At 66.0% G+C, this 46532-nt stretch carries 44 protein-coding genes, 1 tRNA gene and 1 pseudogene; 24 read left to right on the top strand and 22 right to left on the bottom strand.

All coding sequences use genetic code 11. From position 1 onward, the window contains the following. The first annotated feature begins 547 nt into the window (after positions 1-547). Both ABD654_RS07890 and ABD654_RS07885 read left to right on the top strand, forming a co-directional pair. Positions 548-1036 carry a tetratricopeptide repeat protein gene (locus ABD654_RS07890; protein ID WP_344703997.1) on the top strand — a complete coding sequence of 163 codons (489 nt, stop codon included), beginning with the start codon at positions 548-550 and terminating at the stop codon, positions 1034-1036. A 49-nt stretch (positions 1037-1085) separates the two neighbouring features. After that, positions 1086-1592: a 3'-5' exonuclease gene (locus ABD654_RS07885; protein ID WP_344703995.1), complete on the top strand. Its 507-nt coding sequence runs from the start codon at positions 1086-1088 to the stop codon at positions 1590-1592. Here the strand turns inward: ABD654_RS07885 and ABD654_RS07880 are convergent. The 4 genes and pseudogenes from ABD654_RS07880 to ABD654_RS07865 all read right to left on the bottom strand — a co-directional run bounded on the left by ABD654_RS07880 (position 1576) and on the right by ABD654_RS07865 (position 4075). After that, positions 1576-2547: an NAD(P)H-quinone oxidoreductase gene (locus ABD654_RS07880; protein WP_344703993.1), complete on the bottom strand. Its 972-nt coding sequence runs from the start codon at positions 2545-2547 to the stop codon at positions 1576-1578. The two genes, ABD654_RS07885 and ABD654_RS07880, sit on opposite strands and share 17 nt — an antisense overlap. Positions 2548-2582: 35 nt before the next feature. Next, positions 2583-3122: pseudogene (locus ABD654_RS07875) on the bottom strand (LOG family protein); the annotation flags it as partial. Between the two features lie 34 nt (positions 3123-3156). Next, positions 3157-3678: a DUF501 domain-containing protein gene (locus ABD654_RS07870; RefSeq protein WP_344703991.1), complete on the bottom strand. Its 522-nt coding sequence runs from the start codon at positions 3676-3678 to the stop codon at positions 3157-3159. A gap of 97 nt (positions 3679-3775) precedes the next feature. Beyond that, complete coding sequence (locus tag ABD654_RS07865; RefSeq protein ID WP_344703989.1) at positions 3776-4075, bottom strand: hypothetical protein; 300 nt, start codon at positions 4073-4075, stop codon at positions 3776-3778. 108 nt (positions 4076-4183) lie between these two features. Between ABD654_RS07865 and ABD654_RS07860 the strand changes: the two genes are divergently transcribed. Then, a complete protein-coding gene (locus ABD654_RS07860) occupies positions 4184-5359 on the top strand; it encodes a MalY/PatB family protein (protein WP_344703986.1) in 1176 nt (391 codons plus the stop codon). A gap of 5 nt (positions 5360-5364) precedes the next feature. Here ABD654_RS07860 and ABD654_RS07855 read toward each other — a convergent pair whose 3' ends face one another. Beyond that, entirely contained in the window at positions 5365-6339 is a 975-nt protein-coding gene (locus ABD654_RS07855; RefSeq protein WP_344703984.1) for a tetratricopeptide repeat protein, read from the bottom strand. Positions 6340-6470: 131 nt separating this feature from the next. On the opposite strand from ABD654_RS07855, the gene ABD654_RS07850 reads away from it, so the two are divergent. From ABD654_RS07850 to ABD654_RS07840, 3 genes are all read left to right on the top strand, one after another. Next, complete coding sequence (locus ABD654_RS07850; protein ID WP_344703982.1) at positions 6471-7391, top strand: GNAT family N-acetyltransferase; 921 nt, start codon at positions 6471-6473, stop codon at positions 7389-7391. A 73-nt stretch (positions 7392-7464) separates the two neighbouring features. Further along, positions 7465-8562 (top strand): efflux RND transporter periplasmic adaptor subunit, encoded by a 1098-nt coding sequence (locus tag ABD654_RS07845; protein ID WP_344703980.1) that lies wholly within the window; start codon positions 7465-7467, stop codon positions 8560-8562. Next, positions 8559-11612, top strand: a complete 3054-nt coding sequence (locus tag ABD654_RS07840; RefSeq protein WP_344703978.1) for an efflux RND transporter permease subunit — start codon at positions 8559-8561, stop codon at positions 11610-11612. The genes ABD654_RS07845 and ABD654_RS07840 overlap by 4 nt, the downstream gene beginning before the upstream one ends. 10 nt (positions 11613-11622) lie before the next feature. Here ABD654_RS07840 and ABD654_RS07835 read toward each other — a convergent pair whose 3' ends face one another. After that, a complete protein-coding gene (locus tag ABD654_RS07835) occupies positions 11623-13863 on the bottom strand; it encodes a glycosyltransferase (RefSeq protein WP_344703977.1) in 2241 nt (746 codons plus the stop codon). 114 nt (positions 13864-13977) lie between these two features. Here ABD654_RS07835 and ABD654_RS07830 point away from each other — a divergent pair, with 114 nt between their 5' ends. Further along, positions 13978-14691, top strand: a complete 714-nt coding sequence (locus ABD654_RS07830) for a TVP38/TMEM64 family protein (protein ID WP_344703975.1) — start codon at positions 13978-13980, stop codon at positions 14689-14691. Here the strand turns inward: ABD654_RS07830 and ABD654_RS07825 are convergent. Further along, positions 14688-15563, bottom strand: a complete 876-nt coding sequence (locus ABD654_RS07825; RefSeq protein ID WP_344703973.1) for a DMT family transporter — start codon at positions 15561-15563, stop codon at positions 14688-14690. The genes ABD654_RS07830 and ABD654_RS07825 overlap by 4 nt on opposite strands. 177 nt (positions 15564-15740) lie before the next feature. On the opposite strand from ABD654_RS07825, the gene ABD654_RS07820 reads away from it, so the two are divergent. Continuing rightward, the gene (locus ABD654_RS07820; protein ID WP_344703971.1) at positions 15741-16613 is read left to right on the top strand and encodes a LysR substrate-binding domain-containing protein; all 873 of its coding nucleotides are present in this window, start codon (positions 15741-15743) and stop codon (positions 16611-16613) included. A 33-nt stretch (positions 16614-16646) separates the two neighbouring features. On the opposite strand, the gene ABD654_RS07815 is transcribed toward ABD654_RS07820, so the two are convergent. The 8 genes from ABD654_RS07815 to modA all read right to left on the bottom strand — a co-directional run bounded on the left by ABD654_RS07815 (position 16647) and on the right by modA (position 25276). Then, positions 16647-17750: a DUF1513 domain-containing protein gene (locus ABD654_RS07815; RefSeq protein WP_344703969.1), complete on the bottom strand. Its 1104-nt coding sequence runs from the start codon at positions 17748-17750 to the stop codon at positions 16647-16649. 3 nt (positions 17751-17753) lie between these two features. After that, entirely contained in the window at positions 17754-18809 is a 1056-nt protein-coding gene (locus ABD654_RS07810) for an imelysin family protein (protein WP_344703967.1), read from the bottom strand. Between the two features lie 26 nt (positions 18810-18835). After that, entirely contained in the window at positions 18836-20272 is a 1437-nt protein-coding gene (locus tag ABD654_RS07805; RefSeq protein ID WP_344703966.1) for a di-heme oxidoreductase family protein, read from the bottom strand. A gap of 98 nt (positions 20273-20370) precedes the next feature. Further along, positions 20371-21639, bottom strand: coding sequence for an imelysin family protein (locus ABD654_RS07800; protein ID WP_344703964.1), 1269 nt, complete (start codon positions 21637-21639; stop codon positions 20371-20373). 146 nt (positions 21640-21785) lie between these two features. Continuing rightward, complete coding sequence (locus ABD654_RS07795) at positions 21786-22610, bottom strand: TOBE domain-containing protein (RefSeq protein ID WP_344703961.1); 825 nt, start codon at positions 22608-22610, stop codon at positions 21786-21788. A 51-nt stretch (positions 22611-22661) separates the two neighbouring features. Next, positions 22662-23747, bottom strand: a complete 1086-nt coding sequence (modC, locus tag ABD654_RS07790) for a molybdenum ABC transporter ATP-binding protein (protein WP_344703959.1) — start codon at positions 23745-23747, stop codon at positions 22662-22664. Continuing rightward, positions 23744-24454, bottom strand: coding sequence for a molybdate ABC transporter permease subunit (gene modB, locus ABD654_RS07785; protein WP_311883261.1), 711 nt, complete (start codon positions 24452-24454; stop codon positions 23744-23746). Before modB ends, modC begins: the two co-directional genes overlap by 4 nt. 9 nt (positions 24455-24463) lie before the next feature. Next, positions 24464-25276 carry a molybdate ABC transporter substrate-binding protein gene (gene modA, locus ABD654_RS07780; protein WP_344703953.1) on the bottom strand — a complete coding sequence of 271 codons (813 nt, stop codon included), beginning with the start codon at positions 25274-25276 and terminating at the stop codon, positions 24464-24466. 339 nt (positions 25277-25615) lie between these two features. Between modA and ABD654_RS12215 the strand changes: the two genes are divergently transcribed. The 8 genes from ABD654_RS12215 (at position 25616) to ABD654_RS07745 (ending at position 34730) form a co-directional block, all read left to right on the top strand. After that, complete coding sequence (locus ABD654_RS12215) at positions 25616-26206, top strand: molybdopterin-dependent oxidoreductase (protein WP_464387740.1); 591 nt, start codon at positions 25616-25618, stop codon at positions 26204-26206. Positions 26207-26254: 48 nt separating this feature from the next. Next, positions 26255-28690, top strand: coding sequence for a formate dehydrogenase-N subunit alpha (gene fdnG / locus ABD654_RS07775; RefSeq protein WP_464387739.1), 2436 nt, complete (start codon positions 26255-26257; stop codon positions 28688-28690). A 1-nt stretch (position 28691) separates the two neighbouring features. After that, positions 28692-29615, top strand: a complete 924-nt coding sequence (fdxH, locus tag ABD654_RS07770) for a formate dehydrogenase subunit beta (RefSeq protein ID WP_344703949.1) — start codon at positions 28692-28694, stop codon at positions 29613-29615. A gap of 1 nt (position 29616) precedes the next feature. Further along, positions 29617-30234, top strand: a complete 618-nt coding sequence (locus ABD654_RS07765) for a formate dehydrogenase subunit gamma (protein ID WP_344703947.1) — start codon at positions 29617-29619, stop codon at positions 30232-30234. A gap of 87 nt (positions 30235-30321) precedes the next feature. After that, a complete protein-coding gene (gene fdhE, locus ABD654_RS07760) occupies positions 30322-31254 on the top strand; it encodes a formate dehydrogenase accessory protein FdhE (protein WP_344703945.1) in 933 nt (310 codons plus the stop codon). Next, the gene (selA, locus tag ABD654_RS07755; RefSeq protein WP_344703943.1) at positions 31251-32690 is read left to right on the top strand and encodes an L-seryl-tRNA(Sec) selenium transferase; all 1440 of its coding nucleotides are present in this window, start codon (positions 31251-31253) and stop codon (positions 32688-32690) included. The genes fdhE and selA overlap by 4 nt, the downstream gene beginning before the upstream one ends. Further along, entirely contained in the window at positions 32687-34612 is a 1926-nt protein-coding gene (gene selB / locus ABD654_RS07750) for a selenocysteine-specific translation elongation factor (protein WP_344703941.1), read from the top strand. Before selA ends, selB begins: the two co-directional genes overlap by 4 nt. Before the next feature lie 22 nt (positions 34613-34634). Next, positions 34635-34730: transfer RNA gene (locus ABD654_RS07745), tRNA-Sec, on the top strand. A gap of 126 nt (positions 34731-34856) precedes the next feature. On the opposite strand, the gene ABD654_RS07740 is transcribed toward ABD654_RS07745, so the two are convergent. Both ABD654_RS07740 and ABD654_RS07735 read right to left on the bottom strand, forming a co-directional pair. After that, positions 34857-35324 carry a glycine cleavage system protein H gene (locus tag ABD654_RS07740; RefSeq protein WP_344703939.1) on the bottom strand — a complete coding sequence of 156 codons (468 nt, stop codon included), beginning with the start codon at positions 35322-35324 and terminating at the stop codon, positions 34857-34859. Continuing rightward, positions 35321-35704, bottom strand: coding sequence for a DsrE family protein (locus ABD654_RS07735; protein WP_344703937.1), 384 nt, complete (start codon positions 35702-35704; stop codon positions 35321-35323). Before ABD654_RS07735 ends, ABD654_RS07740 begins: the two co-directional genes overlap by 4 nt. Positions 35705-35877: 173 nt before the next feature. Between ABD654_RS07735 and ABD654_RS07730 the strand changes: the two genes are divergently transcribed. Beyond that, positions 35878-37047 (top strand): NnrS family protein, encoded by a 1170-nt coding sequence (locus tag ABD654_RS07730; protein WP_344703935.1) that lies wholly within the window; start codon positions 35878-35880, stop codon positions 37045-37047. Here the strand turns inward: ABD654_RS07730 and ABD654_RS07725 are convergent. Then, positions 36989-37555, bottom strand: coding sequence for a YIP1 family protein (locus tag ABD654_RS07725; RefSeq protein WP_344703933.1), 567 nt, complete (start codon positions 37553-37555; stop codon positions 36989-36991). The genes ABD654_RS07730 and ABD654_RS07725 overlap by 59 nt on opposite strands. Before the next feature lie 154 nt (positions 37556-37709). Between ABD654_RS07725 and ABD654_RS07720 the strand changes: the two genes are divergently transcribed. From ABD654_RS07720 to ABD654_RS07690, 7 genes are all read left to right on the top strand, one after another. Then, entirely contained in the window at positions 37710-38141 is a 432-nt protein-coding gene (locus ABD654_RS07720; RefSeq protein WP_344703931.1) for a MarR family transcriptional regulator, read from the top strand. A 73-nt stretch (positions 38142-38214) separates the two neighbouring features. Beyond that, positions 38215-39369: a cytochrome P450 gene (locus ABD654_RS07715; protein WP_344703929.1), complete on the top strand. Its 1155-nt coding sequence runs from the start codon at positions 38215-38217 to the stop codon at positions 39367-39369. A gap of 147 nt (positions 39370-39516) precedes the next feature. Continuing rightward, positions 39517-39969, top strand: a complete 453-nt coding sequence (locus ABD654_RS07710; RefSeq protein WP_344703927.1) for a c-type cytochrome — start codon at positions 39517-39519, stop codon at positions 39967-39969. Positions 39970-39987: 18 nt separating this feature from the next. After that, positions 39988-41343, top strand: a complete 1356-nt coding sequence (locus ABD654_RS07705) for a cbb3-type cytochrome c oxidase subunit I (protein ID WP_344703925.1) — start codon at positions 39988-39990, stop codon at positions 41341-41343. A 109-nt stretch (positions 41344-41452) separates the two neighbouring features. Then, positions 41453-42280: a CbbQ/NirQ/NorQ/GpvN family protein gene (locus tag ABD654_RS07700; protein ID WP_344703923.1), complete on the top strand. Its 828-nt coding sequence runs from the start codon at positions 41453-41455 to the stop codon at positions 42278-42280. Positions 42281-42334: 54 nt separating this feature from the next. After that, positions 42335-44278 (top strand): nitric oxide reductase activation protein NorD, encoded by a 1944-nt coding sequence (locus tag ABD654_RS07695; RefSeq protein WP_344703921.1) that lies wholly within the window; start codon positions 42335-42337, stop codon positions 44276-44278. A 23-nt stretch (positions 44279-44301) separates the two neighbouring features. Then, positions 44302-44520 (top strand): hypothetical protein, encoded by a 219-nt coding sequence (locus ABD654_RS07690; RefSeq protein ID WP_344703919.1) that lies wholly within the window; start codon positions 44302-44304, stop codon positions 44518-44520. 14 nt (positions 44521-44534) lie between these two features. Here ABD654_RS07690 and ABD654_RS07685 read toward each other — a convergent pair whose 3' ends face one another. The 4 genes from ABD654_RS07685 to ABD654_RS07670 form a co-directional block, all read right to left on the bottom strand. After that, complete coding sequence (locus ABD654_RS07685) at positions 44535-44825, bottom strand: cytochrome C oxidase subunit IV family protein (RefSeq protein WP_344703917.1); 291 nt, start codon at positions 44823-44825, stop codon at positions 44535-44537. Positions 44826-44855: 30 nt separating this feature from the next. Further along, positions 44856-45464, bottom strand: a complete 609-nt coding sequence (locus ABD654_RS07680) for a cytochrome c oxidase subunit 3 (protein WP_344703915.1) — start codon at positions 45462-45464, stop codon at positions 44856-44858. After that, a complete protein-coding gene (locus tag ABD654_RS07675; RefSeq protein ID WP_344703913.1) occupies positions 45461-45922 on the bottom strand; it encodes a DUF4870 family protein in 462 nt (153 codons plus the stop codon). Before ABD654_RS07675 ends, ABD654_RS07680 begins: the two co-directional genes overlap by 4 nt. Positions 45923-46118: 196 nt before the next feature. After that, on the bottom strand, positions 46119-46256 hold the full coding sequence (locus ABD654_RS07670) for a hypothetical protein (RefSeq protein WP_344703911.1): 138 nt from the start codon (positions 46254-46256) through the stop codon (positions 46119-46121). Between the last annotated feature and the right edge of the window lie 276 nt (positions 46257-46532).

Here is a 46532-nt window from a genome sequence, read left to right as displayed (position 1 = left end):
GGTTACCGGAACGAGGCCAACTTCATCGCGATGATCTACCTGATCGGCAGCCCGGTGGGCCGCCTGCTGGATCAGGCCAAATCCACATGAAACGACGAAGAACCGGAATATCGAAACCGCCGGACGGGCGGGGGTAGCCTGTGGAGCGACTGGATCGGGGGCTGTGGCCTAATCGTCACGGCCTAGTGAAGGCGTGTTGAAGCAGGAAGGTTCTCGGGGTGACCCGGGAACCCTCGCCCAAAGCGCAGTGCGCGGCGGGCGGGAAGTGTCAGGTTGATGCCGGTGTTACCCAAAGGGCGCGTTTGCATGATGATCTCCTTTTGAAAGGCCTGAAGACGCGGACGTAACGTCGTTGCCGGCGCGTAAAGCGTATGGTAGCGAGGGGGATGACAGGCGGCAAATGACGGGGGTTGAGTCCTTGCAGCGCCGGGCGTATGCTTGCCAGCCCGTTGGCCGGCTGCCGGTCGGACAAGGGCACACTAGGGTAGCCGCAAGTGCGCTGTTGGCGGCTTTTCCGGATTCCACTTGACAGGCAAGGTGGTTCGCCATGTTGCAGGCATCATCTTTGTTGACGCGTCTTGAGTATCGCCTGGCCGATAGGCTTTTTCATACCCGCTGGCTGCTGCCGCGATCAAAGCGCACCCAGCGGCTGACGCTTAGGCTTTTCAAGCACTGCGCCGAGGCCGGGCATCCGGATGCGCTATCGGTGTACGGCCATATGCTGTTTCACCGCAGCGCCTCTCCTCAGGACAAGGCCCGCGGTGCCCGCTACGTGGTAGAAGCGGCCCACGCAGGAGACCTCAAGGCGCAGTATCAGGTCGCGCGGATCTACGAGCACGGCTGCGCGCAGTATCCGCGTCGGGACGAATATGCCGTTACCTGGTATGCCCGAGCGGCCAAGGCCGGCCACTATCTTGCCGCCGAGCGGCTGGTGCGCGCCTATCGCCAGGGAGAGCTGGGCCTTGCCGTCGACGGCGAGCAGGCAGCTTACTGGCAGCAGCTGGCCGACGACACGCTGACCGCCGGCGCATCGTAACCCGACCCGGCGGCGACCCCGCCGCGCGCTTGACCCAGTGAGAAAGCCCGTGAACGAGACGCTACCGACATTGCTGGATATCGAAGCGTCCGGCTTTGGGCGCGGCAGCTACCCCATTGAAGTGGGCATTGCCCGAGGCGACGGCAGCGGCTGTGCGCTGCTGATTCAGCCCCGGCGGGACTGGACGCACTGGGACCCCCAGGCCGAGCGGCTTCACGGCATATCGCGTGAACGCCTTGAGCGCGAAGGCCACCCCGTCATTCAAGTGGCCCGCTGGCTCAACGACGAGCTGGGCGGTTTGGAAAAGGTCTACAGCGACAGCTGGGGGTTTGACAACACCTGGCTTTCGCTGCTGTTTCACCATGCCGGCATGCTGCCGGCGTTTCGCCTGGAGACGCTGCGCCTGCTGCTCAGCGAAGAGCAGCAGGCGCTATGGTATCCGACCCGGGAGGCGCTGATGGCCCAGCACGGCATTCAGCGCCACCGCGCCGGCGACGATGCTCGCCTGCTCCAGCTTACCTATGCCCACACGCGGGCGCTTACTGCCTGGCGCTGATATGCAGCACCAGCTTGCCGGCGTTGGCATTTTGCTCCATGCAGGCGTGGGCGTCGTTGACCTCTTCTATCGGCCAGCAGCGGTCAAGCTGGATGTTGAGCCTGGCGCTTTCCAGCAAAGGCCAGACGTGGGTGTAAAGCGCCTGCATGATCTCGCCTTTGGCGGCCGGGGATTTGCCGCGTAGAGTGGAGCCGATCAAACGCTGGCGCTTCACCAGCATTCTGCCCATATCCAGCTCGGCGTGGCGCCCGCCCATCAGGCCGATCAGCACCAGCCGCCCGTCGGCGTTGAGCACGCGCTGGTTGTCGGGCAGATAGCTTGCGCCGACCGGGTCGACAATCACGTCAGCGCCGCCCCAGGCTTTTACCGCGTCCACAAAGCTGCCGTCGTGGCGGTTGAATCCCTCGTCGGCCCCGAGTGCGGCGCAGGCATCCAGCTTGGCCTGGCTGCCGGCGGTGACAAAACACGGCCGGTCAAACGCCCGGCACAGCTGAATCGCCGCGCGGCCGACGCTGCTGGCGCCGGCGTGGAGCAGCACGCGCTCGCCGGGCTGAAGGTTGCCTTCCATAAACAGATTCAGCCAGGCGGTGGCGAACACCTCGGGCAGTGCCGCGCCGTCGCGCAGCGAAAAACCGCGGGGCAGCGGTAGCACCTGCCGGGCATCCACGTTGACCTTTTCGGCGTAGCCGCCGCCGGCCAGCAGCGCACAGACCTCGTCGCCTGCGGCCAGCGAGCGGACGTTTGCGCCGACGCCGATCACCGTGCCGCTGACTTCGAGCCCGGGAATATCGCTTACCCCGGGCGGCGGCGGATAGTGGCCGGCGCGCTGCATCAGATCGGCGCGGTTGACCCCGGCGTAGGCAACGCGCAGCTGCACCTCACCGGGGCGCGGCGGATCAAGCTCGGCGGTTTCCTGCCAGCGGGCCTGCTGCCCGCTAAAATGCATGGCATACATGCAACACTCCTGATGATGGGAAAGGCTGCTAGCTTAAGCTTGGCTTGCAGCGCGTCAAGCAAGGCCTCGGGGGTGGCGGCGTCGAGCAGCATGTGCCGGGTGGCCGGATGCAAAAAGCCGTGTTCGACCGTGGCGTCGACAAAGCTCAGCAGCGGCGTGTAGAAATCCTGCACGTTGAGCACGCCCAGCGGCTTGTCGTGCAGCCCCAGATAGCCCCAGGTCCAGATTTCAAACAGCTCCTCCAGCGTGCCGATGCCGCCGGGCAGGGCCATGAAAGCGTCGGCGCGGGCGGCCATGGCGGCCTTGCGCGCGTGCATGTCGCGCACTCGAATGAGCTCGGTCAGGCCGAGATGGGCCTGTTCGCGTTCGACCAGGTGGTCAGGCATCACGCCGATGACGTCACCGCCTTCGTCCAGTGCTGCGTTGGCCAGCGCCCCCATCAGACCGATGCGTGCGCCGCCGTAAATCAGCGTATGGCCGCGCCGGGCCAGCATCCGGCCCAGCGCCGTGGCGGCCTGGCAAAAGTCGGGGTGCTCACCGCTGCGTGAGCCAAGATAAACGCAAAAACGGGCCATGAAAAAGTCCTTGTGGGTAAAGAGAAAGCAGCGCTTACGGCAGGCAGCGATCCAGCCGATAGGTATCGTCCAGCCACTGGCCGATGGCGTTGTGGCCGCCCAGGTGATGGGCGTACTGGGTGTGCAGGCAGCGCACCTGATCCCAGTTGCTGATGCCTCCCACGCCGCGCTCGGTGAGCACCTGGGTGTAGCCTCGGCGGGCGATGTCGGCTTTCTGCGCCTCGTTCATCCATGCCCAGCGCTCGGCGATATAGTCGCGATGGCTCTGGTGATAGGCGGCGAGAAAGTCGGCGTCTTCCTGTAGCCTTTGTTCCAGCTGCTTGATCACGCCGGCGGCTTCCAGGTGCGAAATTTCCACTCTCAGCCGCTCGCTGGACAGCCAGTACAGCGTGGGAAAAGGCGCGCCGGCAACGATGGGCGCCATGCGCAGGGCGAGCGGGGTATTTTCGCCGTCCACGGCGGCAACGGCCTCGATGCCGCGCGGCGCACGGCCCAGCTGACAGGTGATGATATCAAGCTCGGACGCCGACGGGGCGTGCGCGGTTCGGATCAGCATGGCGGTATCTCTAACAGGACGTAAAAACAGGGCATAAAACAGGATGTAAAAACAGAGCGTAAGGAAAATAGCGCGTAAAAAGAAAACGTAGCGCAGCCTAGGGCTCGTCCGGCACGATCTTGCTGGAGCGCCCTACTGCGCGAAAAAAGCAGCGATTGAGCTGGGCGGGGGTGGCAACATAGCCCCAGCGGCGCTCGCAGAACTCCGCGGCACGGGCGATGAGCACGTCGTAGAGCCGGTTGAACGGCGCATCATAGTCGTAAGGGTCCGCATCGGCCAGGCTAATGTGCGGGTAGTCGGCGAAGCGGGCCATGAAGTAGCCTTCCAGCTCGGCTTCCATGGCGCGGTGTTGAGCGGTATTGTCCGGATCAAGCCAAAGATTGTAGCGGATGGCCATAGGGTGGCTCCTGACGGTTCCCGACGGCGGCGGGTTGCGAAACAATGGCCGTGGCGGCGTCGCTGGGGCACCGCAAACTATCGGCTTTTATATAAACGGAGAGAGCTCATGGCGTTTGATTTTGCCACGCCGATCGAGCGGCGCCACCCCTTGGGTGGCTATTCCTCGAAAAAATGGCACCGCTACGGCGGTGAGGTGCTCCCGCTTTGGGTCGCGGATATGGATTTTCGTTCGCCGCCGGCGGTGATTGAAGCGCTGACGCGCCGCGTGGAGCACGGCGTTTTCGGCTATGCCTACGCGCCGGCCGATCTGGCCGGTGTGCTGTGCGATTGGAGCCTGGCCCACTACGGCTGGGCCATTGAGCCCGAGTGGCAGCAGTGGCTGCCCGGCGTGGTGCCGGCTCTGCATTTAGCCTGCATGGCGCTAACCGAGCCCGGTGACGGCGTGTTAACCGTCACGCCGATCTATCCGCCGTTTCTGGACGTGGCCCGCCATACCGGCCGGCTCGCCCAGCAGGCCGCCCTGGCCCCGCCGGAGGCGACCGGCGAGGGCTGGCGGCTGGATATTGCAGCGCTACAAGCCGCCATTACCCCGCAAACCCGCCTGCTGCTGTGGTGCCAGCCGCACAATCCCACCGGGCGGGTATGGCGCGATGACGAGCTGGCCGGTCTTGCCGAGCTTGTCGTGCGCCATGACCTCTACGTGGTTTCCGACGAGCTGCACTGCGATCTGCTGCTGGACGCGGGCGCGCGTCACCGGCCGCTGGCGGCGGCCTACCCTGAGCTTGCCGCGCGCACCGTGACGCTCTGGGCGCCGTCCAAGACCTTCAATTTGGCAGGGCTTTCCACCGCCTGTGCGATCATTTCCGATCCGGTGCTGCGCAAACGCTTCAGCACGGCGGCGGCGGGGCTTTTACCCGAGTGCAACGTGCTGGGGATGGAAGCGGCGAAGGCCGCCTACGCCGAGGGCGAGCCCTGGCGCCAGGCGCTGCTTGAGACGCTGCGCGGCCATCGTGCGCGGATTGCCGCGTACGTCGCGCGCTGGCCCGGGGTGACCATGAGCACGCCTGAAGCCACCTATCTGGCCTGGCTTGACATGCGCGATGCGGGGCTGGGGGATTCGCCCCAGCAGGCGCTGCTGGCGCGTGCCGGGGTGGCGCTGTCCGACGGCGCGGACTTTGCCAGCCCCGGCTTTGTGCGGCTGAATTTCGGGACCACGGCCGCCCAGCTTGACGCTGCCCTTGAGCGTATGGATGCGCTGCTCAAGGGCGAAGGCCAGGCGTAGGCTTATTAATAGAGCAGCGCAAAGAGCTTGCGCCGATAGGCCACGGTCAGCGGGTGTTCGGCGCCCAGGGCGTCGAACACCTGCAGCAGCGTTTTGCGCGCGGCGTCGTCGCCGTAGCCGCGATCGCTTTGCATCAGCCGCAGCAGCCCTTCCAGCCCCGCTTCGTATTGGCCGTCGGCGAGCTGGCGCAGGGCACGCTGAAAACGCGCCTCGCTGTCGTCGCGCTCGGCGAGGGCCTCGATCTCGGCGTGGGGCAGGGCGCGCTCGCTGAACTCGATGCTGGCACGCACCCCGCGCGCCGGTGCGGCGTCGCGCTCTTCCGGCGGCAGGTTGTCGAGCAGGCCCCGCGCCTCGTCGCCGCGGCCTTCGGCCGCCAGCGCTCGGGCCAGGCTCACCTGATAAGGGTAATGCTCCGGGTACTGCTCCATCTGTGCTTGATAGATTTCTCGGGCGGTTGCCGCGTCGCCGGCTTCCATGGCCGCCTCCGCCAGCTCCTCAGGGCTTGTCGGGGCGTCTTCCGGCGGCTGAAAATAGCGGCCCAGCCACTCGCGGATATCTTTTTCCGGCAGCGCGCCGGTAAAGTTGTCGACCAGCCCGCCCTGGCTGACCAGCTTGACGTCCGGCACCGAGCGCACGCCCAGCTGGCTGCCGATCTCGGCGTTGGCCTCGACGTCGAGCTTGGCCAGAATAAAGGCGCCGCGGTATTCCACCGCGAGCTTTTCCAGCACCGGCGTCAGCGTTTTGCACGGCTCGCACCAGGGGGCCCAGCAGTCCAGCAGCACCGGCACCTGCATGGAGGCTTCCAGAATCTGCTGAATGTTGCCGGCGTCGACGTCGACAATCACGTCTTCCGGGCGCACGGTGCCCGGCGCGGCGCTGCCGTTTTCTGCGGTGCCGGGCGGTGCGGCGGCAGAGGTTGCATCGCTTTGCTCAACCGGCGCGGTCAGCGCCTCGCCGGTACGCGGGTCAATAATCGACATGGCGGCTCTCTACTTAACGGACGAATCAATGAGTGAATCAATGGATAAGCTAGCTAGGATATGCAGGCGAACTTGCTCGTATTCAAGGTACGCGCCGTATCTTGGTCTGCCGCCACAGGAGCGCTCGCCCCGTGCCCGCCCCTGACACCTTTGACGCCGGCGGCGATCGCGTCGTGCCGTGCCCGCCGGCGCGGCGCCAGGAGGCCATCATGCAGCTGGCCGCCGCCGGGCATGGCGCCGGTCGCGCCGAGCTTGCCCAGGCGGTGGCTGACCACCAAAAAACGCCCGATCACGGCTGGGACGGGCTGCTGGTCGCGCTGCGCGGCCAAACCCTAAAGGCCGCGCTCTGGGTGCAGCCGCTGCCCGGCAACACCGCGCAGCTGTGGCCGCCCTGTGCGTGCGGCGCGCGCGGCGCCCTGCTGCGCGGCGCACGCCGTTGGGTCCGCCGGCGCGGCTTTGCCCTTTGCCAGGCGGTCTTGGGCCCTGACGACGCTGACGCCGCCGCCGCGCTAAAAGACGCCGGAATGATGCTGGTGGCGCCGCTGGAATACCTCACCGCGCCGGTAGCCCCGGCAGCGACGACCGTGCGCCTGGGCCCCTGGGATGCGCTTGACCGCGCCGGCCAGATCGCGGTGATTGCCGATGTGCAGAAGAACTCGCTGGACTGCGTTGCCCTTTGCGAAACGCTGGGGGCCACCGCGCTGCTGACGGGCTTTTATCAGCAGGACGATACGGCCCCGGCCCATTGGTCGGCGGTCTATCTTGACGACCGCGAACCGCCACAGCCCGTCGGCGCGCTTCTGCTGGCGCCGCGCCCGGCGGTGGACGGCATGGAGGTTTTACTGATGGGACTTGCACCCGAGGCGCGCGGCCAGGGGCTGGGCCGGGCGGTACTTGACGCAGCCTTTGCCCGCGCGCACGCCGCCGGGGCGCGTCGCCTGCTGCTTTCGGTGGATACCACCAACACCCCGGCACGCCGGCTGTACGCCCGGGCGGGCTTTGTCGGCTATGCGCAGCGCCACGTCTATGCCTGGCTCAAGCGGTCGGGCTGACGCTTGCGCATGTTAATAAACAAGCGTTTGATTTACGCTTGAGCCACTGACTCAAGCCAGCCCAGAGACCGCCATGCGCCCACTCGCTGCTTTTTTATATGCCGCTTTATGTGCCGCCCTGCTGCTTGCCGGCTGCGGTGATGCGCCGAAAGGCCCGCAAAACTCGGCCCCTCGGCGGGTAAAAACCGCGTCGGTGGCCGAGGTCGCCGCGCCGACCCTGCGCCTGACCGGAACCGTGCGGGCCCGCTACGAAACGCCCCAGGCGTTTCAGGTTGCCGGCCAGATTGCCACCCGCCGCGTGGATGCCGGCCAGCCGGTTGCCAAGGGCGAGGTGCTGATGACGCTGGACGACAGCGATCTGCGCCAGTCGCTGAACGCGGCCAAAGCCGAGCTGGCCTCAGCCAGGGCCTCGGCGGCGGTCGCGCAGTCAGACCTTGAACGCGCCCGCACGCTGTTTGCCCGCGACTACCTCAGCCGGCAGGCCTTTGATCGCGCCGAGCTGGAAGCGCAGCAGCGCAGCGACCGGCAGGCGTCTGCCCGGGCACAGGTCGAGCAGGCGAAAACCGCGCTTGCCTACGCCACCCTGCGCGCGGAAAGCGACGGCCTTTTAACCCGGGTCAGCGGTGAGCCGGGCCAGGTGGTAGGCGTCGGCCAGCCGGTGGCCCGGCTTGCCGAGGCGGGCCCTCGGGAGGTTGAAGTGGCGTTTCCCTCGAACGTGCGCCCGCCGCCCGCCGGCGAGCTGCTGCTGGGCGATGAGACGCTGGCGCTTGAGCGTCGCCAGGTGTCCGGCTCGGTTGATCCGGCCAGCCGCACCTGGCAGGCGCGCTACCGCATTGACGGCGCGCTGCCCGCGGGGGTGGGGCTGGGCGAGGTGGTGAAAACGCGTTTCGCCGCGGCGTCTGACCGGCGGGCCGCGGCGGCCCCGCTGTACCGGGTGCCGGTGGCGGCGGTGGACGCGCGCGGCGAGGGCGCGCAGGTGTGGCGCATCGTTGAGGGCCAGGCGCGCCCGCTTGCGGTCAGCGTGGCGCGGATCGAACGTGACCGGGCGCTGGTCAGCGGCGAGGCGCTTAAGGCCGGCATGGCGGTGATTGCGCTGGGCACCCACCTGCTCAACCCGGGCATGCCGGTTGAGGCGCTGGCGCCGCCGGGCGCCGAGGAGCCGGCATCGTGAGCTTTCCCAACCTCTCGGCGCTGGCGGTGCGCGAGCGCTCGGTCACGCTGTTTTTTCTGCTGGTGGCGCTGGCCTCCGGGCTCTACGCCTTTGCCTCCATGGGCCGGGCGGAAGACCCGGACTTCACCATGCGCGTGATGATGGTCTCGGCGCTGTGGCCCGGCGCCACGCCGGAAGAGGTGCAAAACCACATTGCCGACCCGCTGGAAAAGCAGATTCAGGCGGTGGACAACATCGACCGGGTGGAAACCACCGTTCGCCCCGGGCGGGCGGACATGCAGATCGAATTCGAGGAATCCACCCCCGGCGAGGCCGTGCCCGACCGCTTTTATCAGGTGCGCCGGCGCATGCAGGACGCCGCCGGCAGCCTGCCCGACGGCGTAGTGGGGCCGATCATCAACGAAGACTTCGGCGACGTGTATTTCTCGCTGGTGGCGCTGACCGCGCCCGAACTCTCCATGCGCGAGCTTTTGCGCGAGGCCGAGGGCATCCGCGACCGGCTGCAGCGCCTTGACGGCGTCAACCGCGCCGAAGTGCTGGGCGAGCGCGACGAGCGCGTGCAGATCGACTTTGACATGCCGCGCTTGCAAAGCCTGGGCATGGCCCCCGGGGACGTCTTTGATGCCATTGAAGCGCATAACAAGCTGCTGCCCGCGGGCTTTCTGGATACCGCCGGCCCGCGCGTCTATTTGCGGCTGGACAATGACGTCTCCGACCCGGAGGCACTGGCCGATGTGCCGCTGCGCATCGACGGCGAGCTGATTCGGCTGGGCGATATCGCCGAGGTGTCCCGCGGGTATGAGGACCCGCCGGCTTTTATGGTGCGCGCCTTTGAGAAAGACGCGCTGCTTTTGGGCGTGGTGATGCGCGACGGCGAAAACGGCCTGGCGCTGGGCGAGCGCCTGGACGACTTCTGGGCCGGCGAGCGCGCCCGGCTGCCGCTGGGCATCGAGCTTGACGTGATGACCAACCAGGCCGACGCCATTGCCGGGGCGGTGAACCTGTTTCAGGTGAAGTTTCTCATCGCCGTGGTGGTGGTCATGCTGGTGACCATGCTCGCCGTGGGGCTGCGCGCCGGCGTAGTGGTGGGCATCGCCATTCCGGTGACGCTGGCCATGACCTTTGTGGTGATGAAGGCCATGGGCATCAATCTCGACCGGGTGAGCCTGGGCGCGCTGATTATCGCCCTGGGGCTTTTGGTCGACGACGCCATTATCGCCATTGAAATGATGATGGTGAAAATGGAGCAGGGCTGGGACCGGGTAAGTGCGGCCGGCCACGCCTGGAAGGTCACCGCCGCGCCCATGCTGTTCGGCACCCTGGTCACCGTGGCGGGTTTTGTACCCATCGGCTTTGCCCGCTCCAACGTCGGCGAATACGCCGGCAATATCTTCTGGGTGCTGGCCATTGCGCTGCCGCTGTCGTGGGTGGTGGCGGTGGTGTTTACGCCGTATCTGGGCGTCAAGCTGATGCCGGTGCGCCACAGGCGCGCCACCAGCGAAGAAAACGTCTATCAGACGCCGCACTACCGCCGCCTGCGCCGGCTGGTCAGCCGCTGTGTGCGCTACCGCAAAACCGTGGTGGGGCTGACCGCAGCACTGTTGCTGCTGGCCGTGGCCGGCATGGCCGGGCCGGTGGAGCAGCAGTTCTTTCCCAGCTCCGACCGGCTTGAAGTGCTGGTGACCATCCACCACCCCGACGGCACCGCCATTGACGCCACCGACGCCACCGCGCGCAAGCTGGAGGCGCTGGTGGACGAGGCCGACGGCGTGGCCTCGCTTTCCGCCTACGTGGGCCGCGGTGCGCCGCGGTTTTTCATCTCCGCCGCCCCAGAGCAGCCCAACCCCGCCTTTGCCGAGCTGATCGCCGTAGCCGACGACATCGAGTCCCGTGATGCGCTGATTGAGACGCTGAATCAGCACGTGGACAGCGGCGAATTCCCCGAGGCCCGGGTGCGCGTGCAGACCCTGCTCTACGGCCCGCCGGTGGAGTGGCCGGTGAGCGTGCGGGTGCTCGGCCCGGACGCCGACACCCTGCGTGAAATAGGCCACGACGTGCGCGAGGTCTTTGCGCAAAACGCCCATGTGCGTGACCCGCATCTGGCGTGGGACGCCAAGGTGCCCCGAGTGCGCTTAGGCATGGACAGCCACCGCCTGAGCCTGTTGGGGCTGGCCCCGGACGACGTGGCCCGCCAGCTGCAGTTCCAGCTTGACGGCGTCACTATCACCCGGCTGCGCGACGGCATCCGCCTGGCGCCCGCCGTGGGCCGCGCGGCGGCAAGCGACGTGGAGAGTTTGAAAAGCCTCGATGTGCAAACCCGGGACGGCAAGCGCGTGCCGCTTGGCCAGCTGGGTGATCTGGAAGTGTCGTTCGAGCAGCCGGTCATCAAGCGCTACAACCGCGCGCCGTTTGTGGCAGTCAACGCCGAGGTGGCCGGCGCCCAGGCCAAGGACGTGAGCGCCGAGGTGTGGGAGGCGCTGGGTGCTCTGCGCGACGGCCTGCCGACGGGCTACCGCATGGACATCGGCGGCTCGGTGGAGCAGTCGGCCAAGGCCGAGGCCTCGATTGCCGCGCTGCAGCCGCTGATGGTGATTTTGATGCTGACGTTTATCATGCTGCAGATGCGTTCGTTTTCCGGCACGTTCATGGTGGTCGCCACCGCGCCGCTGGGGCTGATCGGCGCGGTGGCCGCACTGCTGCTGTTCGGCCAGCCGTTCGGCTTTGTCGCCATGCTGGGGCTTATTGGCCTTGCCGGCATTCTCATGCGCAACACCTTGATACTCACCCAGCAGGTGGCCGATAACCGCGAGCAGGGCATGGCCCTGCGCGAGGCCGTGGTCGAGGCCGGCGTACAGCGCGCCCGCCCGGTGGTGCTCACCGCGCTTGCGGCGATTTTTGCCTTTATCCCGCTGACCCTGGACAGCTTCTGGGGGCCTTTGGCCTTTGTGCTGATCGGCGGGGTGGCGGCGGGCACGCTGATTACCCTGCTGTTTGTGCCCGCGCTTTATGCGCTGTGGTTCCGCATTGCCGCGGAGCCGCAAAACGACTAGCCGGGCGGCGTCAGGCGTTTTTATCGCGCTGACGGCCGCTGCGCTTGCGTTTGACCGCCAGCGCGTAGCGGTAGGCGCGCAGCACGCTACGGGCGAAGTGCTCAACGCGATGGCCGGCGGCAAACGCGGCTGCCTGGCGGCCCATGCGCCGGCGCTTGTCGGCATCATGCAGCAGCTCGGCCACCGCGCGGCTCCAGGCGGTGACGTCCGGGGCGGTTTTATAGCCGTTGCTCCCCTGGCTGACGATATCCTCGATGCCGCTGGAGCGGATGACCACCACCGGCAGCCCGGCGGCCATGGCCTCAAGCACCACCATGCCCTGGGTTTCCGAGCGCGAGGCAAACACAAACAGCTCGGCGGCGTGGCAGTAGGCGGGGATGTCTTCCGGTGCTACGGCACCCGCCAGCGTGACGTGCTCGCCAAGCCCCAGCGCGGCGGCGCGCGCTTCGAGGCGGCGGCGGTCGTGGCCTTCACCGACCAGCAGCAGGTGGGCGCTGTGCTCGCCGCCGTCGTGTAAAAGGCGCAGGCCGTCAAGCAGAAAGTCGATGTTTTTCTCCCGGCTCAGCCGCGAAATGGACACCAGCACGCGCTTGTCGGCCAGGCCCAGGCGGTTTCGCAGTGTGCTCACCGCCTCGGCGTCGACGTGGGCAAAGCGTTCGTACTCGATGCCCGTGGGCTGGACGAAAATCGGCTTTTTCACCCCGATAATGCGCAGATATTCTTCCACCGAACTGGTGGGCACGATCACCGCGTCGCAGCCGTTGGCAAAGCGCTTGACCAAGGCATGAGAGATAAAGTTGCGAAACAGCGGCCCGGGCAGCGGGACGTAGTGGGCGTAGTGCTCAAGCCGGGTGTGGTAGGTATACATCACCGGTACGCCCAAAAGCCGGCCGAGCAGCTGGCCGGCCCGGCCGATCCAGAACGGGTGGTGCACATGGATCACGTCGGGCTTGAACGCGCGCACCCGGCGTGCCATCTGCACGCTGAACACGTTGGCCAGACGAAACTCCTGGTGCTTGCCCAGCGGCAGCAGCGAGCGCAGGCGCAGCACGTCGGCCTCGTCGTCGGCCTGGCGAGAATAGCGCGGGGCCACCACCATCACCGGATGGCCCAGCGCGGCCAGTCCGCGCTTGAGCCGCTCGATGGAAATCGGCACGCCGCCGATAAACGGCAGATAGTTGTTGGTAAACATGACCGTGCGCAGCGGCGTGCCGTCGTCGGCGTCGGGGTCGATATCAAAGTCGGGGTAGTAGTCTTGCTCGGTAAAGATCCGGTGATACAGCCAGATGGCCACGGCGATAAAGATGGCCACCAGCAGGATAAAGTTGAGATAGCCCACGTAAAACAGCGAATAGATGAAAAACCACAGGCTTTCCGCCGTGCGCCAAAACGGATGCTGGCCGATGTCCAGCGGCTTTGCTTCCAGCGTCACGCGCTCGCCGTCCACGTCCACGGCGACGAAGTGATAGCGGCTGCGGCCCTGGTTGAGCACCAGCCCGCCGGCGCCGCCGGTGACCACGTAGTCGGTGCCGGCGTGGGTCTGGCGGTCAAACAGCGCCAGTTCGCTGGAAAACACCGCGTCGACGCCGGCGTTTTCCATCAGCCGGGTAAACGCCCGGCGCGCGCCCTCGGGGAACAGGTAATCGTCGTCCAGGCGCAAAAGCCCCGAGTAGTCCACCGGGTACAGCGGATAGGCGCTGAACACAAAGTGGTTATCGGCGTGGGCGGCGGCGAGCAGCTCATCGAGCCAGCGGCGCTGCCAGCCGTAGTCGGTGGTGCCGGTGCTGTCGAGAAAGGTAAAGCGCGAATTGCCGGCGGCAAAGCTGAAGTGATAGGGGCCGAAGTGGTCGTAAAAGCGAAACCCGCCGATGCGGCTTTCTTCGCCGGGGCCAAAGGTCAGCAGATAAGGCATCTCAAGCCTTGAAAGGGTGCCGAACAGCGCGCGGTACTTGTCCTCCCCGCCGCTGGAGACGGCGTTGCCCGCCGAAACCACAAAGTCGTAGTCGCCGTCGTTGAGCAGCGGGATGATCTTGCGCTCGAAAATGCCCACGGAGTTGTTGATGTTGCCCAGCACGGCAAAGCGGTAGTGCGCCTTTTGCTCGAGCAGCGCCTCGATCTGCTTGACCTGAACGGCGTGGTTGGCGGCAAAATCCTGCTCAAAGAAATTGAGATAGACTTTGTACCCTAAAAGGGCCGCAATCAGCGTCAGGTTGAGATAGAAAATCCACGGGATAAGTCGCCGGCGTCGCACGCGCTTGGTTCTCCTCGGGCGGGGGCTTCACATGATGCCGGCGAACATAGCACGAAATACGACCGCTGCGCCTTGCCGGCCCGGGGCAGCGCGCGGCGCAACGGGAAAAATCACATGACACGATCGCTCACTATTGCGCTGGGTGCGCTGGTGGTGCTGCTGGCGCTGGCGGCGCTATGGCAGTGGCTTGCCGTGCACGACATTCTGACCGTGGCGCGGGTGCGCGACTGGGTGGCACAGGTACCTGATTGGCGGGATGCGCCCTGGGCGTTTATCGCCGTGGCCGGGGTGTATATGGCCGCACTGCTGGTGATGTTTCCGCTGAGCATTCTGGTGGCGGTAACCGGGCTGGCGTTCGGCCCGGTGTGGGGCTTTGTGTACGCCACGCTTGGCACGCTGTGCTCGTCGGTGGTGTCGTACGCGGTGGGTCGCTGGCTGGGCCGCGATGCGCTGCTTACCTACGGCGGCCGGCATTTGAACGGTTTATCGCGCTATCTGGCCGGGCGCGGCGTGCGCGCCATGGTGGTGATCAATCTGCTGCCGCTGGCGCCTTTTACCCTGACCAACATGATGGCCGGGGCCTTTCATCTGCGCTTTCGCGATTACATGGTCGGCTCGGTTCTGGGCATCGTGCCCGGGCTTGCCGGCGTCACGCTTTTGGGCAGCCAGCTCGGTGCGCTGGCCACGGCCCGCGGCCACGGTGAGGTGTTCTGGGCGCTGGGCGGGCTGGCGCTGGGCGTGGCACTGCTGTACGGGCTGCGCCGCTATTCGGCAAGGCGCAGCGCTTCACGTCGCAACAGCCGCTCGGCGCCCCGGCGCGTTGATTAGCGCCGGCTGGCCTGCAGGCAGCCGCCCACCACCAGTGCCCCGGCGATCGGCAGGCGCCAGTCCAGCACGCTCATGCCCGCCAGTACCAGAAACGCCGCCGCCAGCACCGGCACGCCGTAGGCGAGGCTGCCGATGACGCTGGCCTTGCCCAGGCGCAGCGCTTTGTCCCAGGCCACCATGGCGATGCCGAACGGCCCAAGGCCAATGGCCAGCCCCGCCAGCAGCGTGGTGTTATCGGGCAGCGCAATGTGGCCTTCGGCAAAGGGCACAAACGCCGCCGCCGTCACCACGCTTGCGATCAGCAGAATGCGCGGCATCAGCGGGGTCAGCGTGACCGGCGTGGCCTGGCAAAGCCAGGAATACAGCGCCCAGCACACCGCGGCAAGGGCGGCAAAGCCGTAGCCGATAAGCGAGCTCTCGCTGCTGCGGCCGGCTTCAGGGGCCATCAGCAGTGCTGCGCCGGCAAAGGCGATCAGCGCGCCGAGCACGCTTGCAAAACGTACCCGGCCGAAGGTGAGCCACTGGCTGAGCAGAATAAACAGCACAGGCCAGGTGTAGGTGATCAGGGCGGCGTCCGACGCCGGGGCCAGGCGCATACCCAGAAAGTAGCTGCTTACTGCGCCGGTGGTCAGCAGCGGCAATCCCATCCAGATGGCCAGGCGCCAGCGCAGGCTTAAGTGCCCGGTCGGCTGGCGGCGGCTGAGCGGCAGCGTAGCCAGGGCACCGGCCAGCAGGGTAAACGCCGCCAGCGGCAGCGGGGCAAGCCCGCGGGCCTGTTCGGACAGCAGCGGGGCGGCACTCCACAGCACAACGGCAACTAACGCAGCGGCAACGCTGAAATAACGCTGGGTCAAAAGATGAATTTGATGCATACGATAGCTCCTTGCCTTGAACAGCTTTCGTGTAGCATAGCCCGCAACGAAACATCATAAAATCGATAGTTTTTGATAGTACATATCAAGGATTGTGATGTAATAGCCGTGAAGCGCCGGCCGTTAAGCGCCTGGAAAGGCCAGCAACGCAAACGCCGGCAATGCACAAGGAGCCTTATGCGTACCCCAACGTTTGACCTTACTTTGCTGCGTACGCTGGTCGCGGTGGCCGATACCGGCAGCGTGACTGCCGCAGCCCGGCGGCTGTCTTATACCCAGTCCACGGTGAGCATGCAGCTAAAGCGCCTGGAGGCGCAGCTGGATATCGAACTCCACGAGCGCCTGGGGCGGCAGCTGAAGATTACCGCCGACGGTGAACGCCTGCTGACCCACGCCCGGCGGCTGCTGACGGTCAACGACGAGGCATGGCAGGACATGCAGGCCCGCCAGGTCAGCGGTGAGCTGCGCCTGGGCATCCCTGAAGACTATGCCCTGCTGCTACCGGCGGTGTTTAGCTACTTCCATCAGCTTTATCCCGGTGTCAAGCTGGAAGTGATCTGCGGCACCAGCGCCGATCTGGTGAGCCGGGTAAAGCGCGATGAGCTGGATTTGGCACTGGTGACCCGCCAGCGCAACTCGCCGGGCGGCGAAGTGATTCGCCGGGAGCCGCTTCTCTGGGCGGTAGGGCTGCAGCACCAGCCGCTTTTGCGCGACCCGTTGCCGCTGGCGCTGTATTCACGCGGGGCGGATGTGTTTCGCGAGGTGGCCGAGGAGGCGCTGGAATCTGCCGGGCGCCAATGGCAAGTGGCCTATACCAGCCAGTCCATGAGCGGGCTCAAGCCGCTGGTCATTGCGGGGCTGGCCGTTGTGGTGATTACCCGCAGCATGCTCACGCCGATGCTCAAGCCGCTGGATGAGTCCAGCGGGCTGCCGGCGCTGCCAAGCATTGAGCTGGCGCTGCACTGGGCGCCGCACCGGCCTTCGGAGCCGGCGCGCAAGCTCGGCGAGCTGATACGCCGCCAGCTCGCCGAGCAGCCGGCAAACGCCTGACGCAGCGCCACATCGGGTACCGGGGCGGGTAAGTCAGGTCAAGTGGTTGTCCCACTGGAGGGCAAGATCGGCAAGCGCTGCTGCACTGGGCGTGCCGGGGGTGACGCGATACAGCCCGCCGCGCCCGGAGGAGACCACAAAGCCGCCAGCGCCGTCGCAGCGCGCCCCGGCGGCGTCGGCCAGGGCGTATTCGGCCAACAGCGCGCCGCTTTGATAGTTGAGCATGATGACTTTGTGGCCGCGCGGCGCGGTCACCAGCGCCAGCGCCCGGCGGCGGCTCACAGCGACGCTTGCGGTGTACTGCTGCAGGCTGGCGGTCAGCGCCTCCCCCAGCGCAAGCTCCGAGAACGCGCCGTCCGGCCCCAGCCGGCAGAGCAGCGGGTGGGTTTCCCACTCCGGCCCTTGAAACTGGTAGCCGGCGAGCACCGTGCCGTCGGCGGCCACGTCCAGATGCCGGCAGCTCAACTGATGGTGAGACGGCCGATGGCGAGCGATCACTTCGCCGCTTTGGCGGTTGACCAGCAAAAGCGCCGGGTCCATTTCGCCCAGGTTGAGCTTGACCCGGCCGTAGTCCGGGTGGGTCTTGATGCCGCCGAGCCCCACCGCCAGCGTCTCGCCGTCGGGCAGCAGGCGGATTTCGTGGGGGCCGATGCCGTCAAGCTCGATATCGCGGACGTGGCGATAGTCGTCTTCGGCGTCGTATACCCGCACCAGCCCCATGGCGTCTTCCAGACGGTTGGCGGTGACGTAGAGATAGCGCCCGTCGGGCGCAAACACGCCGTGGCCGTAAAAGTGATGGCCGCCGTCGGCGGCGACGCGGTGGCTGACTTCGCGGCGGTCGCCGTCCACCACGTAAAAATGCTGCCCCGGCCGCCGGGCAAACACCACCGCGCGCGGGGCCGTGGGCGAGAGGCAGCCGCCGTGGCAGCGCTCGGGGATGGCCAGAGTAAAGTGCTGCTCGCCGTTCGGGGTGATGGCGGCAATGCGGTGGTTGCCGCGGGCGTCGTCCACGGCGCTGAACAGCCAGTCGGCGTGTTTTCGCCCGGGTAGTGCCCAGGCAAGGGAGGGCAGCGCCGGCAGGGCAAGCGCCCCGGCACCGGCGGCAAGCAGGCGGCGGCGGGTTCGGTTGACGGTCATCGCTCAGTCTCCGTCGCTCGAGTTGAAGCCCCGGCGCAGCCCGGTGGCGGCGGCGACGTCCCGGGCCAGCAGCCGGCGCAGCTGGCTTAGCTGCACGTAAAAGCCCTGGAAGTCGGCAAAGGCGGCTTTTTTCTCGGGCTCGGAGCCAGAACCTTCACCTTTGATGGCCGGGGCCAGGCCGTCGGGTAGCGTGTCGGCCCGCGCGGCTACCTCCTTCAGCTGCTTTTCCAGCTTGTTTGCAAGCGCTGGGTGGCCGCGGCTTTCCAGTAGCGCGGTAAGCCCCGGCATCAGGCCTTTCTGGAGGCCTTCAAGGCTTGCCCGCATCAGCGCTACGCTTTTCCCGCTGCGCCAGGCCTCGGCGCGATAGATGCTGGCCGGCTTGCCGCGTAGCCCCAGGGGGCTCGCCAAACGCTTTTCTTCCAGCAGCTCCACGCTCTGGATCGCGCTTTGCAGCAGGGTATGGGTGTAGCTGTCGGTGCCGATAAAGCGCTCGCCGAACGACTGCCAGTCGTCTTCAAGCGCCCGGGTGACGTGGACCAGGTTGGTGCTCACCGCGCTCAAAAACCCGCAGGCGTTAGGGCTTTTGAGCGCAGTGGCGTCCATGGCGTCGTCGTACAGCAGGTACTCAAGCGCCGGGAATCCCTGCAGCGCCACCCCGGCCTGCTCCACGTCCTCGAGCGTGGGCGGCGTGTCGGCGTTCAGCTGCGTTTTCACCTTGCGCCCGACGAGGTTCTTGCCGTCGGGCCAGAACTGCAGCTGCCAGCCTCGGCTCTGCTGCTCGACGGGGCCGAACTGAACGTAGCGCACCGCCTGCCAGCGCTGATAGGCGTCAAGCCAGTCGTCCTCCAGCGTAGCGCGGCCATCGGTACTGGGGGTATCGCAGTAGTCGGCGGTGCTTTGTTCGAGCGTCTCGGCGGCGCCGGCCAGGGCCGAGTACTGCTGCGCGGCCGCTCGGTGCCACTGCTCGCGCGGGGTTTCGCCGGCGCTGGCGGTATTGGCGGCCATCAGCAGCGCGAACGCTGTCAGGCCGGCGCGGTATAAAGAGCTTGGGTGAGCCATGCGGGTTCCTTGATCAAACAGGGGAGTTACAGCGATTCGAGAAAACGCAGCACGCTTTGGCGCTCGCTTTTCAGCAGCTTACGGTAGCGCTCCCTGGCCGGTTCGGCCTCGCCGCCGTGCCACAAAATGGCTTCTTCAAGGGTCTTGGCGCGACCGTCGTGCAGAAAGCGCGCCCGGGGATTCACGGTTTGCGCAAGGCCGATGCCCCAAAGCGGCGGGGTGCGCCACTCCTGCCCGGTGGCCTCGAACTCGGCGCGGTTGTCCGCAAGGCCCTCGCCCATGTCGTGAAGCAAAAGGTCGCTGTAGGGCCAGATAGTCTGGCCGGCAAGCGCCGCTCGCGAGGCGTCGTCGGCGGTTTGCTGGCGCGGAGTGTGGCAGGCTGCGCAGCCCAGCCGGTTGAACTGGCGGGCGCCCTGCGCCACCGTCGGATCGTCCATGTTCCGGCGCATGGGTACGGCCAGGCTTTCGGCGTAGAAGGTGATGAAGTCGGCGACCTTGTCGCTGACTTCGGGCTTGCCGCCGCTTTCGAACTCGTCGCAGCGCTGCGCGGCGGTGCAGTCGGTGGCCGGGGCCAGACTCGAGGTCAGCCCCATGTCGCCGGCGAAGGCGTGCATGCTCTGCTGTTCGACGCTGGGTTCGCCGGCTTTCCAGCCGAAACGGCCGACCATGGTTTCCTGCCGGCGCTCGTCCCAGACGTGGTTGATGCGCCCGGAGATGCCGTCATTGTTGGCGTCATCCGGGTCGGCGGCGGCGCGCAGGTCGTCGTCGGATATCGCCGACAAAAGCCCCAGCCCGGTCATGGGCGGGGCCAGCCGGGGCGAGGTTTTCAGATCTTCGGGCAGCGCGCCGTAGGCGGGGGCTTCGATGCGGTAGCGCGGCTCGGTCAGCGTCACCGTCTCGCCGCCTTCCAGGGTGACCTCGCGGGCTTCGTGTTCGATGACCATGTTGCCTTCGGGCTCGGCGCCGGGAATCGCGGCGGTTTGCAGCTGGCGGCCGTAGCCGGGCACCGGCACCACGCCCAGCTTTTTCAGGGTCTCGTCATCGCCCTGTTCGGCGGGCAGCGACAGGCGCAGAAACAGCGCGATGGGCGTCTCGTCGCCTGTGGGCGGGTGGCCGCGGCCGTCTTTTATATGGCAGCCCTGGCAGCTGTTGGTGTTGAACAAAGGCCCCAGCCCGTCACGGGCGGCGGTGCTTGACGGGGCGACCACCCAGGGGTTGCGAAAAAAGCTGTTGCCCACGCTGAAGTCCAGCCGTTTGGTCATGGCCAGGTTGTCCAGCGGCAGCGAATAGGCGTTGTGGTCAAACTGCTCCACCGAGCCCGCGCCGCCGGTCAGCCGGGTCTCCTGCACGGGAAAGCCGCCGGCGGTGCTGGCGCCGGCAGCGTCAGCAGCGAAAGCGGGGGCGGCAAGGGTGAGGCCGGATAGCGCAAGCCCGGCGATAAGCGTCAGAGAAGGCGATGTCATGGGCTGCCTCGTGGAAGTTGGCGGTCTTGACGGCAAAAACCGCCCTGGCGGCCGGGCCATAGGGCGGTTGTTCAACGTTCAGCCTGGGCGGCGGATGCTTAGAAGCTGTGCCCGGCGGTGTCGGGCTGCAGCGAGGTGATGCCAAGCGTGCCGGCGGCCTTTTCAAGCGAGGCGGTCTGGGCCACCAGCGCGAGAATGGCGTCGTTGATCATCGCACTGCCTTTGTCGTTGCCCGGGGCGATCATCATGTCAAAGGCCATGGGCGAGCTTTCGGCCTCGGCGGCCTGCTTGATCATGCCAAGCTTGTCCATGGTGGTTTCCAGCTGGCCGCGCAGGGTGGTGGCAAGCTCGGGGTTTTCCTGTTCCACCAGGTCGGCGATGGCCGGGCCGGAAACGACGCTGCCGTCGGTGCGCTCGTAGATGCCGGTGTAGACGTTCTGAATGCCCTGGCCGTTGAAGTAGTGCGAGTTGTGGGTGTTGTCGCTGAAGCAGTCGTGCTCGTCCTCGAAGGAGTTGGCTTCGAGCGCCACCTTCATGCGCTCGCCGGCAAGCTCGCCAAGGGACAGCGAGCCCATGCCGAAGAGGATGCGGCGCAGGCCTTCCTCGTCGCTTTCAGAGAGCAGCTCGGCGCGGTAGTTGTCGTCCTGGCTCTCGGCCCACTGCTCGGTCATCCACGCAAGGTCGTCGACCAGCAGGTCGGACACGGCGTCGAGGTACTCGCCGCGGCGGCCGCAGTGGCCGTGGGTGCAGTCGTCGCCGGCGGCGTAGTCGCTCGCCGGGCGGTCGCCGTTGCCGGCGTCAAAGCCGTTGAGATCCTGGCCCCAGAGCAGAAACTCGATGGCGTGGTAGCCGGTGGCCACGTTGGCCTCGGAGCCGCCGATCTCGTTGAGGTCGGCCAGCACCTCGGGGGTCAGCTCGCTGACGTCGATGTCGCGGCCGCCCACGGTGATGGTGTCGTTGGCGACGATGTTGGCAGTGGCGCCGTCGCTGCCCAGCTCGTGCTGGTAGTCGTCGGTCTCGACGTAGTCGATCATGCCCTCATCCAGCGGCCAGGCGTTGAGCTGGCCTTCCCAGTCGTCAACGATGGCGTTGCCGAAACGGAACACTTCGGACTGCTGATAGGGCACCCGCGCCTCGAGCCAGGCCTGCTGGGCAGCGGCCAGAGTCTCGGCGGTGGGGTTTTCCAGCAGCGCATCGATGCGCTCGTTGAGCGTTTGCGCCGCGGTCAGCGAGTCCTCGTAGGTGGCGTGGGCGATATCGGCGTAGTTCGCGATGACCGCGTCAGGCGTGGCGTCGTTGGCGGCCTGGGCGGCCAGCGGCATCAGGGCGGCAAGCGAAACAACGGCAGCGAGCGGGTGTCGGTTCATGCGACGTGTCCTCGGTATGCGAGTCGGAATGTTTGCGCACGTTACCGCATGAGGCAAATGATATTCAATATTATTCGACATGGCTAAATGACGCCGGCCGCCGGCGTTTGCTCAGCGACCGGGCAGGGGGTAAAGCGCTGCGCCGCTTAGCGGGTGCCGACAATCACGCTCGAGGCCTTGAACAGCGCGCTGGCCGGAGAGCCTTCGGCAAGGCCCAGATGCTCGACGCTTTCGCGGGTGATGATCGCCGCCAGGCGCTCGCCGCCGTCAAGGGCCAGCACCACCTCGCTGTTTACCGCGCCGGGGACCAGGCGCTCCACGGTGCCGGCCAGGCAGTTGCGCGCGGACAGGCTGGCGCCCTCGGTCTCCACCGCAATAATCACCGATGACGCCTTGATCAGCGCGAACGCCTCGCTGCCTTCGGCCAGGCCAAGGGAGGCCGCGCTCTCCTGGGTGATCACGGCGACAAGCCGCTGGCCGCCGGGCAGGGTCAGCTCGACCTCGTCGTTGACCGCGCCCTGGCGGATAGCGGAGACGGTACCGCTGAACTGGTTGCGTGCGCTGCTTTTCATGCTGAGTTTCCTTAACAGTGGCAGGTTGTCGCTGAGGCTTTCGGCCTCGCGGTTGAGTCGTTCGACGAAGTCCCGGTGCAGGGCGTCGAGGGCGTTGAAGTCTTCGATTAGCCGGCTTCCGGCGGCGGTCAGGCGGGTGGTGCCGCCGCCCCTGCCGCCGGCGCTGCGCTCAACCAGCGCCTCGCCGGCGAGGTTGTTCATCTGGTCCACGGCGTCCCAGGCGGCCTTGTAGCTCATCTTGATGGCCCGGGCGGCGGCGGAAATCGAGCCGGTCTCGGCGATGGCGGCCAGCAGACGCATGCGGCCGTGGCTGGCCAGGCGCTGCTCGCCGGCGTTGAGCCACAGCTGGCCGTCGAGGGTGAGCGGAGCAATGTGTTGGTGAGCGGAAGAATCCGCCATGGCAGCCTCCTGGCAGAGGAAAGCAAACGAAAAGAGTCACCAAGCCTATCGTCAGCGCGTATCAAAGGCGACGCTTCGGATCAGCGCGGTGACCGCCTGGCCCTCTGCCAGGCCCAGCTCGTCCCGGGACTTGCGCGTCAGCCGGGCGCGCAGGCGCTGCTCGCCAAGCGCCAGCACTACTTCGACGGCGGTGGCGTCGTCGGGGAGCGGGGTGACGGCTTGCACTCGGGCCGAGAGGCGGTTGCGATAGCTGGTGCTTGTCGGAGCGGTGAGCGCCAGCGCCACGTCCCGGGCGGGAATGCGCAGGCGCAGGCGAGAGCCCACCGGCGCGTCGTGTAGCGGCACCTGAAGGCGGCGCTCGCTGTCCACGGCAAGCTCGGTCAGGCCGTAGTCAATGTCGTGACCGACCACGCTGACGTCGAGCAGGGAGGCGGCATCGAAGCCGCCCAGCTGGCGCGTGAGGTCCACCCGCAGCAGCACGTCTTCCAGCGCGCCGCTTGCCAGTACGCCGCCGTTTTCCAGCACCACCAGGTGGTCGGCAATGGCGGTGATTTCGGCCGGGTCGTGGCTGATGTAGACGACGGGGATATTCACGTCGCGCACCAGCGTGAGGATAAAGTGCAAAAGCTCCTGCTTGCGCACGCCGTCAAGCCCCGAAAGCGGCTCGTCCATGAGCAACAGCTGCGGATCGGTCAACAGCGCCCGGCCGATAGATACCCGCTGGGCCTCGCCGCCGGAGAGCGTACCCGGCATGCGCGCGAGCAGGTGCTCGATGCCGAGAAGCCTGACGATGGCGTCAAAGCGCGGGCGAGCCTGTGCCGGCATGCCGTAGGTGAGGTTTTTGCGCACCCGGTAGTGGGGGAAGAGCCGGGGTTCCTGAAATACCACGCCGATGCGGCGCTGGCTGGGCGGGAGAAATGTTCCGCTGGGGGTGTCCGCCAGCGTTCGGGCGCCAAGCGTGACGTGGCCGGCATCGGGCCTGTCCAGCCCGGCAATCAGCCGCAGCAGGGTGGTCTTGCCGCTGCCCGAGGCGCCGAACAGGGCGCTGACGCCACGGTCGGGAAGCGCGAGGTCGGCGTCCAGGGTAAAGCGCCCCTGGCGCTTTTCAACGCTGATCTGAAGTCCGGTCGTCGTCATGGCGCCGCCTCCTGGCCGTCGCGCTCGCTCATCCGCCGGCGGGCGTTGCGCGAAAGCCACTCGGACGCCACCAGCGAGACCATGGCGATCACCACCGCAATCACGCACAGCCGCGCGGCGGCGGCTTCCTGCCCCGGCGTCTGTATCAGGCTGTACAGCGCCAGCGGCAGGGTGCGGGTTTCGCCGGGAATGTTGGAGGCAAAGGTGATGGTGGCGCCAAACTCGGATAGCGCTCGGGCAAAGGCCAGCATGGTGCCGGTCACCAGCCCGGGGATCGATAGCGGCAGAGTGACGGTGAGAAAAATCCGCCATTTGCTTGCGCCCAGGGTGTAGGCCGCGGCCTCAAGCTTGGGATCCACCGCCTCCAGGGAAAGGCGCACCGCGCGGACAAACAGCGGAAACGCCATCACGCCGCTGGCCACGGCGGCCCCCTGCCAGGTAAAGGGCAGGGATATGCCGGCGAGCTCGTGGAGCCACTGGCCGATCACGCCGCGCCGGCCCATGGAGACCAGCAGCAGGTAGCCGATCACCACCGGCGGCAGCACCAGCGGCAGGTGGACGATACCGTCCAGCAGCGCCTTGCCGCGAAACTCCCGCCGGGCCAGCAGCCAGGCCACGGCAATGCCGGGGATCAGAATCCAGCCCACCGCGCTTAGCGCGATGCGCAGGCTGAGCTGGATGGCGTCCCATTCTGCCGCTGAGAGCATGTCGTATCCTTACCGATCAAGGGCCGAGGCAAAACCGTAACCCTCGAAGATGCCGACCGCCTCGTCGCCTTCCAGCCAGGCGCGGAAGGCTGACGCCTCGTCGCTATCCTCAGCGTCAATGACGGCTGCCGGGTAGACGATGGCGTCGTGGGTAGCCAGCGGAAAAAGCCCCAGGGTGGTAACGCCGTCGCTGGCCCGGGCATCGGTCTGGTAGACCACGCCGGCGGGGGTTTCGCCGCGCTCGACCAGGGCAAGAGCGCTGCGTACATCGCTTGCCCGGGCCAGCCGCGGCGCGAGGGCATCCCACTCGCCAAGGGCTTCAAATGCCTGCCTGGCGTAGATGCCGGCGGGGACGTGGTCCGGGTCGCCCACGGCCAGCCGCTCGCCGTCATCCAGCAGGCCGGCAAGCTTGCCGCTTTCGCCGGGGGTGAAGTCGCCGCCGGCTTCGTTTGCCGGGGCGACCAGCGCCAGGCGGTTTTGCAAAAGGTCGACACGCTGCTCCACGTTGACGCCTTCGTCTTCGAGCCAGTCCATCCACTTTTGGTTGGCGGAGACGTAAACCTCGGCCGGGGAGCCGCTGGCAATTTGGCGGGCCAGGGTCGAGGAAGAGGCGTACACCGGCACGATATCCACGTCGTCGTGCTCGGCGGTGTAGGTTTCAATGGCTTCGTTCATGGCGTCGGTCATGGAGGCCGCAGCGGCGACGTGCAGGGTGCCCGCCTGGGCGGCGCCGGCCAGGCCCAGCGCCGCGAGGGCGACTGCCAGACGCAGCGGTTTGGGCAAGGAAAGAGGCGGAGAAGAAAGCGAAGTCGCGGTGCACATAAAGAGAACATACCGTTATATAGTAGAGTATATAGCGAAGCTAACACGGCGGCCGGCGAGTTGCAAGCGCAGCCGTGCCAGGCGGATAAAACGTGCATTCCTTACGACCAAGGCATAAGACGCAGGCGTGGAAGGACGATGTGTGAGCCGTTAGCGCATGCTAAACTGAATGTGCAAACCAGCAGGGCCGCCCGCGCGGCCCCTATTTTCATGTTCATGCCGGCAGGGTGCGCCATGCTGGCAATGACGGTTGCCATATCCGATGGCCGCTGCGCCCAAGCTCCACCAAGAGGGCGGCCAGGGCCCGATAGATCGGAAGCAACGAGAGGAGAGTCCGCGATGGAAATGAATCGTCGGGAATTTTTCAAGTTTTGCGGTGCGGGGATCGGGGCGTCCAGCCTTGCCGCGCTGGGCATGGCGCCGGAGCCGGCCTATGCCGAGTCGATCCGCCATTTCAAACTGGCCAACACCAAGGAAGCGCGCAATACCTGCCCTTACTGCTCTGTCGGCTGCGGCATTATTCTCTACAGCCGCGGCAGCGGCGGCAAGAACGTCAGCCAGGATATCTTCCACGTTGAAGGCGACGCCGACCATCCGGTCAACCGCGGCACGCTGTGCCCCAAGGGCGCCGGGCTTGTCGACTTCATCCAGAGCCCCAACCGCCTGCACTACCCGCAGGTGCGCGAGCCGGGCAGCAACGAGTGGAAGCGCATCAGCTGGGACGAGGCGCTGAATCGCATCGCCCGGCTGGTCAAGGACGATCGCGACGCCAACTTCGTGGAAAAAAACGACAGCGGCGACACCGTCAACCGCTGGCTTTCCACGGGCTTTCTGGCGGCTTCCGCCTCGTCCAACGAAGCCGGCTACATGACCCACAAGGTGGTGCGCTCGCTGGGGATTCTGGGGTTCGATAACCAGGCGCGCGTTTGACACGGCCCGACGGTGGCAGGTCTTGCCCCGACGTTTGGCCGTGGTGCCATGACAAACCACTGGTGCGACATCAAAAACGCCAACCTGGTGCTGGTAATGGGCGGCAACGCCGCTGAGGCCCACCCCTGCGGCTTCAAGTGGGTGACCGAGGCCAAGGCGCACAACCAGGCCAAGCTGCTGGTGGTGGATCCGCGCTTTACCCGGACCGCCTCGGTGGCGGATACCTACGCGCCGATTCGTACCGGAACGGACATCGCCTTTTTGGGCGGGCTGATCCATTACCTGATGGAACACGAGCGTATCCAGCACGAATACGTGCGTAACTACACCGATATGCCGTTTATCGTAAAGCGCGGCTTTACCTTTGAAGACGGTCTGTTCAACGACTACGACGCCGATAAGCGCACCTATCCGGACAAAAGCGCCTGGGACTACGAGCTTGACGACGCGGGCTATGCCCGGGTGGACATGTCGCTTGAGCACCCGCGCTGCGTGTATCAGCTGATGAAAAAGCACTACAGCCGCTACACCCCGGAGATGGTCAGCCGCATCTGCGGTACGCCGATCGAGCGCATGCTGGAAGTGTGGGATGAAATTGCCGGCACCTCAGTGCCCGGAAAGACCATGACCATCCTCTATGCGCTGGGCTGGACGCAGCACTCGGTAGGCTCGCAGATGATTCGCGCCGGTGCGATGCTGCAGCTGCTGCTGGGCAACATCGGCATGCCCGGAGGCGGGGTCAACGCCCTGCGCGGCCACTCCAACATTCAGGGGCTGACCGACCTGGGGCTGCTTTCCAACCTGCTGCCGGGCTACATGACCCTGCCGCGGGATGAAGAGCAGAGCTACGAGGACTACATTGCCAAGCGTGCGCCGCAGGCGTTGCGCCCCGGGCAGGTGTCCTACTGGCAGAACTACGAAAGCTTCCACGTCAGCCTGATGAAGGCCTGGTACGGCGATGCCGTGACCCAAGACAACAACTGGGGCTTTGACTGGCTGCCCAAGCTCGACGAGCCGCTTTACGACGTGCTCAAGTTCTTCGACATGATGTACGAAGGCAAGGTCAACGGCTATTTCTGCCAGGGCTTCAACCCTATCGGCTCCTTCCCCAACAAGGCCAAGATCAGCGCGGCGCTGTCGCGGCTGAACTACCTGGTGGTGATGGACCCGCTGATGACCGAAACTTCCGAGTTCTGGAAAAACGTTGACGAGTACAACGACGTTGATACCGCCAACATCCAGACCACGGTGTTTCGCCTGCCCACGACCTGCTTTGCCGAAGAAGACGGCTCGCTGGTCAACAGCGGGCGCTGGCTGCAGTGGCACTGGAAGGGCGGCGAGCCCCCGGGCGAGGCGCGGCCGGACATCACCATCATGGGCGGGATGTTCCATCGCCTGCGCGATCTGTACCAGCGTGAGGGCGGCGCCTTCCCTGACCCGATCCTGAACCTGGACTGGTCCTACAAGCGCCCCGACGAGCCGTCGCCGGATGAAGTGGCCCGGGAGTTCAACGGCTACGCCATTGAAGATGTGCGCAACGCCGACAGCGGCGAAGTTGAGGTGAGCGCCGGCAAGCAGCTGGCAGGTTTCGGCCAGCTGCGCGCCGACGGCTCTACCGCCAGCGGCTGCTGGCTGTTCTGCGGGGCTTGGACCGAGCAAGGCAACCAGATGGCGCGGCGCGATAACGCCGACCCCTACAACATGGGCCAGACGCTGGGCTGGGCCTGGTCGTGGCCGGCCAACCGCCGGATTCTCTACAACCGCGCCTCGGCCGACGTCGCCGGCAAGCCCTGGGACAGCAAGAACAAGCCGCTGGTGTGGTGGGACGGCAGCAAGTGGACGGGCACCGACGTGCCGGACTTCCCCGTGAACTCGGCGCCGGAAGAGGACGTCAGCCCGTTTATCATGAACCCTGAAGGCGTGGCGCGCTTCTTTGCCCGGGACAACATGGCCGAAGGGCCTTTCCCCGAGCACTACGAGCCGTTTGAAACGCCCATCGGGCGCAACCCGCTGAACCCGGACAGGCCGGAAGTGACCAGCAACCCCGCCGCGCGGGTGTTCCGCAACGACATGGAGCTATTCGGCAGCGCCGAGGAGTTCCCCCATGCGGCCACCACCTACCGGCTCACCGAGCACTTCCACTTCTGGACCAAGCACTGCCGGATCAATGCGATCATGCAGCCCCAGCAGTTTGTGGAAATCGGCGAGGCCATGGGCAACGAGCTCGGCATCAAGGCCGGCGACCGGGTGCGGGTATCGTCCAACCGCGGCTATATCGAGGCGGTGGCGGTGGTCACCAAGCGCATCAAGCCGCTGGAGGTCGACGGCAAAACCGTGCACCACGTGGGCATTCCGCTGCACTGGGGCTATGTGGGGCTGGCCAAGAACGGCTACGTCACCAACACCCTGACCCCCTTCGTGGGCGACGGGAACACCCAGACGCCGGAGTTCAAGTCGTTCCTGGTGAACGTGGAGAGGGTTTGATATGGCGACTCAAGACGTTATCGCGCGTTCGGCCACCACCACGCCCAGCCCCTCGGTGCGCGAGCAGCTGGACGTGGCCAAGCTCATCGATACCTCGGTGTGCATCGGCTGCAAGGCCTGCCAGGTGGCGTGCATGGAGTGGAACGAAGTGCGCGACGAGATCGGCAGCACCGTCGGGGTGTACGATAACCCCGACGACCTCACCGCCGATTCCTGGACGGTGATGCGCTTTGCCGAGCACGAAACCGAAAAGGGCGATCTGGAGTGGCTGATCCGCAAGGACGGCTGCATGCACTGCGTCGAGCCGGGCTGCCTGGAGGCCTGCCCGAGCCCCGGCGCGATCATCCAGTACGCCAACGGCATCGTGGATTTCAACCAGGACAACTGCATCGGCTGCGGCTACTGCATCACCGGCTGCCCGTTTGATGTGCCGCGCCTTTCCGAGAAGGACAACAAGGCCTACAAGTGCACCCTGTGTTCTGACCGGGTAAGCGTGGGCCTGGAGCCGGCCTGTGTGAAAACCTGCCCCACCGGCGCTATCGTCTTTGGTTCCAAAGACGACATGAAAGAGCACGCCGACGGGCGCATTGCCGATCTGCAGTCGCGCGGGTTCGACAACGCCGGCCTTTACGATCCGGCCGGCGTGGGCGGCACCCACGTCATGTATGTGCTGCACCACGCCGACAGGCCGGGCCTTTACAGCGGCTTGCCCCGGGACCCGAGCATCAGCCCGATGGTCGGCGCCTGGAAAGGGCTGACCAAGCCGCTGGCGATGCTGGCCATGGGCGCCACGGCGCTGGCCGGGTTCTTCCACTACGTGCGCGTAGGCCCCAACCGCGTCGAGGAAGATGACGTGGACGACGTGACGCCGCCGCCGGCCGGCGAGCGTGACAAACGCCACGACGCCGACCGAGGAGGGCACTGACATGAAACGGGATATCCAGCGATATACGGCCAACGAGCGCAGCAACCACTGGGCGGTCGCACTGCTGTTCGTGCTGGCGGCGCTTTCCGGGCTGGCGCTGTTTCACCCGGCGCTGTTCTGGCTTAGCCACCTGTTCGGCGGCGGCCCCTGGACGCGGATTCTCCACCCCTTTATCGGCGTGGCGATGAGCGTGCTGTTTGCGCTGATGGCCTGGCGTTTCGCCGGGCGCAACCGCATTCACAGCCGGGACCGCCAGTGGCTTTCCCGCTGGCGCGACGTGCTCGCCAAGCGCGACGACAAGCTGCCAAAAGTGGGCAAGTACAACGCCGGCCAGAAGCTTCTGTTCTGGGTGCTGGTGGGAAGCCTTGCGGTGCTGCTGCTGACCGGCATCGTGATCTGGCGCGAGTACTTCAGCGGCGCCTTTGCCGTGGGGCTGATTCGCTTTGCCAGCCTGCTTCACGCCTTTGCCGCCTTTGTGCTGGTCACGACCATTATCGTGCACATCTATGCGGCCATCTGGGTCAAGGGCTCGGTCGGCGCGATGCTGCACGGCAAGGTCAGCCAGGCCTGGGCGCGCAAGCACCACCCGCTGTGGCACGATGAAAAAATGCGCAAATAACGCGCGCTGAAACGCTACGCCCCGCCGCCGGCCACCGTGCCGGCGGCGGGGCGTAATCCGCATGCCGAACTGACAAGGAGGGCCGCTGTGTCTTCCCCCATTCTTGAGCCGGGCCAGATTGAAGCCTCGGCCACCACGCCACCTTTTGTTCAGCTGCCGCCGGACGGGCAGTTTCGCTTTCGCGCCGAACGGCTGGAAAAGCTGGCCGACGGCCACGCCATGGGCGAGTATCTGGCGCTTATGGCGCGCGTGGCCCGGGCCCAGCAGCAGGTGCTGGACGCCCCGCCCGACGTGCCGGCGCTTGCCGCCGGCGACCTGGACGCCGCGTATCACCACGACATGCCGCCGCTGGCGGTGGATACCCTGGTGCAAACCGCCGGCTGGCAAACGCTGCTGGACGCCTGGCTCGACGCCTTTGCCGCCGAGCAGCCCACACCCGCCGCTGCGGTGAGCGAGGCGCTTGCCGCGCTGCGCGACGCCGACGGTGAAACGCGCAAGGCCTGGGCGCAGGCGCTGCTGGGCGGGCGCTTTGGCGATGTGCCCGCAGCGCTGGCGCCTTTTCTCGGCGCGGCGCTGCAGCTGGCCTGGCGCTACTGGCTTGGCGAGGTCGACGCCGACAGAATTCGCGAGCGCGAAGACCAGACGCTGTGCCCCTGCTGCGGCTCGCTGCCCGTGGCCGGGGTGATTCGCCATCGCCGCCCCATCGACGGCGTGCGCTACCTGATGTGCTCGCTGTGCGCCACCGAGTGGCACTACGTGCGCCTCAAGTGCAGCCACTGCCTGAGCACCAAAGAGCTTGACTACCTGCACTTCGACGATGCCCCCTACGGCGTGAAGGCCGAGGCCTGCCCGGAGTGTCACACCTATCTCAAGCAGCTGTATCTGGAGCAGGCGCCGGAAGGCGAAGTAGTATCTGCAGACCTTGCGAGCCTGGATCTGGACCTGCGCCTGGACGAGCAGGGCTACCGGCGGCGCGCGCCCAATCTGCTGCTGATTCCCGGCGGCCAGGAAACATCATGAGTGCACCGCCCGGGCTGCGCCCGCCGGCGGTGGATCGCCTGCTGGGCGCTGACGGCACAGCCGAGCTTGAGGCACGCTTTGGCCGTCAGGCGGTGCGCGACGCGGCCCGAAGCGAGCTTGCCGCCTTGGGCGATGCTTTTCGCCGCGGCGCGCTAACGGCGGAAGCCGTGGAACTTCCCGCGCTGGTCGAGGCGCTGGCGCGCCGGCTTGAGGCCCGCCAGCGCCCCCGGGTGCAGCGCCTTTTCAACCTCAGCGGTACCGTGCTGCATACCAATCTGGGCCGCGCGCTGCTGCCTGACGCCGCCGTTGAAGCGGTGGTGCAGGCGGCGCGCTACCCGCTCAACCTGGAGTTTGACCTCGCCGACGGCCGGCGCGGCGACCGCGACAGCCTGGTCGAGCCGCTGCTGTGCGAGCTCACCGGCGCCGAAGCGGCCACCGTGGTCAACAACAACGCCGCCGCGGTGCTGCTTGCGCTCACCGCCCTGGGCGCCGGGCGCGAAGGCGTCATTTCCCGGGGCGAGCTGGTGGAAATCGGCGGCGCCTTTCGCATTCCCGATATCATGGAACAGGCCGGCGTTACCCTGCGCGAAGTGGGCACCACCAATCGCACCCACCCGCACGACTACGCCAATGCCCTGGGCGAGCAGACCGGGCTGATCGCCCGGGTGCATCCCAGCAACTACCGCATCGAAGGCTTTACCGCCAGCGTGCCCACCGAGGAGCTGGCACGGCTGGCTCGGAGCCAGGGCGTGCCGCTGGTGGAAGACCTGGGCAGCGGAAGCCTGGTGGATCTGTCGCATTACGGCCTGCCCCGAGAGCCGCTGGTACAGGACTCGCTTTCCGCCGGCGCCGACGTGGTGACCTTCAGCGGCGACAAACTGCTCGGCGGCCCCCAGGCCGGGGTGATCGTGGGCCGGCGCGAGCTGATCGAGCGCATCAAGCGCCACCCGCTCAAGCGCGCGCTGCGGGTGGACAAGCTGACCCTGGCCGCGCTGGAAGCCGTGCTCGGGCTCTACCGCGACCCTGATCGGCTGGCCGAGCGCCTGACCACGCTTGCGCTGCTGGCCCGGCCGGCGGAGGCCATCCGCGCCCAGGCCGAACGCCTGGCGCCGCGGCTGGCCGGCTGGCTGGGAGAGGGCTGGCAGGTAGACGTTACCGATGCCCAGGGCATGATCGGCAGCGGCGCCCAGCCGGTGGCGCGGCTGCCCAGCGCCGCGCTGTGCCTGACGCCGAACGGCCCCCGGCGAGACGCCGGCGGCAAGCTGGCCGCGCTTGCGGACTCGCTTCGCGGCCTGCCGATTCCGGTGGTGGGCCGCATCGAAGCCGGGGCGCTGTGGCTCGACCTGCGCCAGCTGGATGACGAAGCGGCGTTTATCGCCCAGCTGACCGCGGAGAAAGCGCCGCACCCTGCCAGAAAAGGAGCCGATAACGCATGATCGTGGCTACCGCCGGACACATTGACCACGGCAAGACGGCGCTGCTTGCCGCCCTGACCGGGGCCGGCGGCGACCACCGCCGGGAAGAGCGCGAGCGCGGCATGACCATTGATCTTGGCTACCGCTACGCGGCGCTGGACGCCGACACCACGCTTGGCTTTATCGACGTACCGGGGCATGAAAAATTTATCCACAACATGCTGGCCGGCGCCGGGGGTGTGGATATCGCGCTGCTGGTGGTCGCCGCCGACGACGGCGTGATGCCGCAGACCCGGGAACACTTGGCCATTCTCGGGCTACTGGGTATTACCCGGTTGTGGGTGGTGCTGACCAAGACCGACCGCGTTGATGCCGCCCGCAGCGAGGCCGTCGAAGCCGACGTTCGCCGGCTGCTGGCCGCCACCGGCTATTCGGACGCGCCGTGCTTTGCGCTGTCAAGCCACACCGGCGACGGCGTCGATGCGCTGCGCGAGGCGCTTTCTCGAAAGGCCCGGGAGATAGCCGCGCGCAGCGATGAGGGCGAATTCCGCCTTTCGGTGGACCGCTCTTTCAGCGTCGCCGGGGCCGGCGTAGTGGTGACCGGCACGGCGCTGGCCGGGCGCATAAGCGTCGGCGACAGCCTGTGGAGCGAAGACGAGCACGGCCGGGCGCGCAGGCTTCGGGTACGCGGCCTGCACGCCCAGAACCGCCCGGCACAAACGGCCACCTCGGGGCAGCGCGTGGCGCTCAATCTTGCCGGCGAGCGCCTGCGGCCCGAACACCTGCCCCGGGGCAGCTGGCTGGTGGGCGAGGCCCTGCGGGGGACGAGTCGGCGGCTGGATATCCAGCTGCGAGTGCTCGAAGACGCGCCCCGAGCGCTGGCCCACTGGACGCCGGTGCACGTCCACCTCGGCGCCCAGCGGCTGATGGGCCGGGTAGCGCTGCTGGCGGGCAAGACGCTGGCGCCGGGCGAGGAAGGGCCGGCCCAGCTGGTGTTGGAAGGCTATACCCATGCGGTACACGGCGACGCCGTGGTGCTGCGCGATCAGTCGGCCTGGTTTACCCTGGGCGGCGGGCGCGTGCTCGACCCCCAGGCGCCCGCCAGAAGCCGGCGCACCCCGGAGCGGCTGGCCGAGCTTGCGCTGCTGGCCGGCGGCGGGCTGGAGGCGACGCTGCTGGCCCGGCTGCAAACCGCGCGCAACGGCCTTGCCCCTGACGCGCTGGTGCGCCAGTACAACTATCCCGGGGCGTTGCGGCGTCTGCCCGCGGAGGTGCGCTCGGTGAGCACCCGGCGCGGCGAGCGCCTTTTTGCCAGGGCGCGCTGGCAGGCGCTGGGCGAGGCGCTGACGGCGGCGCTGGCAGCGTTTCACGCCCAGCAGCCCGACGAGCCGGGGCCGGATCGGGCGCGGCTGCGCCGCTTCGGCCTGGCGTATCTGGAGCCGGCGGTGTATACCGCGCTGGTGGATGAAGCGCTGGGGGCCGGCGCGATTCGCGCCTCCGGCCCCTGGCTGCACCTGCCGGAGCATCGGATACGCCTGAGCGCCGAGGAAGAAGCGCTCAAGGCGCGGCTGTGGCCGCTGCTTGAGGCAGGCGGTAACAATCCGCCCTGGGTGCGCGATCTGGCGCGTCGTGAAAACGTCGACGAGGCCCGGGTGCGCGCGCTGCTGCGCAAACTGGCGCGCATGGGGGAGCTGCATCAGGTGGTGGGGGATCTGTTTTATCCTGCCGCAGCCGTCGAAGCGCTGGCGGCCGAGGCCATGGCGCTTGCCGAAAGCGATGCGGGGCTGAGCGTCGTGGCGTTTCGCGATCGGCTGGGGCTGGGGCGCAAGCGCTGTGTGCAGCTGTTGGAATACCTTGATCGCATCGGTATAACGCGCCGATTTGGCAACCTGCGCGGCATTCGTGAGGAAAGCAGCATGGTTCAGCGCGTCAGAACGCGTTAAAATAGGCGGCGACGCGTATCGAGGAAGGCAATCGCATCCGGTGGTGCGGCCGGACTTCAAATCCGGTTGGGGGCGGCAGCCGCTCCTGGGTGGGTTCGACTCCCACTGCCTTCCGCCATTTTTCCCCTTTCTTCCGCTACGTTCCGCGTTTTTCTTTGCCTTTCTTCTTTCGCCTCCCTTCTTTTTCGCTTTTTCTGTTTGATCCTTGCGCCCGCCCGCGTGGATGGCGGCAATGCGTGCGTATTTATCCTCCGCGCCGGTAGGCCTGCACGCTGGTGTCGTCGGGGTCGAAGCCGTCGCATTCGGCTTGTTTTTCAAACGCGGCAACGGCGTGTTCTCCGGCCAGCAGGCCGGCGCGGGCGGCGGGCCAGTCGTTTGGCGTCAGGCGGATCATCCAGCCCTCGCCGTAAGGGTCCAGATGGATCAGCGCCGGGCGCTTTTCAAGCTGCGGGTTGTGTGCGCTGACAACGCCGGCCAGCGGGCTTTTGGCCGCCGCTGCGGCCTTGGCAAATTCCACTACGCCGAAGCTGCGTCCGGCCTCGATGCGCAGGCCTACCCGCTTGGGGGTAAAGGCAAAGATCGCGCCGTAAAGCGCCACGCCGTAGTCGCTCAGGCCCAGGGTGATCTGCCCGTCGGGCTCTTCGCGTAGCCACAGGCTGTGTTCCGGGGCGTACAGGCGGTCGTCGGGAAACGTCAAGCCGTCAAGTTTCACAGGGAAAGCACCTTGTCATATTCCAGAATCATCGCTGCAAGCTCGCCGCCGCTGCCGTAGCCGTCAACTTCGTCGAGCAGTGTCTCGGGCGTTGCCGGTGCCCGGCCCGGCGCGGGCGGCTTGCGGCATAGGTAAAGCCCTGCGCCGGCCTTTTTGGCCTGGCGCAGAAAATGCATCACCGGCGCGCCGTCGGGCTCGGCGTAAAGCGCCTCGGCAACGCCGGGGCGGGCAAGCTCGGCGGCTTCGCCGGTCAGATAGAGCGTCACTTCGGCGTCCAGGCAGGCCAGCAGCGTGGCAATGTGAAAGGGGGCCGCGCAGCGCGCCGGCGTGCTCGGCCCGCTGACCACCAGAATCAAAACGCGTCGGGCCGTTTCGGCCATAGCTACCTCTTTATTGGAAACGTGCTGTATTAGAAAAGCGCTGTATTAGAAACGTGCCGTATCAAAACGTGCGGGTTAACGCCGGGTAAAACGCCATTTTGAGCCACTTGTGCGGTGCCGGCAAGCGCGGCCCGGCGCTGGTATCAAGACCGATAACGTCGTATTTTGTGGCCATGTTATCAGTCGCTGTTTCTCGCTTTTTTTCTGCTGCCCGGCGCGACCGCGTGCCGGCGTGGCAGGCGTTTTTTCCGCTGGCGGCCTGCCACGCCGCGCTGCTGGTGCCGCTGTCGCTTGCGGCAATGTACGGCATGCTGCCCTGGCCTGCGCCGCTGGCCACGCCGGCCGGGCACGCCCGGGAGCTTTTGTTCGGCTTTGCCCTGGCGGTGATCGCCGGCTATCTGCTGGGCCCGCTGGCCACAAGGCGCTTGGCCGCGCTGGTGGCACTGTGGCTTATCGGCCGGCTGGACACGGCGGGCGGCGGCTGGCTGGTAGCGGCAAGCCTTGCCGATGCGCTTTTTGCCGCCGCGGTGGCGTGGTGGGTCGTGCCGCGCTTTTTCGCCGCGAAAAAGTGGCGCAATAAAGTGCTGGCACCGCTGATCGGGCTGATTTGCCTGGTGGCCGTGGCGAGTCTGGCCGCGCGCCACCAAAGCGGCTGGCCGGCGCACTCGCTGCTTGAGGCCGGCGTGCTGTGGCTTGCGCTGCTCATGGTGTTCATGGGCGGGCGGCTGATTGCCCCGGCGGTCAACGGCTACTTCAAGCGCCGGCTCAACAAAAGCGGTGCGGGGGTGCAGCCCCGGCTCGAAGCGGCGCTGATTGTGCTGCTGGGCGTATTGCCACTTACGCTGTGGCTGCCGCAGGGGCGCTATGCGGCCGCGCTGCTGGCGCTGGCGGCCGGCGTGCTGGTGGCCCGTCGCCTGTGGGGGTTTGCGCCCTGGCAGTGCCGGGCTCGGGCGGATTTGCTGGCGCTGATGGCGGGCTACGCCTGGCTGGCCATAGGGCTTGGGCTGTATGCGCTGTCGCTGACCGGGGCCATGCCGGTCAGTACGGCGCTGCACGCCGTCACTGTGGGTGCGCTGGGCACGTTGTCAAGCTCGGTGATGCTGCGCCAGGCGGTTAGCCGGGCCAAAGCCCACCCGGAAGACGAGCCGGCCTTTATGCCGCTGGCGCTGCTGTTTGCGGCCGCGGCGGCGCTGCGAGTCAGCGGCGGCCAAGCCGCGCTGTGGGGCGCGGCGCTGTGCTGGAGTGCGGCCTGGCTGATACTTGCCTGGCGGCTTTTGCGGTGGATCAATAGGCCCAGACGATCGCCATCAAAAGCCCCCAGGCCAGCACCCCGGCGGCCATGACGGTGTAGGTGGCCGATAGGGTGGTCATGTCCTGGCCCTGGCGCGAGCAAAGCGCGCCGAGCCCCTGATAGACCAGGCTGCAGGAAATGCCCAGCGCCACCAGCACGGCCAGCGCGTTGACCAGCAGGCTGGGGATGAGCAGCACCAAGGCCGACGACCACAGCGGCAGCGGTGCCAGCGCGGCCAGCAGGTAGGCGTCCTGGTAGTCGATGCGCATGTCCTCGGCGATATTGACCACCGTATGAATCAGCCAGCCCATGACGAAAAACGTCAGCATTTCGGACAAAAACAAAATGGTGGTGATAAAGCGCCATTCGCGCTCGCCAAAGCCGGCGGTGAAGGCATCGCCGTAGTGGGTGCCGGCGTAATACAAAAGCACCGGCGGGAGCAGCGACATGGGCAGCACCAGGCCAAACGCCAGCTTGGCAATGGAGGGCCGGCGGCGCTGCAGCTCTTTCCAGCCCGCCCGGCGCGTGAAGGGAAGTTTGATCACGGTAGTGGGATTCATGGCGGTGTCCTCAAGGGTGGATGGCAAACGTTGAGGGTGACAAGGGATCGCTCGTCAGACGGCGAAAAGTATCATAGTATGATGTTTTACGTTTCACCATTAGGCCGACCCCGGACGTTTGTCAAGGTACGGGGCGGCAACCGCGGACAGCGCCATGAGTGACGTTTCTCTTTCCCCGCAGGATTTTCAGCAGCTATCGGCGTTTCGCTATCAGCTGCGGTGTTTTCTGCGCCACAGCGAAGATATCTGCCGCCGCTACGGCGTGACGCCTCTGCAGTATCAGCTTTTATTGCACCTGCTGGCCGGCAAGGGCCGCCAGTGGGCCACGGTCGGTGAGCTTGCCGAGCGGCTTCAGGCCAAACACCACGGCACGGTGATGCTGGTGGACCGCTGCGAGCAGTCCGGCCTGGTCAGGCGTGCCCGCGGCCGTGAGGACCGCCGCCGCAGCGAAGTCCATCTGCTGCCCCGCGGGGCTGACCTGGCCCACGCAATCGCCGCGCAGCACCAGCCGGAGCTGCGCCGGTTCCGGGATACCTTTTGCCCCGTTGGCCCGCCCGATGACGGAGCCAAGCCAGAGCCGCTTTGACCTGTATCAGTACGCGCGCCAGCCGAGGCATGTTTCCCTGCGCGCTATCGCTCATCTTTTCTCAGGAGACACCATGAACCCCTCCCGCCACAACGACTGGAACCCGCGCAGCGACGCGGTACAGGCCGACCAGATTCAAGCCTATGACGCCATGCGCAGCCGCTGCCCGGTGGCGTTCAGCGACTATCTGCAGTGGTCGCTTCTGCGCCACGCCGATGTGATGCGCGTGCTGCAGGATCATGCGACTTTCAGCAACGCCGCCAGCCGGCACCTGTCAGTGCCCAACGCCATGGATCCGCCGGAGCACACCAAGTTTCGCCGCATCATCGAGCCCTATTTCAACAGAGAAGCCATGGACGAATTCTCGCCCCGCTGCCGAGCCATTGCCGAAGGCGTGGTCGACCGCCTGCCGCATGACGGCAAGGTCGAAGCCATGGCCGCTATGGGCCAGGATTTTGCGCTGGAAATTCAGTGCGCCTTCATGGGCTGGCCGGCAAGCCTGCATGAGCCCCTGCGCGACTGGGTCAAGCGCCAGCAGGCGGCAACGCTTGCCGGCGATCGCGAAGCGCTGGGCGAGCTGGCGCTGGAGTTTGACGGGGTGATTCGCGAGCGTTTGGACGTGCGCCGCAATATGGACACGCCGCCGGACGACGTGACCACGCGCTTGATGAACGAAACCGTCGACGGCCGCCCGCTCACCGATGAAGAGCTGGTCAGCCTGATGCGCAACTGGACGGTGGGGGAGCTGGGTACCATTTCCGCGAGCATCGGCATTTTGATGCGCTTTCTCGCCGCCAATCCGGACTGGCAGCAGCGCCTGCGCGACGAGCCGGAGATCGTCTCTGAGCTGATCGACGAAATTCTGCGCCTGGACGCGCCGCTGATGTCCAACCGGCGCATTGCCACCTGCCCGGTGGAGGTCGGCGGGCGCAAGATCGAGCAGGGCGAGCGGCTGACGATTCTGTGGGGGGCGGCCAACCGCGACCCGGACGTTTTCCCCGAGCCCGACCAGGTGCGCCTCGACCGTGACCCCAAGCGCAATTTGCTGTACGGTGCCGGCGTGCACGTTTGCCCCGGTGCACCGCTGGCGCGCATGGAGCTGGTGTATTTTCTCCGGGCGCTGATCGGTGCCACGCGGGAAATCCGCCTGGTAGACGATGATCCGGCAGTGCGCGCGCGCTATCCTGCCGGCGGCTACGACCGCGTGCCGCTTTATATTCGCCGCTGATGCGGCGATTTATCACGCCTTTTTGACCTTTATCAACGTTTTCTCAAAGGCGTATGCGTTACAATAAAGATGCATTAAAAGTGCATCTTATAAAACCGCAGGCCGGCGACCGTCGTCATCGGCCGGGCGAGCAAAGGGGGATGACTCATGGCCGAAGGACTCACCAGATCGGCGGCCCGCAATATTTTCTATGGCGGGTCGCTGTTCTTTTTTCTGCTGTTCACGGCGCTGACCGTGCACAGCCACTGGTACATGGTGAACGTTTCCACCGACAGCGCCGGGCTGACCGAATCGGTCAAGCACGGCAAAGAGGTGTGGGAAAAGAACATGTGCATCAACTGCCACAGCATCATGGGCGAAGGCGCCTACTTCGCCCCGGAGCTGTCCAACGTCTGGGAACGCTACGGCGGGCATGAAAGCGCCGAGGCCGCACGCACCGGCCTTGAAGCCTGGATTCGCGCGCAGCCGCTCAACGTGCCGGGACGCCGGCAGATGCCGGCTTACGACTTCAGCGACGAGGAAATGAGCGCGCTGATCGATTTTCTCGAATGGACCGACGGTATCGACGCCCAAGACTGGCCGCCGCATCCGGCCGGCTAACCCAAGGAGAACACCTCAATGAAATACGAAACGCAAAAGGTGGCGCTACCGTTCTTCATGGTCGCCATGGCGCTATTCGCCCTGCAGATCGTTTTCGGACTGCTGGCCGCCACGGTCTATGTCTGGCCGGACTTCATGGCAAGCTTCATGCCGTTCAACATCATGCGGGTGAGCCATACCAACCTGCTGATCGTGTGGCTTTTGATCGGCTTTATGGGCTGTACCTACTACCTGATGCCCGAAGAGGCCGAGCGTGAAATCGCCAGTCCCGGGCTTGCCTATATCCAGCTGGGCATTTTTGCCTTTGCCGGTGCCGCCGCACTGGTGGGCTATCAGTTCGGCATCCACGAAGGGCGCGAGTTCCTGGAGCAGCCGTTCTGGATCAAGGTGCTGATCACCATTTCTTTTCTGCTGTTTTTGTTCAACACCAGCGCGACGCTGGCCAAGGGCCGCAAGACCGCGATCAACATGGTGCTGATGCTGGGTCTGTGGCTGGCCGCGGTCTTCTGGCTGTTCGCCTTTTACAACCCCACCAACCTCGCCGTGGACAAGCTCTACTGGTGGTGGGTGGTGCACCTGTGGGTAGAAGGCGTGTGGGAGCTGATCATGGCCTCGCTGCTGGGCTATCTGGTGATCAAGATGACCGGCGTGGACCGCGAGGTGATCGAAAAATGGCTCTACGTCATCGTCGGTCTGGCGCTGTTCTCGGGGCTTTTGGGTACCGGCCACCACTACTACTGGATCGGCGCGCCGAGCTACTGGCAGCCCATCGGCAGCATTTTCTCCACGCTTGAGGTTGCACCGTTTTTCACCATGGTGATGTTCGCCTTTACCATGTTCTGGAAAGGCCGTCGCAACCACCCCAACAAGGCCGCCATGCTGTGGACGCTGGGCTGCCCGACGGTGGCGTTCTTCGGCGCCGGCGTGTGGGGCTTTATGCACACTCTGCACTGGGTCAACTACTACAGCCACGGCACCCAGGTGACCGCGGCTCACGGCCACCTGGCGTTCTACGGCGCCTATGTGATGATCATCCTCGGCGTGATGACCTTTGCCATGCCGTCGCTGCGTCGCAGCCAGCCGTATAACCAGGTGATGAACATGTGGGGCTTTTGGATCACAACCGGGGCTATGTGCTTTATGACCTTCACGCTGACCTTTGCCGGTGTGGTGCAGACCCACCTGCAGCGCGTGCTGGGCATGAACTATATGGAAGTGCAGGACCAGCTGGGGCTGTTCTATGCCATGCGCCTGGGTACCGGCATCGCCGTGGCCGTTGGCGCGGGACTGCTGCTCTACTCCTTTTTCGGCCCGCGGCGCGTCCAGCTGCCCGTAGGCGGCACCCAAATGACAGCCGGCACTGACAACGCCTGAGACACATCGGCCCCGCACGCGGGGCCTTTTCTATCCGTGCTTTGTTGACGCTTTACTCTGCCGAATTCTTTTTTACCGGGCCGTATTCTTTTTTTACCGGGAGTGTTTCATGGCTTTATCCACCGTGACCGCCTCTAGCGCGGCTGCCTCCGACGCGGACGCCGCCGTGCCGTACTACCAGAACGTGGGCAACGAAACCGAGATGTTCGAGCAGGCCTTTGCCCAGCGTTTGCCGCTTTTGCTCAAAGGGCCTACGGGCTGCGGCAAGACCCGCTTTATCAGCCACATGGCGGCCAAGCTTGGCAAGCCGCTGCATACGGTATCGTGTCACGACGACCTGACCGCCGCCGATTTGACCGGGCGCTATCTGCTCCAGGGCGGCGAAACCCGCTGGGTGGACGGGCCGCTGACCCGCGCGGTGCGCGAAGGCGGCATCTGCTACCTCGACGAAGTGGTCGAGGCACGCAAGGACGTGACCGTCGTGCTGCACCCGCTCACCGACGACCGCCGCGTGCTGCCGCTGGAGCGTACCGGCGAGCTGCTCGAAGCGCCGGACGACTTCATGCTGGTGGTGTCGTACAACCCCGGCTATCAACATATTCTCAAATCCCTCAAGCCCAGCACCCGCCAGCGCTTTGTCGCCATGTCGTTTGACTTTCCGCCGCCGGCGGTGGAGCGCGACATCGTCGCCCGGGAAAGCGGCCTGCCCGCTGAGCGCTGCGCGGCGCTGGTCAACCTTGCGGCAAGTTTGCGCGGCATGAAAGGCCAGGATCTGGAAGAGGGCATTTCCACCCGTCTTTTGGTCTACTGCGCCACCCTGATTCGCGCCGGCATGCCCATTGTGGACGCCGCCCGGGCAACCATCGTCGAGCCGCTGACCGACGATATTGATGTGCAAGAAGGGCTGATGGAAGCCGTGCACGCCACGTTCGGCTGACACCGTTGACGCATCGACGCATCCACGTTTTTTACGCACCTGCGGGAGGCCGCCATGCTGGATTTTCTTGAGGTTGAGGAGTTTGTCGGTCGCCACTGGCACCGCTGGGCGTCCCGGGCGGAAAGCTACCCGGACTACCCCGATGCGGCGGTGACGCTTGACGACGTGCAGGCCTTGCTTGGCGTGTTCTTCCGCGCCGCCGGCGGCGATGCCGGCGTTGAGATAGCCGCGATCAAGCGGCGCGCCTCGCGCCATCGGCTCAGCCTGCGCCAGCGGCTAGGGCTGGATGAAGAAGCCCTTGACCAGGCCCGGCGGGACGAAGAGCACCTGCTGCTGCCGCCGCGGCTGGCGCTGTTTCCCGAAGCGGCGCTGAACCGCGATCTGTACCTGTGGCTTACCGCCTATCTGGCCGAGGTGCGCCCGATCTCGCTGCCGGCAGACCCGCTGCAGGCCGACGTGTGCCGGCTGCGCGAAGCCCGGCGCAGCTGGCGGGCGGCGCTGGAGCGCTTTCCCGGTTTACAAGACCGCTATATGGCGCTGTGTGCCGCGCTTCTGGCCGTTCGCCCGGCTCGCCGGCGCCTGCCCCCGGTCGAGGCAGCGCTGGAAACCGCGCTGTGCGCCGAGCTGGGCGCGCCGGACCCGCAAAGCGGGCTGGCGCTTGCGCTGCAGCAGGCCATTCGCGACCCTCACGCCGCGCTGGATGAATTTCGCGCGCCCCAGGGGTATCGCCCGCCGCTGCCGGTGCCGCTGTGGGGCTACGGCGTCTCCATCGGCACCCGCAGCGCCGAGGAAGACGCCGTAGAGGACGACGACGGCGCCGAGCTCAAGACCCGCCATGAAGACGAGGACGATCAGGGCAAACGCCAGGCTGACCGCCGCGAGCAGGACCAGGCCGACCGCGACGATCCTTTCATGCTCAACGCTTCGGAAAAAATGCTCTCCTGGGCGGAGATGGTCAATCTCAACCGCGATGTGGACGACGAGGACGAAGACGCCCGCCAGGCCGCCGACCAGATGGAAGAAATCGTGCTCTCGCCGAACCGTAAAAAGGCGGCGTCCAAGCTCAAACTCGACCTTGACCTGGCGCCGGACGAGGCCGCCGGCGGCCGGCTGAAAGGGCGCCACGTCTATCCGGAGTGGAACCACCGCAAGCAGGCGTATCTGCCCGAGCACTGCGTGGTGCACAGCGAAGAGCAAAGCGAAGAGGGCGAAGACTGGACGCCGGACGCGCTGACCCGCCGGCGCATCCGCCGGGTGCGCCGCGAGTTCGAGGCGCTAAGGCCCAGGCGCGAGCTGCTGCGCGGCCAGCTCGACGGCAGCGATTTGGACATGGACGCGGTGATTCGCGCGCGCTGCGACTTTGCCGCCACCGGCGAGTCAAGCGATAGGCTGTACATCGACAGCCGCACCCAGGCCCGGGATCTGGCGGTGTCGATTCTGGTGGACGTCTCGCTTTCCACCGAAGCCTGGCTGGACGACCGGCGCGTGCTGGACGTGGCCAAGGAAGCGCTTTTGGTGCTGGGCCACGGCCTGGCCGGCTGCGGCGACGACTATGCCATTCACAGCTTTACCTCCCAGCGGCGCCACAAGGTTTTCGTCAATACGCTAAAAAGCTTTGACGAGCCCATGGGCGAGCGGGTCACCCGGCGCATCTCGGCGCTCAAGCCCGGCAGCTACACGCGCATGGGCCCGGCGATTCGCCATCTGACCGCCGAGCTTGCCAAGCGGCCCAATCGCCACCGGCTGCTGCTGATGCTCACCGACGGCAAGCCCAACGACAACGACTACTACGAAGGCCGCTACGGCATTGAAGATACCCGCAAGGCGGTGCTGGAAGCCCGGCGCGAAGAGGTGCGCGTGTTCGGCGTGACCATCGACCGCCAGGCCGGCCAGTACATCCCGCGCCTGTTCGGCCGCGGCGGCTATGCCATTGTTGAGCGCCCGGAGCACCTGTCGCTGGCGCTGCCGGGCATTTATCGCCAGATTATTGCCACCTGACGGCGCTGAAAGGAGAAGCTGCGATGGGAACTTCGTGGGGAGAGTCGTTTAACAAGCCGCGCCTGTATCTGGCGCTGCTTGTCTGGTTCGCCGCGGCGCTAGCGGTGATGCTGCCGCTGGTGTGGCTGATCAACAATCGCGACTGGGGTATTGCGCTGATGCTGATCATGCCCGTGGCGGTGTACGCCCTGATGCGGCTGGGCCGCCGGCTGGAGCACTGGGCTCGGCTGCCGGCGCGCTGAGCGCCAGAGCCTGCTTACGTCAGGCGGGCGTAGAGATAGCCCGCGCTAATCAGCAATAGCGTCAGTGTGATGATGCCGACAAAAGCGCCTTTCCAGGCACCGCTGGACTGGCGCAGGTTGAGATACACCATCATCACCTGCTGGGCCTTGAAGCCGGTCACCAGCACCACCAGCGCTGCCGACCACAACGGCAGCGCCTGCCAGCCGTTTTGATCCAGCCGCGCCGAGACCATAGAGACCACCGTCAGCGCCATGAGCGTGCCCCAGGTGATCAGCAGGCGGCGTTTGCCGGGCAGCGTTACCATGAGAAATCTCCTTTGAAGTGAGGCAGCCGCTCAGCGCAGCAGATACAAAAGCGGGTAGAGTAAAATCCAGATCAGATCCACCATGTGCCAGAAAGCCGCGGCGGTCTCGACGTTTTCCACGCTGGTTTTCCAGCTCACCAGCCCCAAAAGCACCAGCCCGAACAGCACATGGGCGAAGTGAAAGGCCGTCAGCCCGTAGTAAAAGCCGAAAAACGTATTGGTCTCAGGGGTGATGCCGCCGGCAAACTTGCCGGCGTATTCCAGCACCTTGATGGCGCCGAATACCACCCCGAGCCCGGCCGCGCCGGCCAGCCACTGGCGGGTGCGGCGCACGTTGCCGGCCGCCACGGCCTCTACGGCGAAGGCGACCAGCAGCCCGCTGGTCAAAAGCACCATGGTGTTGAGCCCGCCCATTAGCGGGTTCAGCTGCTGCTGGGAGGCATCGAACAGGGTGAGCTGGGCGGCGCGCTCGCTGATATAGAGCACGAAAAACGCCATGAATACCGCCAGCTCGCTTAAAATCAGCACCCACATCAAGGGGTTGCCCGGCAGCGCCGACAGCGGCCCCCAGCCCGGGTTGGGCAGGTCAGCATCCGCCGCTATCTCGGCGCGATGCGGGGTAGAGTCGCTTTCACTCATGAGTCCGCCGGCGCGGCGTCGCGGCCGCCAAAGGCCGGGCTTTTGGGGTTCGGAATCGGCCGATTGGTCATCAGCCGTGCCGCGCCCACGCCGCAGCGTCCGATCAGCCAGATAAAGCAGGCGGTAAAAAAGGCGTAGCCCATGGCCCAGGGCCCGAGCGGCGAAACGCCGACCATCCCCAGCAGCTGCCAGACAGCGGCAAAGACTGCGCCGGCGAGCACGCCCAGCCAGAAGGTGCGCAGCTGAAACTGCAGGTGGCTTTGCACCCAGGGCGCGGCCTGGCGATATTTCAGATGCGCGACCAGCGCGCCGATGGGCGCGGTAATCACCGCCATGATGCTGCCCAGCAGCAGCCAGTAAACGATAACGGCAGCGCCGCGGCCGGGGTCTTGTTTGTTCAGGGTGGGAATATCGGCGTCGCTGGGCGTTGTGCGGGACGTTTCGGGAACGGCAGGCATGGATCACCTCGCAGGTCGGCGGCCGGCAATGCCCGGCCTAAGATGTATTTTATATACTACTATATAGCAGTGTCCGTTCGGTAGCTTGGTCTGGGTCAATGTTGCGTCGTTTCTTGCGTCAAAAGCGCACGGCAAAAGGCCGGCGCATTAGCGCCGGCCTTTATTAAGCAAACATCCGCGTACACCCGCAACCGCGTTACTGCACTGTCCCTGAAACGGGCTGCATGGCCTCTGCTTGCAGCGTATGCGACGGCGCGTGCGTCTGGGCCTGGGCGAGCCCGACCAGCGTAAGGGTAGCGGCGAAAAACAGCGTGAGAAGGACAGTGCGTAGCATGATGGCTCCTGACGTCGACGTATCAAAAGACGTTGCATATTGCGGGAGTGGCTTTGCTTGTGCGGTGGGCGTTGGTGGTAAACGACTCGCCTTGAGAAAAGCCATCTAGCGTGTTTCGCGCGTGATTATACCTATAAATCTTGCAAAGACAACGCCTCGCAAAAAAGCGGCAGTAACTATTCAGGTGGCGTCGGGTGAGACTCGCCAACCCGCTGTTCCTTCAGGCATAGTACCGTCATTCGACTCCCCCACCCAGCAGGCAACATGACCATCAGA

Source organism: Halomonas cibimaris, from assembly GCF_039537045.1.
Classification (GTDB): Bacteria; Pseudomonadota; Gammaproteobacteria; order Pseudomonadales; family Halomonadaceae; genus Vreelandella; species Vreelandella cibimaris.
This window is presented reverse-complemented; position numbering and strand designations above follow the sequence as displayed.

What these genes read in the sequence shown, in the direction of transcription:
- ABD654_RS07890 (WP_344703997.1), top strand. Translation starts at nt 548, where the DNA reads ATGTTGCAGGCATCATCTTTGTTGACGCGTCTTGAGTATCGCCTGGCC.
- ABD654_RS07880 (WP_344703993.1), bottom strand. Translation starts at nt 2,547, where the DNA reads ATGTATGCCATGCATTTTAGCGGGCAGCAGGCCCGCTGGCAGGAAACC.
- ABD654_RS07870 (WP_344703991.1), bottom strand. Translation starts at nt 3,678, where the DNA reads ATGCTGATCCGAACCGCGCACGCCCCGTCGGCGTCCGAGCTTGATATC.
- ABD654_RS07865 (WP_344703989.1), bottom strand. Translation starts at nt 4,075, where the DNA reads ATGGCCATCCGCTACAATCTTTGGCTTGATCCGGACAATACCGCTCAA.
- ABD654_RS07860 (WP_344703986.1), top strand. Translation starts at nt 4,184, where the DNA reads ATGGCGTTTGATTTTGCCACGCCGATCGAGCGGCGCCACCCCTTGGGT.
- ABD654_RS07855 (WP_344703984.1), bottom strand. Translation starts at nt 6,339, where the DNA reads ATGTCGATTATTGACCCGCGTACCGGCGAGGCGCTGACCGCGCCGGTT.
- ABD654_RS07845 (WP_344703980.1), top strand. Translation starts at nt 7,465, where the DNA reads ATGCGCCCACTCGCTGCTTTTTTATATGCCGCTTTATGTGCCGCCCTG.
- ABD654_RS07830 (WP_344703975.1), top strand. Translation starts at nt 13,978, where the DNA reads ATGACACGATCGCTCACTATTGCGCTGGGTGCGCTGGTGGTGCTGCTG.
- ABD654_RS07825 (WP_344703973.1), bottom strand. Translation starts at nt 15,563, where the DNA reads ATGCATCAAATTCATCTTTTGACCCAGCGTTATTTCAGCGTTGCCGCT.
- ABD654_RS07820 (WP_344703971.1), top strand. Translation starts at nt 15,741, where the DNA reads ATGCGTACCCCAACGTTTGACCTTACTTTGCTGCGTACGCTGGTCGCG.
- ABD654_RS07815 (WP_344703969.1), bottom strand. Translation starts at nt 17,750, where the DNA reads ATGACCGTCAACCGAACCCGCCGCCGCCTGCTTGCCGCCGGTGCCGGG.
- ABD654_RS07810 (WP_344703967.1), bottom strand. Translation starts at nt 18,809, where the DNA reads ATGGCTCACCCAAGCTCTTTATACCGCGCCGGCCTGACAGCGTTCGCG.
- ABD654_RS07805 (WP_344703966.1), bottom strand. Translation starts at nt 20,272, where the DNA reads ATGACATCGCCTTCTCTGACGCTTATCGCCGGGCTTGCGCTATCCGGC.
- ABD654_RS07800 (WP_344703964.1), bottom strand. Translation starts at nt 21,639, where the DNA reads ATGAACCGACACCCGCTCGCTGCCGTTGTTTCGCTTGCCGCCCTGATG.
- ABD654_RS07795 (WP_344703961.1), bottom strand. Translation starts at nt 22,610, where the DNA reads ATGGCGGATTCTTCCGCTCACCAACACATTGCTCCGCTCACCCTCGAC.
- modC (WP_344703959.1), bottom strand. Translation starts at nt 23,747, where the DNA reads ATGACGACGACCGGACTTCAGATCAGCGTTGAAAAGCGCCAGGGGCGC.
- modB (WP_311883261.1), bottom strand. Translation starts at nt 24,454, where the DNA reads ATGCTCTCAGCGGCAGAATGGGACGCCATCCAGCTCAGCCTGCGCATC.
- modA (WP_344703953.1), bottom strand. Translation starts at nt 25,276, where the DNA reads ATGTGCACCGCGACTTCGCTTTCTTCTCCGCCTCTTTCCTTGCCCAAA.
- ABD654_RS12215 (WP_464387740.1), top strand. Translation starts at nt 25,616, where the DNA reads ATGGAAATGAATCGTCGGGAATTTTTCAAGTTTTGCGGTGCGGGGATC.
- fdnG (WP_464387739.1), top strand. Translation starts at nt 26,255, where the DNA reads ATGACAAACCACTGGTGCGACATCAAAAACGCCAACCTGGTGCTGGTA.
- fdxH (WP_344703949.1), top strand. Translation starts at nt 28,692, where the DNA reads ATGGCGACTCAAGACGTTATCGCGCGTTCGGCCACCACCACGCCCAGC.
- ABD654_RS07765 (WP_344703947.1), top strand. Translation starts at nt 29,617, where the DNA reads ATGAAACGGGATATCCAGCGATATACGGCCAACGAGCGCAGCAACCAC.
- selA (WP_344703943.1), top strand. Translation starts at nt 31,251, where the DNA reads ATGAGTGCACCGCCCGGGCTGCGCCCGCCGGCGGTGGATCGCCTGCTG.
- selB (WP_344703941.1), top strand. Translation starts at nt 32,687, where the DNA reads ATGATCGTGGCTACCGCCGGACACATTGACCACGGCAAGACGGCGCTG.
- ABD654_RS07735 (WP_344703937.1), bottom strand. Translation starts at nt 35,704, where the DNA reads ATGGCCGAAACGGCCCGACGCGTTTTGATTCTGGTGGTCAGCGGGCCG.
- ABD654_RS07730 (WP_344703935.1), top strand. Translation starts at nt 35,878, where the DNA reads ATGTTATCAGTCGCTGTTTCTCGCTTTTTTTCTGCTGCCCGGCGCGAC.
- ABD654_RS07725 (WP_344703933.1), bottom strand. Translation starts at nt 37,555, where the DNA reads ATGAATCCCACTACCGTGATCAAACTTCCCTTCACGCGCCGGGCGGGC.
- ABD654_RS07720 (WP_344703931.1), top strand. Translation starts at nt 37,710, where the DNA reads ATGAGTGACGTTTCTCTTTCCCCGCAGGATTTTCAGCAGCTATCGGCG.
- ABD654_RS07715 (WP_344703929.1), top strand. Translation starts at nt 38,215, where the DNA reads ATGAACCCCTCCCGCCACAACGACTGGAACCCGCGCAGCGACGCGGTA.
- ABD654_RS07710 (WP_344703927.1), top strand. Translation starts at nt 39,517, where the DNA reads ATGGCCGAAGGACTCACCAGATCGGCGGCCCGCAATATTTTCTATGGC.
- ABD654_RS07705 (WP_344703925.1), top strand. Translation starts at nt 39,988, where the DNA reads ATGAAATACGAAACGCAAAAGGTGGCGCTACCGTTCTTCATGGTCGCC.
- ABD654_RS07700 (WP_344703923.1), top strand. Translation starts at nt 41,453, where the DNA reads ATGGCTTTATCCACCGTGACCGCCTCTAGCGCGGCTGCCTCCGACGCG.
- ABD654_RS07695 (WP_344703921.1), top strand. Translation starts at nt 42,335, where the DNA reads ATGCTGGATTTTCTTGAGGTTGAGGAGTTTGTCGGTCGCCACTGGCAC.
- ABD654_RS07690 (WP_344703919.1), top strand. Translation starts at nt 44,302, where the DNA reads ATGGGAACTTCGTGGGGAGAGTCGTTTAACAAGCCGCGCCTGTATCTG.
- ABD654_RS07685 (WP_344703917.1), bottom strand. Translation starts at nt 44,825, where the DNA reads ATGGTAACGCTGCCCGGCAAACGCCGCCTGCTGATCACCTGGGGCACG.
- ABD654_RS07680 (WP_344703915.1), bottom strand. Translation starts at nt 45,464, where the DNA reads ATGAGTGAAAGCGACTCTACCCCGCATCGCGCCGAGATAGCGGCGGAT.
- ABD654_RS07675 (WP_344703913.1), bottom strand. Translation starts at nt 45,922, where the DNA reads ATGCCTGCCGTTCCCGAAACGTCCCGCACAACGCCCAGCGACGCCGAT.
- ABD654_RS07670 (WP_344703911.1), bottom strand. Translation starts at nt 46,256, where the DNA reads ATGCTACGCACTGTCCTTCTCACGCTGTTTTTCGCCGCTACCCTTACG.